This window comes from Tenacibaculum bernardetii (assembly GCF_029125915.1).
Taxonomy (GTDB): domain Bacteria; phylum Bacteroidota; class Bacteroidia; order Flavobacteriales; family Flavobacteriaceae; genus Polaribacter; species Polaribacter bernardetii.
Genome location: NZ_JAQJCU010000002.1, coordinates 1 through 57,671 on the forward strand (window position 1 = coordinate 1; position 57,671 = coordinate 57,671).

At 32.5% G+C, this 57,671-nt stretch carries 55 protein-coding genes and 1 tRNA gene (1 of these 56 running past the window's edge); 29 read left to right on the forward strand and 27 right to left on the reverse strand.

Translation table 11 applies throughout. The features are described 5' to 3' along the window. The first annotated feature begins 120 nt into the window (after positions 1 to 120). Positions 121 to 194 (forward strand) — tRNA-Asn (locus P2G10_RS01670). A gap of 265 nt (positions 195 to 459) precedes the next feature. Continuing rightward, on the forward strand, positions 460 to 1,674 hold the full coding sequence (locus tag P2G10_RS01675; RefSeq protein ID WP_275314953.1) for a site-specific integrase: 1,215 nt from the start codon (positions 460 to 462) through the stop codon (positions 1,672 to 1,674). Here the strand turns inward: P2G10_RS01675 and P2G10_RS01680 are convergent. After that, the gene (locus tag P2G10_RS01680; protein ID WP_275314954.1) at positions 1,660 to 1,869 is read right to left on the reverse strand and encodes a hypothetical protein; all 210 of its coding nucleotides are present in this window, start codon (positions 1,867 to 1,869) and stop codon (positions 1,660 to 1,662) included. The two genes, P2G10_RS01675 and P2G10_RS01680, sit on opposite strands and share 15 nt — an antisense overlap. Before the next feature lie 345 nt (positions 1,870 to 2,214). Beyond that, positions 2,215 to 3,603 (reverse strand): helix-turn-helix domain-containing protein, encoded by a 1,389-nt coding sequence (locus P2G10_RS01685; protein WP_275314955.1) that lies wholly within the window; start codon positions 3,601 to 3,603, stop codon positions 2,215 to 2,217. A gap of 361 nt (positions 3,604 to 3,964) precedes the next feature. Between P2G10_RS01685 and P2G10_RS01690 the strand changes: the two genes are divergently transcribed. From P2G10_RS01690 to P2G10_RS01720, 7 genes are all read left to right on the forward strand, one after another. Then, positions 3,965 to 4,165: a helix-turn-helix transcriptional regulator gene (locus tag P2G10_RS01690; protein ID WP_260584809.1), complete on the forward strand. Its 201-nt coding sequence runs from the start codon at positions 3,965 to 3,967 to the stop codon at positions 4,163 to 4,165. Positions 4,166 to 4,172: 7 nt separating this feature from the next. Continuing rightward, positions 4,173 to 5,735, forward strand: a complete 1,563-nt coding sequence (locus P2G10_RS01695) for a type I restriction-modification system subunit M (protein ID WP_275314956.1) — start codon at positions 4,173 to 4,175, stop codon at positions 5,733 to 5,735. Then, a complete protein-coding gene (locus P2G10_RS01700; RefSeq protein WP_275314957.1) occupies positions 5,732 to 6,979 on the forward strand; it encodes a restriction endonuclease subunit S in 1,248 nt (415 codons plus the stop codon). The genes P2G10_RS01695 and P2G10_RS01700 overlap by 4 nt, the downstream gene beginning before the upstream one ends. A 2-nt stretch (positions 6,980 to 6,981) precedes the next feature. Beyond that, a complete protein-coding gene (locus tag P2G10_RS01705; protein WP_275314958.1) occupies positions 6,982 to 7,650 on the forward strand; it encodes a DUF3800 domain-containing protein in 669 nt (222 codons plus the stop codon). Between the two features lie 7 nt (positions 7,651 to 7,657). Next, on the forward strand, positions 7,658 to 8,200 hold the full coding sequence (locus P2G10_RS01710; RefSeq protein ID WP_275314959.1) for a hypothetical protein: 543 nt from the start codon (positions 7,658 to 7,660) through the stop codon (positions 8,198 to 8,200). A gap of 400 nt (positions 8,201 to 8,600) precedes the next feature. Then, positions 8,601 to 11,777, forward strand: a complete 3,177-nt coding sequence (locus P2G10_RS01715; protein WP_275314961.1) for a type I restriction endonuclease subunit R — start codon at positions 8,601 to 8,603, stop codon at positions 11,775 to 11,777. Continuing rightward, positions 11,770 to 12,462: a M48 family metallopeptidase gene (locus tag P2G10_RS01720; RefSeq protein ID WP_275314963.1), complete on the forward strand. Its 693-nt coding sequence runs from the start codon at positions 11,770 to 11,772 to the stop codon at positions 12,460 to 12,462. Before P2G10_RS01715 ends, P2G10_RS01720 begins: the two co-directional genes overlap by 8 nt. Before the next feature lie 6 nt (positions 12,463 to 12,468). Here the strand turns inward: P2G10_RS01720 and P2G10_RS01725 are convergent, their stop codons facing one another. Beyond that, complete coding sequence (locus P2G10_RS01725) at positions 12,469 to 12,630, reverse strand: hypothetical protein (RefSeq protein WP_275314964.1); 162 nt, start codon at positions 12,628 to 12,630, stop codon at positions 12,469 to 12,471. Between the two features lie 263 nt (positions 12,631 to 12,893). On the opposite strand from P2G10_RS01725, the gene P2G10_RS01730 reads away from it, so the two are divergent. The 6 genes from P2G10_RS01730 to bioA all read left to right on the forward strand — a co-directional run bounded on the left by P2G10_RS01730 (position 12,894) and on the right by bioA (position 17,250). Continuing rightward, positions 12,894 to 14,036 (forward strand): aminotransferase class I/II-fold pyridoxal phosphate-dependent enzyme, encoded by a 1,143-nt coding sequence (locus tag P2G10_RS01730; RefSeq protein WP_275314965.1) that lies wholly within the window; start codon positions 12,894 to 12,896, stop codon positions 14,034 to 14,036. A gap of 6 nt (positions 14,037 to 14,042) precedes the next feature. Beyond that, the gene (locus tag P2G10_RS01735) at positions 14,043 to 14,420 is read left to right on the forward strand and encodes a putative signal transducing protein (protein ID WP_275314966.1); all 378 of its coding nucleotides are present in this window, start codon (positions 14,043 to 14,045) and stop codon (positions 14,418 to 14,420) included. Further along, entirely contained in the window at positions 14,421 to 15,038 is a 618-nt protein-coding gene (gene bioD, locus P2G10_RS01740; protein WP_275314967.1) for a dethiobiotin synthase, read from the forward strand. A 51-nt stretch (positions 15,039 to 15,089) separates the two neighbouring features. Then, entirely contained in the window at positions 15,090 to 15,422 is a 333-nt protein-coding gene (locus P2G10_RS01745; RefSeq protein WP_275314968.1) for a GIY-YIG nuclease family protein, read from the forward strand. Between the two features lie 111 nt (positions 15,423 to 15,533). Continuing rightward, a complete protein-coding gene (locus P2G10_RS01750) occupies positions 15,534 to 15,812 on the forward strand; it encodes a GIY-YIG nuclease family protein (protein ID WP_275314969.1) in 279 nt (92 codons plus the stop codon). Positions 15,813 to 15,984: 172 nt separating this feature from the next. Then, positions 15,985 to 17,250: an adenosylmethionine--8-amino-7-oxononanoate transaminase gene (gene bioA, locus P2G10_RS01755; RefSeq protein WP_275314970.1), complete on the forward strand. Its 1,266-nt coding sequence runs from the start codon at positions 15,985 to 15,987 to the stop codon at positions 17,248 to 17,250. On the opposite strand, the gene P2G10_RS01760 is transcribed toward bioA, so the two are convergent. Beyond that, positions 17,236 to 17,703 carry a cytochrome c oxidase assembly factor Coa1 family protein gene (locus tag P2G10_RS01760; protein WP_275314971.1) on the reverse strand — a complete coding sequence of 156 codons (468 nt, stop codon included), beginning with the start codon at positions 17,701 to 17,703 and terminating at the stop codon, positions 17,236 to 17,238. The two genes, bioA and P2G10_RS01760, sit on opposite strands and share 15 nt — an antisense overlap. Before the next feature lie 66 nt (positions 17,704 to 17,769). Between P2G10_RS01760 and P2G10_RS01765 the strand changes: the two genes are divergently transcribed. The 4 genes from P2G10_RS01765 (at position 17,770) to bioB (ending at position 22,580) form a co-directional block, all read left to right on the forward strand. Beyond that, complete coding sequence (locus tag P2G10_RS01765; RefSeq protein WP_275314972.1) at positions 17,770 to 18,912, forward strand: beta-ketoacyl synthase N-terminal-like domain-containing protein; 1,143 nt, start codon at positions 17,770 to 17,772, stop codon at positions 18,910 to 18,912. Positions 18,913 to 18,969: 57 nt separating this feature from the next. After that, a complete protein-coding gene (locus P2G10_RS01770) occupies positions 18,970 to 19,542 on the forward strand; it encodes a hypothetical protein (protein WP_275314973.1) in 573 nt (190 codons plus the stop codon). Between the two features lie 9 nt (positions 19,543 to 19,551). Beyond that, the gene (locus P2G10_RS01775; protein ID WP_218771618.1) at positions 19,552 to 20,970 is read left to right on the forward strand and encodes a flotillin family protein; all 1,419 of its coding nucleotides are present in this window, start codon (positions 19,552 to 19,554) and stop codon (positions 20,968 to 20,970) included. A gap of 509 nt (positions 20,971 to 21,479) precedes the next feature. After that, the gene (gene bioB, locus P2G10_RS01780) at positions 21,480 to 22,580 is read left to right on the forward strand and encodes a biotin synthase BioB (protein ID WP_218771619.1); all 1,101 of its coding nucleotides are present in this window, start codon (positions 21,480 to 21,482) and stop codon (positions 22,578 to 22,580) included. A gap of 83 nt (positions 22,581 to 22,663) precedes the next feature. Here the strand turns inward: bioB and P2G10_RS01785 are convergent, their stop codons facing one another. The 5 genes from P2G10_RS01785 to panB are packed head-to-tail and all read right to left on the reverse strand — an operon-like array spanning position 22,664 to position 25,683. Further along, complete coding sequence (locus P2G10_RS01785; RefSeq protein WP_218771620.1) at positions 22,664 to 22,933, reverse strand: TM2 domain-containing protein; 270 nt, start codon at positions 22,931 to 22,933, stop codon at positions 22,664 to 22,666. A gap of 34 nt (positions 22,934 to 22,967) precedes the next feature. Continuing rightward, a complete protein-coding gene (locus P2G10_RS01790; RefSeq protein ID WP_218771621.1) occupies positions 22,968 to 23,357 on the reverse strand; it encodes a VOC family protein in 390 nt (129 codons plus the stop codon). Beyond that, a complete protein-coding gene (locus tag P2G10_RS01795) occupies positions 23,357 to 23,815 on the reverse strand; it encodes a DUF1801 domain-containing protein (RefSeq protein WP_275314975.1) in 459 nt (152 codons plus the stop codon). Before P2G10_RS01795 ends, P2G10_RS01790 begins: the two co-directional genes overlap by 1 nt. A gap of 25 nt (positions 23,816 to 23,840) precedes the next feature. Further along, a complete protein-coding gene (locus tag P2G10_RS01800) occupies positions 23,841 to 24,818 on the reverse strand; it encodes a 2-hydroxyacid dehydrogenase (RefSeq protein WP_275314976.1) in 978 nt (325 codons plus the stop codon). Between the two features lie 46 nt (positions 24,819 to 24,864). Continuing rightward, positions 24,865 to 25,683 carry a 3-methyl-2-oxobutanoate hydroxymethyltransferase gene (panB, locus tag P2G10_RS01805; RefSeq protein WP_275314977.1) on the reverse strand — a complete coding sequence of 273 codons (819 nt, stop codon included), beginning with the start codon at positions 25,681 to 25,683 and terminating at the stop codon, positions 24,865 to 24,867. Positions 25,684 to 25,854: 171 nt separating this feature from the next. Between panB and P2G10_RS01810 the strand changes: the two genes are divergently transcribed. From P2G10_RS01810 to P2G10_RS01830, 5 genes are all read left to right on the forward strand, one after another. Beyond that, on the forward strand, positions 25,855 to 26,328 hold the full coding sequence (locus P2G10_RS01810) for a nuclear transport factor 2 family protein (protein WP_275314979.1): 474 nt from the start codon (positions 25,855 to 25,857) through the stop codon (positions 26,326 to 26,328). Position 26,329: 1 nt separating this feature from the next. After that, the gene (locus P2G10_RS01815) at positions 26,330 to 27,253 is read left to right on the forward strand and encodes a TolB family protein (protein ID WP_275314980.1); all 924 of its coding nucleotides are present in this window, start codon (positions 26,330 to 26,332) and stop codon (positions 27,251 to 27,253) included. A 15-nt stretch (positions 27,254 to 27,268) separates the two neighbouring features. After that, positions 27,269 to 27,841: a sigma-70 family RNA polymerase sigma factor gene (locus tag P2G10_RS01820; RefSeq protein WP_275314981.1), complete on the forward strand. Its 573-nt coding sequence runs from the start codon at positions 27,269 to 27,271 to the stop codon at positions 27,839 to 27,841. A gap of 6 nt (positions 27,842 to 27,847) precedes the next feature. Next, a complete protein-coding gene (locus P2G10_RS01825; protein ID WP_218771628.1) occupies positions 27,848 to 28,108 on the forward strand; it encodes a hypothetical protein in 261 nt (86 codons plus the stop codon). A gap of 82 nt (positions 28,109 to 28,190) precedes the next feature. After that, a complete protein-coding gene (locus P2G10_RS01830) occupies positions 28,191 to 28,832 on the forward strand; it encodes an O-methyltransferase (RefSeq protein WP_275314982.1) in 642 nt (213 codons plus the stop codon). A gap of 6 nt (positions 28,833 to 28,838) precedes the next feature. On the opposite strand, the gene P2G10_RS01835 is transcribed toward P2G10_RS01830, so the two are convergent. The 12 genes from P2G10_RS01835 to P2G10_RS01890 all read right to left on the reverse strand — a co-directional run bounded on the left by P2G10_RS01835 (position 28,839) and on the right by P2G10_RS01890 (position 42,193). Further along, complete coding sequence (locus P2G10_RS01835) at positions 28,839 to 29,117, reverse strand: Sec-independent protein translocase subunit TatA/TatB (RefSeq protein ID WP_218771630.1); 279 nt, start codon at positions 29,115 to 29,117, stop codon at positions 28,839 to 28,841. Positions 29,118 to 29,211: 94 nt separating this feature from the next. Then, entirely contained in the window at positions 29,212 to 29,505 is a 294-nt protein-coding gene (locus P2G10_RS01840) for a FoF1 ATP synthase subunit delta/epsilon (protein WP_218771631.1), read from the reverse strand. A gap of 39 nt (positions 29,506 to 29,544) precedes the next feature. Then, the gene (gene atpD / locus P2G10_RS01845) at positions 29,545 to 31,056 is read right to left on the reverse strand and encodes a F0F1 ATP synthase subunit beta (protein ID WP_218771632.1); all 1,512 of its coding nucleotides are present in this window, start codon (positions 31,054 to 31,056) and stop codon (positions 29,545 to 29,547) included. A gap of 181 nt (positions 31,057 to 31,237) precedes the next feature. Further along, complete coding sequence (locus tag P2G10_RS01850) at positions 31,238 to 32,596, reverse strand: OmpA family protein (protein WP_275314983.1); 1,359 nt, start codon at positions 32,594 to 32,596, stop codon at positions 31,238 to 31,240. A 119-nt stretch (positions 32,597 to 32,715) separates the two neighbouring features. Next, positions 32,716 to 33,909 (reverse strand): glycine C-acetyltransferase, encoded by a 1,194-nt coding sequence (kbl, locus tag P2G10_RS01855; RefSeq protein ID WP_218771634.1) that lies wholly within the window; start codon positions 33,907 to 33,909, stop codon positions 32,716 to 32,718. A gap of 65 nt (positions 33,910 to 33,974) precedes the next feature. After that, positions 33,975 to 37,100: a UvrD-helicase domain-containing protein gene (locus tag P2G10_RS01860; RefSeq protein ID WP_275314985.1), complete on the reverse strand. Its 3,126-nt coding sequence runs from the start codon at positions 37,098 to 37,100 to the stop codon at positions 33,975 to 33,977. A gap of 69 nt (positions 37,101 to 37,169) precedes the next feature. Next, positions 37,170 to 38,330 (reverse strand): metal ABC transporter permease, encoded by a 1,161-nt coding sequence (locus P2G10_RS01865; RefSeq protein WP_275314986.1) that lies wholly within the window; start codon positions 38,328 to 38,330, stop codon positions 37,170 to 37,172. Further along, positions 38,323 to 39,447 (reverse strand): metal ABC transporter permease, encoded by a 1,125-nt coding sequence (locus P2G10_RS01870; protein ID WP_275315145.1) that lies wholly within the window; start codon positions 39,445 to 39,447, stop codon positions 38,323 to 38,325. Before P2G10_RS01870 ends, P2G10_RS01865 begins: the two co-directional genes overlap by 8 nt. 12 nt (positions 39,448 to 39,459) lie before the next feature. Beyond that, positions 39,460 to 39,837 carry a four helix bundle protein gene (locus P2G10_RS01875; RefSeq protein WP_218771637.1) on the reverse strand — a complete coding sequence of 126 codons (378 nt, stop codon included), beginning with the start codon at positions 39,835 to 39,837 and terminating at the stop codon, positions 39,460 to 39,462. Positions 39,838 to 39,884: 47 nt separating this feature from the next. Further along, positions 39,885 to 40,622 (reverse strand): metal ABC transporter ATP-binding protein, encoded by a 738-nt coding sequence (locus P2G10_RS01880; protein WP_218771638.1) that lies wholly within the window; start codon positions 40,620 to 40,622, stop codon positions 39,885 to 39,887. A gap of 1 nt (position 40,623) precedes the next feature. Continuing rightward, complete coding sequence (locus tag P2G10_RS01885; RefSeq protein WP_275314989.1) at positions 40,624 to 41,535, reverse strand: metal ABC transporter solute-binding protein, Zn/Mn family; 912 nt, start codon at positions 41,533 to 41,535, stop codon at positions 40,624 to 40,626. A gap of 1 nt (position 41,536) precedes the next feature. Further along, positions 41,537 to 42,193, reverse strand: a complete 657-nt coding sequence (locus tag P2G10_RS01890; RefSeq protein WP_218771640.1) for a metal-dependent transcriptional regulator — start codon at positions 42,191 to 42,193, stop codon at positions 41,537 to 41,539. Positions 42,194 to 42,302: 109 nt separating this feature from the next. On the opposite strand from P2G10_RS01890, the gene P2G10_RS01895 reads away from it, so the two are divergent. From P2G10_RS01895 to P2G10_RS01905, 3 genes are all read left to right on the forward strand, one after another. After that, positions 42,303 to 44,630, forward strand: a complete 2,328-nt coding sequence (locus P2G10_RS01895; protein ID WP_275314991.1) for a TonB-dependent receptor — start codon at positions 42,303 to 42,305, stop codon at positions 44,628 to 44,630. 208 nt (positions 44,631 to 44,838) lie between these two features. Then, positions 44,839 to 47,655: a TonB-dependent receptor gene (locus P2G10_RS01900; RefSeq protein WP_218771642.1), complete on the forward strand. Its 2,817-nt coding sequence runs from the start codon at positions 44,839 to 44,841 to the stop codon at positions 47,653 to 47,655. A gap of 35 nt (positions 47,656 to 47,690) precedes the next feature. After that, positions 47,691 to 48,887: a multidrug transporter gene (locus tag P2G10_RS01905; protein WP_275314993.1), complete on the forward strand. Its 1,197-nt coding sequence runs from the start codon at positions 47,691 to 47,693 to the stop codon at positions 48,885 to 48,887. 52 nt (positions 48,888 to 48,939) lie between these two features. Here P2G10_RS01905 and P2G10_RS01910 read toward each other — a convergent pair whose 3' ends face one another. The 6 genes from P2G10_RS01910 to P2G10_RS01935 form a co-directional block, all read right to left on the reverse strand. Beyond that, positions 48,940 to 49,359, reverse strand: coding sequence for a hypothetical protein (locus tag P2G10_RS01910; RefSeq protein WP_275314994.1), 420 nt, complete (start codon positions 49,357 to 49,359; stop codon positions 48,940 to 48,942). 85 nt (positions 49,360 to 49,444) lie between these two features. Further along, complete coding sequence (gene infB / locus P2G10_RS01915; RefSeq protein ID WP_275314995.1) at positions 49,445 to 52,306, reverse strand: translation initiation factor IF-2; 2,862 nt, start codon at positions 52,304 to 52,306, stop codon at positions 49,445 to 49,447. 131 nt (positions 52,307 to 52,437) lie between these two features. Further along, complete coding sequence (gene nusA, locus P2G10_RS01920; RefSeq protein ID WP_275314996.1) at positions 52,438 to 53,694, reverse strand: transcription termination factor NusA; 1,257 nt, start codon at positions 53,692 to 53,694, stop codon at positions 52,438 to 52,440. A 12-nt stretch (positions 53,695 to 53,706) separates the two neighbouring features. Then, complete coding sequence (gene rimP / locus P2G10_RS01925; protein ID WP_275314997.1) at positions 53,707 to 54,168, reverse strand: ribosome assembly cofactor RimP; 462 nt, start codon at positions 54,166 to 54,168, stop codon at positions 53,707 to 53,709. 238 nt (positions 54,169 to 54,406) lie between these two features. Further along, positions 54,407 to 55,420, reverse strand: a complete 1,014-nt coding sequence (locus P2G10_RS01930) for a DUF3089 domain-containing protein (RefSeq protein WP_275314998.1) — start codon at positions 55,418 to 55,420, stop codon at positions 54,407 to 54,409. 85 nt (positions 55,421 to 55,505) lie between these two features. Then, the gene (locus tag P2G10_RS01935; RefSeq protein WP_275314999.1) at positions 55,506 to 56,411 is read right to left on the reverse strand and encodes a hypothetical protein; all 906 of its coding nucleotides are present in this window, start codon (positions 56,409 to 56,411) and stop codon (positions 55,506 to 55,508) included. 100 nt (positions 56,412 to 56,511) lie between these two features. On the opposite strand from P2G10_RS01935, the gene P2G10_RS01940 reads away from it, so the two are divergent. After that, complete coding sequence (locus P2G10_RS01940) at positions 56,512 to 57,123, forward strand: thymidine kinase (protein ID WP_275315000.1); 612 nt, start codon at positions 56,512 to 56,514, stop codon at positions 57,121 to 57,123. Beyond that, a protein-coding gene (gene alr / locus P2G10_RS01945; protein WP_218771651.1) for an alanine racemase crosses the window boundary here: on the forward strand, positions 57,116 to 57,671 show its 5' portion. 545 nt of this gene lie beyond the right edge of the window; 556 of the gene's 1,101 nt are visible here — the first part of the coding sequence; its start codon is at positions 57,116 to 57,118; its stop codon lies off the right edge, out of view. The genes P2G10_RS01940 and alr overlap by 8 nt, the downstream gene beginning before the upstream one ends.

A 57,671-nucleotide genomic window follows, 5' to 3' on the forward strand; every position in this document is an offset into this window, starting at 1 on the left:
GAGCATCTGACTGTTAATCAGAGGGTCTTAGGTTCGAGTCCTAAAGGAGGAGCAAAATAAACGAAGGCATCGTAGCAGCCGATAATTGCTACAACACATATATTTGTTCTACATGAACATTCCTCCTTAGCTCAGTTGGTTAGAGCATCTGACTGTTAATCAGAGGGTCTTAGGTTCGAGTCCTAAAGGAGGAGCAATAAAAAAAGAAGTTCAACAGCAATGTTGGACTTTTTTTTATGCAGTAATGCGGGTCAAACCCTCTACCCAACTGGGCTAAGGGAGGAATAAAAAAAAATCAACATTCTTTGAAAGCATCAAAATTACTGCAAAAAGCAGCTGAATTTTGTGCCCGAAAAGCGGAAGTCATAGGTCAAAAACTTGCACATAACTTGCACGAACCCCTTTTTAGGCCAAAAAGTGCACGTGCATAAAAATGTTTTTAGCGCAACACTAAAAAACATGAGTACTTTAAAACTTACATTAGACAAAAGAAGAAGTTATGCAGACGGACGAATCCCTTTAATATTAAGGCTTACAGCTAATAAAAAAACAACATCGATTCATCTTGGAATTAAGATTTCACCGAACGAATGGGATGAGAAAAAACTACGTGTAAATAAAAAGCATGCAAGTTACTTAGAGCTAAATCTTCATTTAAAGAAGACAATACTGCATTATGAGAAGAAACTTCTAGCTATTTTATCATACAAACCAGACGCAGGTTTAGCCGACATAAAATACGCCCTAACCGTATCGTATGATGTTAATGAAATGCTGTTTTATGATTTTGCCATTGAACAAATTAAAAAACTAAATATTCAAGGTCGCCACGGCAATGCACAATCCTACAAAACCGCTGCCAAAAGTATTATCAACTACAGAAATAAGAAATTAAAATTATCGGATATAAATTATGCATTTGTATTAGAATATGACGCCCATTTATCAGCCTCTGGTGTAAGTGTAAATGGCGCTGCGGTATATATGCGGGCGCTGCGAGCTTTATTAAATCGTGCTGGAAAGCTTGATGTATATAACATGGCACAATACCCGTTTCGAAGCTTTAAAATTAGGTCGCAAAAAACAATATCACGAGCAATACCTTTAGAATCTATTAGAAAAATTGCACAAATTGAACTAGATAAAGATTCTAAACACTTTCATGCTAAAAATATGTTCATGCTGATTTTTGGTCTGATTGGCATTTCTTTCATGGACCTTATACTTCTTAAAAAGAGCAACATTAAAAATGGGCGGGTTATTTATAAAAGACGCAAAACTGGAAAATTATATAGTATTAAATTATCACCAACGGTTCAAGATATTCTAAATCATTACAAAACCACTAACAGTTCCTATTTATTACCTCAATTTGGTTTAGATAATATACCCGAAGCCAAGATAAGACACCGTGTAAACTTGGGACTAAAATCTACAAATAGGTATCTTAAACAACTTGGGTATCAATTGCAATTAGACATACCGCTAACCACTTACGTGGCTCGCTATAGCTGGGCCAACATTGCCAAAGCAAATGGCTACAGTAAAGATTTAATTGCCGAAGCACTGGGCCACAACTACGGTAATGCCGTAACTGGCATTTACCTAGAAAGCTATGGTAACAAAACTATTGACCACGCTAACGAACGATTAATCAATTTAGCTAATAGCTAGCGTCTTGGTTTTATTATGCAACTGTACTGCTTCAAAGATGAGGTTCAACTGACCGTTATCTTTGAGGTACATGTATTCGCTAACCATAGCATCTTCGCTGTAATCTGCGGCTTCCTCGTAATTAACTGATAGGTATGCTGCCATTGCCTCACGTAGTGGCCCTTCGGTAAATAAATATTGATATTCTTCGTTCATAATTATATGATTTTTAAAGTTTTATTATAAATAGAATATACTATCAAAACAAAAAAAGTAAAGCGTTTCTAAAACTTATATCAAAAAAATTATAAAAAAATTTTAGCGAAGCACATCAATACCAATTTTAAAATTGATGCTATTACTTTATAAAAGAAAGGTTACAGATAATATTATTTAAAATCTTCATAGGTAGTGTGTGAAGCACTTTATAAGGAGAGCCCCCTACGCATCATTTAACCTCTTTTTATGAAAATATTCATAACGAATACGTGCTAACAAAAGCCCTTTTGGTACATATAAACTGGTTATTGGCGGCCCGAAAGCCACCATTACCAATATTTTTTATTTATAAATATCGCTGAGGTAAACCAGCATGCTTCTTGGAACCTCAACATTTTTATATCTTTTATTAACATACAAGTTTTCTTTATAAATACGTGTTACATCTTTTATAATATCTTCAACACTGCAATGGCTGTGGTTGATGTGATGCTGAATGCTAACGATGTTTGGTATATCTAAATCCATTCCTAATTCAAAATACAACTGCATTAAAAAATCGGTTACGCTTACCGTATCGTTCCGTTTGATGTACGTTAACACTTCTAGAATGGGCTGCCTTTGCTTGGTGAATGTTTTATTCATAATAACAGCTTCGGCCAACCACTCGGCCACACTTTTTTCTGTAGCTTCCGCAACCTTGGTGGTTGCCGTTTCCGTTGCTACCGTTTCAGTACTAATTTCTTTAACGCTTGCGCTAGTTGGTAGATTATTAGTTTCTAAAATTTCCTCGGTGCTTTTACCAGCAGCTGGTAATACATTTAACGCAAGCCACTCACCTAAAGTTAAACCAGCATCTAAATAAATTTCAAGTTGGTCAACGCTTACACTAGTTGGACTATCTAAACTTTCAATTGGTATATCATAAAAATTAAATGAATAATCTAAATCTAAAAAAGTTTCTAACTGCGAAGCAGTAACTATACTTTCACTATTAATATTATATATTCTATTATTACTATTTTCTTTTTTAATTTTATTATTTATTATCTTATTGTGGCTGCTTTCTGAGCTAACAACGCTTAATTTTGGGCTAGCGTTACCGTTAATTGGTTTAGTAACGCTGGTTTCTGGGCGCAAAGCAGCAGCTACTTTTTTAGCTTCAATAGCTGTAAGCTCTGCAATTGGGTTTCTATTCGTTGTAATTAAAAACTCTCGCCATTTGCTTCTTGGGTTTTTAATAGTTAACCAACCTTGTACTCTTAGCTCTCGTTTAGCGGTTGCAACAGCTTCCTTACCTAACCCAATGCGCTTTAAAATATTTGCATTCGTATCGTAAAATCTTCTATTACTATTGGTGTACGACAAAATATACGTCAGTAAAAATTTAGTACTATATTTTAATTTAGATATCAATAACACTTTATAAAATTTATAAAAATTAGCATTAGTCACATTAGTAGCACATATTTTTAAATGTTTAACCGAAGGTTCACTACGTAAATCTTCAATATAACCAACGTATTGCAATTTTTTAATTGCTGTATCTACTCCGCTCGATGATACTTTTAAAACGCTAGCCATGTACTTGTTGCTAGCAAAGCACTTTTGGTTAAAGCTATGCAATGTAAAAATATACATCGCTACAATTTTTTCTAAATCAGTTAGCCTATTATCCTCGGCTAGAGGGTGAAACAACTTGTAAAATTCAAGCCCTTTTTTCTTTTCCATAATTTTCTTTTTTTTATAATTAATCCATAGCTGCGGTATGGACCACAACTAAAGAACCTTCGGACTATCCGAAGGTGTATTGTTGTTACAACCGAAAAAATCGGCTGTATTTTATGTATAGTTTGTTTGCTGTTCGTGTTCTTTAGAAAATACAGAACACCGCATTGTTGGTAAGGTTACTTACTCAAATATAGCCCTTTTTTTCGGCATTGTCAAGCAAAAAAAACCATAATTACCCAAAAATCAACCAGTTACAATTTTTTATTTTAAAACTTCTAAAAAAGCATTTTTTTATCTGTAAACCAGCTATCGTTTAATGATAGTTTTTAGCTATATTCGGAAAGCAAAAAAAACGAAGTTGATGAATCGCATAAAAGAGGTATTGGTCCAGAAAGGATTAAAACAAATATGGCTCTCTAAAGAACTGGGCAAAAGCTACAATATGGTACTTTCTTATACTACCAACAGACGCCAACCAAGTGTAGAAACCTTGTATAAAATTGCTGATATTTTAAACATTAGCGTAAAAGATTTGCTGATTGACAATAAAAAAACTGCTTAAAAATAAAATGACTGAAAACAAACTAACTTTAGAAACACTCGAATCTTGGCTATGGGATTCAGCAAACATATTACGTGGAAGCATCGATTCCTCAGATTTTAAAAATTACATATTCGGACTCCTATTCTTAAAACGCTCAAACGATGTGTTTTTAGAAGAAGTGGAAGCTATTATACAACGTGAAGGTATTTCTCGTGAAGATGCCGAAGATGAAACCTACTTTCAACTTCCAGAAGAATCACGTTGGGAAACCATTAAAGGGCATACCGAAAATATTGGTATCGCTTTAGACAAAGCCTTTGCCGCCATAGAGCGAGAAAACACCAGTTTAGAAGGTGTAATGACCGCCACCAAGTTTGGTGATAAAGAAAAATTAAGTGATGAGCTATTACAGCGTTTATTACGCCACTTTAACCAACATTCGTTAGCCAATGCGCATTTAGAATCTAACGACCTTTTGGGGGATGCTTACGAATACCTCATCAAACAATTTGCAGATGATGCTGGTAAAAAAGGAGGTGAATTTTATACGCCTCGTGGTGTGGTGCAGCTTATTGTAAACCTTATAAAGCCGCAACCTAAACAAAGTATTTACGACCCTACTTGTGGCTCTGGTGGTATGCTTATAGAATCTGCTCGTTATATAGCACAACAACCTAACGGAAAAGTGGGTAACAATATAAATGTAAGCTTAAACGGACAAGAAAAAAACTTGGGTACGTGGGCCATTGGTAAGTTAAACATGTTGCTGCATAATTTTATGGATGCCGACATACGTAAAGGCGATACCCTAACCGACCCAAAACACCGTAATAAAAATAACGAACTAAAATTGTTTGACCGTGTTATTGCCAACCCACCGTTTTCTATGGATGCTTGGTGGAGCCCAGCAGAAGCTAATATTATTATAAAGCTTGATAAAAACGGAAAAGAGAAAAAAGTAACACCCAACTATAAAAAAGAAGTAAGCGACCCGTACGGACGTTTTCAATACGGAATTGCACCTCGTGGTTATGCCGATTTGGCTTTTATACAACACATGATTGCCGTATTAAAAGAAGACGGAAAAGCGGGCGTGGTTTTACCACACGGAACATTGTTTAGAGGTAGTACCGAAGGTAAAATACGTAAAGCTTTGTTAGAAGCCGATTTGGTTGAAGGTATTATAGGCCTACCATCTGCGCTGTTTTACAATACGGGCATACCAGCTTCTATTTGGTTGATAAACAAAAATAAAACTGAAACCCAAAAAGGAAAAGTAACTATTATTGATGCCAGTAGCGATTTTAAAGAAGGCAAAAACCAAAACGAATTATTACCCGAACATCTTACTAAAATAGTAAACGCCTACGATGCTAATACCGAGGTTGACAAATACATGCGTATTGTTACCCTAGCAGAAATTGCCGAAAACGATTACAACCTAAACATTTCACGTTATATAGATACCAGCGAACCAGAACCGATTATTGATGTACAAGCAGTACAAACTGTTTTAGCTGATTTAGATGTAGAAGAAGCCGAAATTGATGCCAAATTGAACGGATTTTTAAAAGAATTGGGGATATGAGGGAAGAGTGGAAAGAACGTAGGTTAGATGAAGTTTTTGATATAGCTAGAGGTGGTTCACCAAGACCTATAAAAGATTTTATAACTGAATCTGATGATAGTTATAATTGGGTGAAAATTGGAGATACAAAAAACACTGATAAATTCATTTATAGTACAAAACAAAAAATCAGAAAAGAAGGGTTAAAAAAATCATTATTAGTTAAAGAAAATGATTTTATACTTTCAAATTCTATGAGTTTCGGAAAGCCATATATAATGAAAACAGAAGGATGTATTCATGATGGATGGCTATTAATGAGAAGAAAGTCAGAAGAATTATCTATTGATTATATGTATTACCTTTTAAGTTCTGATGTAATAAAAAGTCAATTTAAAAGTAAAGCCGCTGGTTCTACAGTTCAAAACCTTAACATAAAGTTAGTTTCTACAGTAAAAGCATTAATACCTTCTTCAACAGAACAACAAAAAATAGCCGAAATATTAAGCACGGTAGATGCTAAAATAGACCTCATTACCCAACGCATAAGTCAAACCCAAGACTTAAAAAAAGGACTCATGCAACGCCTACTCACCAAAGGCATTGGCCATACCCAGTTTAAAGACTCACCGCTTGGCGAGATACCTAAAAGTTGGGAATATGTTAAATTAAATGAAATATGTAATGAAATATTTTTAGGTTTAACTTCAAAGGTCGATTATGTAGAAAAAGGAGGTTTTCCTTTTATCCGAGCAACTGACATAAATACTGGGAGTTTATCTTTCAAAAATGTTAGATATATTTCCGAAACACAGCATAAAAAATTAACCTCTAGGCGTATAACAAAAAAAGGAGATGTTCTTGTAAGTAAATCCGGAACTTTAGGTACTTGTGCTATTGTAGATGTAGATATTGAGTTTAGTACATATGAAAGTATTATTACAATTCAACCAAAAGCAGAATTACTTTCTAATAAATTTTTATTACAGATTTTACAAGACACTGACGTACAAAAAAGAATGATTGGAGCTAGAGTTGGAGGTATTGTAGGTCATTTAAACTTAATGACGTTTCGGAAACTTGTAATTCCGTTACCTAAGATTAATGAGCAAATTCGTATTTCAGAAATTTTAAGCACGGTAGATAGTAAACTAGATGTTTTACAAAACAAGAAAACCCACTACCAAGACCTTAAAAAAGGCCTTATGCAGCAGTTGTTAACGGGTAAGGTTCGGGTAACTGGTTTAATTAAAGAAGCTGTGTAGTTATGAGTAAAACATTTAATATATATTGTGACGAGAGCACACATTTACAAAATGACGGGATGCCATATATGCTTATTTCTTATGTAAGTTGTGCATATCCACAAATAAAAATACATAAGGATTATATTAAGCAACTAAAAGCGAAACATAAGTTTAAAGGAGAAATAAAATGGTCTGACGTATCAAAATCACAGTATGAGTTTTATGCAGATGTTATCGATTACTTTTTTGCAACCGATTTAATGTTTAGAGCTGTGATTGTCGATAAAAGTAAAATAGACGAAACCAGAGCAGATTATACGCATAACGATTTTTATTTTAGGATGTATTACCAGCTTATATTTCATAAGCTAAATCCAGAATATACCTATAACATGTATCTGGATATAAAAGACACCTGTAGTCAAGAGAAATTGGTAAGGTTACAAGATATCTTAAATTCGAATAACAATATACGGACCATTCAGTTTATTAAGTCGTACGAAAGTTTTTTAATGCAAATGGCTGATTTAATTATGGGTGCTATTAATTATCATATTAGAGGTCTTAATAAAGTAACGGCAAAAAATAAACTGATTGAGAAAATAGAAGCGCATACAAATATTTCATTAAAAAAATCAACGCCAAAGAAAAACAATAAGTTTAACCTGTTTTATATCGATTTAAAGTAAGTAAGATATGCCATTTAATTTAATAAAAAAGTATCCACACTTACTTGAAATCATGCATTTAGATGAATATGCAAGAACAAAATCATTGCGCTTAATTTTTGACAGAGATATTCAAGATAACGAGAAACTTGCATTTCAAACTAAAATTATTAGACCAGTAAAAAAAGATGGTCAAGCATCTTTTGATACGGTTTTTAATCATTTAATAAAAGAAGACGTTGAGGAAGTTGATGAAGCTACAGGGAAAAAGTTTAAAAGACGAATTTTTGAAAAGGACCGAGCCCAACGTTTACATTGGGTGAAATTTCATTTAGAACTAAAGAAAAAAACGAATGTAGAAGTGTTTAGTACCAAGGAAAGGGATACTAAAAAGCGTAAAGATGTATTTAGAACATACATCTATGACACAGAGCAAGAGTATATAGTGGTTTTAGAGCCTCAAAATTCGGGGTTAGATTATTATTTATTGTCGGCTTATCACTTAAATAAAGATTGGGCACCAAAAAATATGAGAAAAAAAATGAAGAGGAAATTATCAACAGTCTTGTAAAAAACCGCAAGGCTCGGTACATATCTTGATGTATCGAGCCTCGAAACACTATCCTCCTAATATGGTAGGGTGTGCGATGCAAATATATGAACAAAAAAAAGTAATAAACAAGTTTTTAACAAAAAAACAACAAAGCATTACTTTTTTATATTCGTTAACACACTGTTAGATAAAAGTTTTTAAGGGTGGTGCTACTGTTTGGATATATATCGGACAAAAAGCAATAAATAATAAGGTAATGTCCGATAAAATGTCCGATAAATATAATTCAAAACAACAATAATGCTTTATATCAGTCTGGTTTTAACCAAAGTGCAACGAAAAGAAAGCAACATATTTTATCCCCCAAAAAGCAATAAATAGTTAATAAGTGGTCAATAAACGGTCGAAAAAGAAAAAAATGAGTCAATCACCAGAATACCTACATAGCGAGTTGCCAGCCATACAACTATTACAACAATTAGGCTACCAGTATTACGATGCCAGCAAACAAGATGAGCGTGAAGATATTACCGAAGTAGTTTTAAAAAACAGGTTATTGGCAGCTATTAAGCGCATTAATCCGTGGATAAACGAGAACAACCTTAACAAAGCATTTTTAGAGCTTACCACCGTAAACGGTGCTTCGCTCATGGAAATAAACCAAAAAATTTGGGAGTTGTTACGTGGTGGCGATTATGTTGTAAAACAAGTGATTGATGGTGATGAGGTGTTTAAACCCGTACATTTTATAGATTACAACAATCCAACAAACAACGATTTTTTGGTGGTAAACCAGATGAAATACCACGGTAAATACCAGAACTCTATTCCAGATTTGGTGATTTACTTAAATGGGCTGCCAATTTCAGTGATAGAATGTAAATCGCCCACAGCTCAAAACGCATGGGATAAAGCTTTTAGTGATTTAGAGTATTACCAGAAAAATTCAGAAAAACTATTTCATTTCAATCAAATAAACGCTGGTCTTTGGGATGTTGGCGGTAAGTATGGCGCTATCAATGCACCTCAGCAATTTTATTCGGTATTTAAAACATCAAAAGACGATACCGAAATTATAGCGCAAGCCAAACGTGAACAAGATAAATTGTTACTAGCATTATTTAAAAAAGAACGACTGCTAGATATTATCAGACATTTTGTATTGTTTGAATTAGATGAAGGACGTACCATTAAAAAGCTACCAAGATACCAACAAGTAAGAGCTACCAATAAAACTATAGAACGCTTACAAGCGGGTGAAGGTGGTGTTGTTTGGCATACACAAGGAAGCGGTAAGAGTTTAACGATGGCCTATGTAACTCGTAAACTGCAAGCGCAAGAATTCGGATTTAACAATCCAACCGTTATGGTTATGACCGACCGTAAAGATTTGGACCGACAAATAACCACAACTTTTAGAAATGTTGGTTTAAAAAACGTAAACCAAGCCAGTTCTGTAGTGCATTTAGATAAATTACTACGCAACGATTACGGTGGTATCATAACTACCACTTTACAAAAATTTCAAGAAACCGATAAAGAAGCCACAGCAACCAGCGACCAAACCGAACTGGAAGAACGTGGTAATTTGCTTATTGAAAAACACTTGAAAGATAAGAAGCTCATTAAAATTATTAAAGAGTTTCAAAAAGGAAAGTGGGTTGAAATAGAACGCCAAGAAATTGAACTAGAAGAATTATCTAAAAAAGAAAATTTATACATTTTAGTAGATGAAGCCCACCGAAGTCATTACGGATTTTTAGCTTCGTTTATGCGTACCGTATTGCCAAACGCAAAGTTTGTAGCATTTACGGGTACACCAATATCTAAAGAAGATAAATCTACGCTTGGTGAGTTTTACGGTGGCGAGTATATAGATGTTTATACTATTACCGAAGCCGTTGCCGATGGTGCAACTGTAGAATTATTTTATGATGAGGGTATTGCCAAGTTAGATGTTAAAAAAGAAGCATTAGACAAAGAATTCGAAGAAAAGTTTGGTGATGTACATGAAGATAAAAAAGACAAGCTAAAAAAAGAAGCACTACGCAAATACCAATTATCTGCCGAGCGCATCAACGCCATTGGTAAACACATGGTAAACCATTACACCAATAAAATTTATCCAGATGGCCACAAGGCTATGATAGTTTGTAGTGGTCGTGAAGCAGCTATAAAATACCAGCAAGTATTACACAAATTAAAAGAGGAAGGTTTACATAATTTCGAATCTAAAGTAGTAGTAAGTATCGGCTCACCTAAAAGCGATGCTATTGCAAAAGAATACTACGAAACTTTAGAATGGAACAAAAACAATCCAGACAATAAAAAACCAGTTTGGGTTGTACCACCAGAAGGCATTAAAGATGCAACCGATAATTTTAAATTACCATTTGGTAATGAAAATGATACCGAAAAATCGGGAAAGAAACAATACGACAATACTGCTTTTATTATTGTTAGTGATATGTTACTTACGGGTTGGGATGCACCAATTACATCGTGTTTATATTTAGATAAACCACTAAAAGAACATAATTTATTACAAGCCATTGCACGTGTAAACCGTTCTAAAGAAGGGAAAAGTGCTGGTTTTATTGTAGATTATAATGGTATTACGGCCTACTTAGTGCAAGCGTTGGAAATATTTTCGGGCGATATTCGTCCAGACGATATTTTAAAGAACCTCAACGAAGAATTACCTCAGCTAGCCATGAATCACACCAAATTAGTAGATTTCTTCAAACCAATGAAAATTGATAGAAACTACAAGCGTGATGACTATATAGATGCTGCAATTCGTTTCATAGAGCCAATCAATAAACGTGACGATTTTAAAGCGCTTTTAAAAGACTTTAACAAGTCGATTAACATTGTGTTACCAAACACAAAAGCCATGAAATACCAAGGTGATTTTAAGCTATATAACGAAATAAAATTACGAGCTAAAAATGCGTTTCCAGATGATGATGAGCTAAAAATTAGCAAAGACGAAAGTAAAATGCTACAAGGCATGATTGACACCCATTTAAAAGCCGAAGGTGTTGAAAATTTACTAGAAGAACCAATTTCTATTATTGATAAAGAAAAGTTTAAGGAAGAAATTATGAACGCATCACCAGCTACCAAAGAGCTGAAAATGCGAAATAATTTAAAGCATACTATTAAAGTTGGGATGGATAAAAATCCCGATTTTTATAAGCCACTAGCACAGCGTTTAGATGAATTATTAAAGATGAAAAAAGACGAGCGTATTACGCAAACGGAATTTCTTATAGCAATGACATCAATGCAAGATGAAATTATTGAGGAACAAACCGAAGGCGAAGCCAAAGGATTTCATACAGAACAACAAAGAGCGGTTTATAATTCAATGAAAGTATTGTTTGATGAAGATGCCGAAGATGCGACAAAAACATTGTTCGATTTAATTAAAGGTGAATTGGATATTGTAGGCTGGCAAGCTAAAGGTAGAGTACAAAAAGATATTGAAAATAAAATTATGCGTTTTCTAAAAACAAAATTAGAGCGCAACGAAGCAAAGACAAAAGCCAAAGAAATGGTGGACGTATTAATAAAAAATAAAGATGCCTAGCGTTACCTACGGACATAAAACCATTGATTACACTGTACTGGAAAAAGAACAGCTAAAATCGCATTATATAACCGTAGAAAAAGCTGCTGGTGTTGTGTTGAAAGGTAAATTGATACCAGAAACTACTGCCGAGCAATTAATTCTAAAAAAAGCCAAGTGGATTCTTGATAAATTAGAACTGGTCAGCTCAATTGGTGATGAAGATATAGTAACTGGTTCCAGAATTCAATACCTAGGTCGTAAGTATTATGTTGAGTTAATAATTAAAGAAGACGTTGAGGTAATTACGATAGATTTTACGGAATCGAAGTTTAAAGTATATCTACCTCAACATTTAAACAACCAGCAAGCTATTAAAAAAGCATTCAATGATTTTTTAATTGTCAAAGCCAAAGAAAAAATAGCACCAAGAGTAAGAAAATGGTCTAAAAAAACGGGATTGGAGTTTAACGAGCTGAAATTTAGGCAGCTCGAAAAACGCTGGGGAAGCTGTACAGCTACCAATAATATTATTATAAATGTTGATGCTATTAAATTGCCGTATTCGTTAATTGATTATCTTATTGTACATGAATTGGTACATACCAAAGTAAAAAGTCACTCGAAGGAATTTTGGGCGGAACTATCAAAGTACATTCACAACTGGAAAGAATTGGACGAACGCATGTATGGAATGAAATTGTAAAGCAATTCAAGACAACAAACGTATTTTCTCTTTTATTACTTCAATTTCTTTTCGGTATTGCAATACTCTTATATCATTTTGAAGCTTCTGCCTTTTGGCAGAATCGTCAGTCATTCGTAATTCGGTATTTTTTAAATTTATTTTATCGTTGAGGTTTTGAGCAGTCATAATTTCTTTTATTATAAATATTACGTAGTAGCTAGAACTGCTATAAAATGATATCTTTGTTCTTATAATTAGAAAATTTGAAAATCAGCTAAAAACTTGCATATAACTTGCACGTGATTTCATCAAAACGCTGTAACGTCTTATTTTACTCACCTTTTGCATGGTGCGCCTTCTGACTGTTAATCAGAGGGTCTTAGGTTCGAGTCCTAAAGGAGGAGCAAAAAAGGCTTACATTCGTGTAAGTCTTTTTGTATTTTTACACTATGCTATTTCCTAAAAAACTTATCCAAAAAATATCATCACGTAAAGAAGATACTTCTCTCAGGTCACTTGGTACTGGAACTCATTTAATAGATTTCTCTTCAAATGATTACTTAGGCTACGCTAAATCTGGTTTAATTTTCGATAAAACGCACCAATTTTTAATTGATAAAAACATAAAGAAAAACGGGGCAACAGGTTCTCGTTTACTTTCCGGAAATCACAAACTATATATTAGCGTTGAAAAAAAAATCACTGAATTCCATAATACGGAGGCTGCTTTAATTTTCAATTCTGGCTACGATGCCAATATTGGTTTCTTTTCATCTGTACCTCAACGCGGCGATATTATTTTATATGATGAATTTATTCATGCTTCTATTCGCGATGGTGTTCAATTATCAAACGCAAAAAGCTATAAGTTTAAGCATAATGATATAGGTAATTTAGAGAACAAAATACTATCTGTTAGAACCGAATCTAAAAACCAAGAATCTGAAATTTATGTGATAACCGAATCTGTTTTCTCTATGGATGGCGACTCGCCTGATTTAATTGCCATAGTTGAAACTTGTAAAAAACACAACGTTTATTTAATTGTAGATGAAGCACACGCTGTTGGTGTATTTAAAAATGGACTTGTTGAAAAACTGAATTTAGAAAATGATGTTTTTGCTAGAATTATAACTTTCGGTAAAGCATTAGGTTGTCACGGGGCCGTAATTTTAGGGAGCGGTGAACTGAAACAATACTTAATTAATTTTGCTAGAAGTTTTATTTATACTACAGGCTTACCGCCACATTCATTGGCAACCGTACATTGTGTTTACGAGGAGCTTGAGAGTTCTAACGGAATAGAGAACTCAAAAGTATTACATCAAAATATTCAGCATTTTATATCAGAAACAAAACGACTTAATTTAAAGTTTATAAATAGTGACTCTGCAATTCATTGCTGCATAATACCTAGTAATGAAAAAGTAAAATATGTAGCTAAACAGCTTAAAGAAAAAGGATTCGAGGTAAAGCCAATTTTATCTCCCACAGTAACAAAAGGAGAAGAAAGATTACGTTTCTGTTTACATGCTTATAATTCTAGGCTAGAAATCACCAATGTTTTAGAACATCTTGCTATTTTTGTTTAAAAACTTATGAGAGACAACTATACTATTTTAACTGTTTTTGAATATTCTACTGAAGCTCATCTTGTTAAATCTAAATTAGACTCAGATAACATCAGAACTTTATTGATGGATGAAAAGACGATTGATTCTGATCCTTTAATAAGTCAAGCAATAGGCGGAGTAAAACTATTAGTACATAATGATGATTTAGAAAAAGCACTAATAATTTACAATGAAATTAGAGTATATAAAAAAGATAAAAACGGAAACACTATTCACTGTGCAAACTGCAATTCTTCTAAAATACTAGTTGCTCCACCACAACGAAAAAGCTTTTTTTATATGTTGTTTCCTTTTTTTGAAAGCAGAAAATTAATTTGTAATGATTGTAAAACAATCTTTTAAATGAAAAAATATTTTATCACAGGAATTTCTACTGAAGTAGGAAAAACTATAGCATCAGCTATTATAACTGAGGCACTAGAAGCTGATTATTGGAAACCAATACAAGCAGGTGAATTAGACAATTCTGATTCACATAAAATTGAACAACTAATTTCTAACTCTACAACTATAATTCATCCAAACTCTTATGCATTAAACACCCCTATGAGTCCGCATGCAGCTGCAGAAATAGACGGAATTACTGTTGAATTATCAAAAATAACAGCTCCTAAAACTGATAACAATTTAGTTATAGAAGGCGCTGGCGGATTATTAGTTCCGTTAAATAATTCGGATACCATTTTAGATATTATCAAACCCGATTATAAAGTAATTATTGTTTCTCGTCATTATTTAGGGAGCATTAACCATACTTTATTAACAGTGAATCTATTAAAAGAAAAAGGTTTTGATATTGCGATTATTTTCTCTGGAAATGAACATAAAACAACAGAAGAAATCATCAAAAATATGACGAACGTTTCTGTAATCGGGCGCATAGATGAGGAACCTTATTTTGATAAAAATGTAGTTAGAGAATACGCTGAGCTTTTTAAAGAAAAGCTATTGAATTTATAAATTTCAGAATAAACTTATTTCAATATCATGCGATGCTGAAATAAATTCAGCATGACGAAACATATAATAAACGAGACAAAAACACCAACGCAACGTCACCCTGAACTTGTTTCAGGGTCGCATAATACAATGAAACAAAGTTATATTTACATATTAGCGAATAAATATCGAACTACATTTTATATTGGAGTTACAGTAAATTTATCTAAAAGAATCATTGAACATAAAGAAAGCGTAGCATCAAAATTCACTAAAAAATATAACGTTATTGATTTAATTTATTTCGAAGAATTTACGGACATAAATAAAGCAATAGTAAGAGAGAAGCAGTTAAAAAACTGGCATAAAGAATTGAATCCTACTTTAAAAACATTAGATTATTAACTACTTTTGATGTGATGCTGAAATAAATTCAGCATGACGAAACATATAATAAATTAGACACAAATACCAACGTAACGTCACCCTGAACTTGTTTCAGGGTCACATAATACAATGAAACAAAGTTATATTTACATATTAGCGAATAAATATCGAACTACATTTTATATTGGAGTTACAGTAAATTTATCTAAAAGAATCATTGAACATAAAGAAAGCGTAGCATCAAAATTCACTAAAAAATATAACGTTATTGATTTAATTTATTTCGAAGAATTTACGGACATAAATAAAGCAATAGTAAGAGAGAAGCAGTTAAAAAACTGGTATAAAGAATGGAAACTTAATTTAATTAAAGAATTGAATCCTACTTTAAAAAAATTAGATTATTAACTACTTTTGATGCGATGCTGAAACAAGTTCAGCATGACAAAACATATAATAAATTAGACATAAATACCAACATAACGTCACCCTGAACTTGTTTCAGGGTCGTATAATAAAAAGAAATATACTTGCTAATTTAGTATTAAACTTATTATCAGTATAACGAAAAAATAAAAGTATGACACTTCAAGAAAGAGATAAAAAACATTTGTGGCATCCATTAAAACAACACCAAACACATCCAGATAGTTTAGGAATTGTAAAAGCCAAAGGATGTATTTTAACTGATGAAAATGGCAATGAATATATCGATGCTATTTCATCTTGGTATACTTGTATGTTTGGGCATTGTAACGATTTTATTACGAGTCGTGTTTACCAACAAATGCAAACATTAGATCAAATAATGTTTAGTGATTTTACACACGAACCTGCTGTTAAATTATCCGAAGAACTGATTAAAATTCTTCCTGATAATCAAAATAGAATTTTCTTTAACGATAACGGATCAACAGCTGTAGAAGCGGCTATTAAAATGGCATTGCAATACTATTTTAATAAAGGCGAAAAACGAACTACTTTCATTGCTTTTGAAGATGGTTTTCATGGTGATACTTTCGGTGCTATGTCGGTTTCTGGCTTATCAGCTTACAACGGGCCGTTTGAAGATTTTTTAATGGATATTGAGCGTATTCCTGTTCCGAACGGGAAAAATAATCAAGAAATTTTAAATCAGTTAGAAAAAATCGTTGCTAAAAATAATATTGCTGGCTTTATTTACGAACCTTTAGTGCAAGGTGCTGCCGGAATGAAAATTCATGAAGCAGAAGATTTAAACGAGATTTTAAATTTTTGCAAAGAAAATAATATTTTAATGATTGCTGATGAAGTGATGACTGGCTTCGGAAAGACAGGAAATCATTTTGCTTCGGATGAAGTTGCTACAAAACCAGATATTATTTGTTTAAGTAAAGCTTTAACTGCTGGTTTAGTGCCAATGGCAATTACCTCTTGTACTCAAGAAATTTATAGTACTTTTTTAAGCAATGATATTGCAAAAGGTTTTTTTCATTGCCACACCTATTCAGCAAATCCTATTGCTTGTAGCGCTGCTTTGGCTAGTATCGAATTACTACAAACTGTAGAGATTCAAGAAAGCATTCAAACTATTATAACTTCTCACAAAACGTTTGAAGAACGCATTAAAAAGCATCCAAAAGTAACCACTACACGTACTAAAGGTGTAATTTTAGCAATCGATTTAAAAACCAATGCGAATCGTTACGGTACTTTACGAGACCAATTATTAAAACACTTTATGAATGACGGCGTGTTTTTACGTCCGTTAGGAAATACCATTTATATTCAACCGCCTTATGTAATTACAAAAGAGCAGTTACAAAAAGTATACACCACTATCGAAAAGGTTTTAGATATCTTCTAAAACCTTTTCTTTAACTAATAAATTTATTTCTTTTTGTGTTTCTTTAATACGCACATATAAATCTTCATAAATCCATTCGCCATTAGTTCTTATTCCTCGAATAATTAATGTTCCTTTTCCGCTTGGTCCCGAAATCGGAATTGAGAAATCAACATCTCCTTCATCATTATTTATTGATATATTTCCTGATGGAATTCCGTATTTTTCAATTGGTTCTCCTAAATAACGAAGTACTTCTTTATTCTTAGAAGCTTGTTCTATAGCATACTCTACAGGCGTAGCATTTGTAATCATTTCTGATATACCAAAAAACGCAGCGCCAATACCAAAAACAAATAATAAAATAAGTCCGATACATCCGCAGCCACAACCACCAACAGGCACTACCCAACCCCAATTTCTACCAAACCAACTTTTTTGTTCTTGCACTTCCATTTGTTCTCTTTTTTTCACAATATAAATATTTATTTATTTCGTAATGCTTGATTTTACCATTATTTTTGTGAAAACTTTAATACGTTGAAAGAACCAATTTCTATTACCTCTTTTGCTTCCGTTTCTGCTTTAGGAAGTACTCCTGAGCAAATTTGGGAAAACTATTTAAATACAAAACATTTCTTAACGCTAAGAGAAAATGTTTGGACAGGTAGCTTGAATCAACAAGATAAACTTGCTATTACAGCAATAAGAAATTCAGATAATAAATATAAAAACTTAGACGATTCGGTTATATACACTTTATATGTAGCAAGAAAGGCTATTGAAAAAACAAATTGGAATTCTGAAGATAACTTCGGAATTAATATTGGTTCGTCGAGAGGAGCAACTTCTTTATTTGAGAAATATCACAAAGAATTTTTAGAAACCGGTAAATCTTCAACCTTAAGTTCGCCAACCACTACATTAGGAAATATTTCTTCTTGGATTGCCCATGATTTACAAAGTAACGGACCTGAAATTTCGCATTCAATAACCTGCTCTACAGGATTGCACTCTTTGTTAAACGGCGTTGCTTGGTTACAATCAGGCATGTCAGAAAAATTTATGATTGGTGCTAGTGAAGCTTCTTTAACTAATTTTACGATTGCCCAAATGCAAGCGTTAAAAGTGTACTCGAAAGAAACCGATGAATATCCCTGTAAAGCTTTTGATTTAGAAAAGAAACGAAACACGATGGTTTTAGGAGAAGCTGCAGCCGTTTTTTGTTTAGAAAAAGGAGTTCAAGAAAATGCAGTTGCACTTATTAAAGGTGTAGGTTATGCTACAGAAGTTTTAAAACACAATACTTCGGTTACCGCAAATGCAGATTGTTTTCAGAAATCTATGAAAATGGCTTTAGGTACAATTTCTCCTGATGAAATTGATGTTATTGTAATGCACGCACCAGGAACTATAAAAGGAGATTCATCAGAAATTAACGCCATCCAAAAAGTTTTTAGTAACAAAACACCTTTCTTAACTACTAATAAGTGGAAAGTCGGGCATACTTTCGGTACTTCTGGCTTACTTAGTTTAGAATTAGCCGTCTTTATATTGCAATATCAAAAAGCAATTGAAGTTCCGTTTGCAAAAAAACAAAATCAACCAAAAAAAATAACTAAAGTATTAGTAAATGCAGTTGGTTTTGGCGGGAATGCCGTTTCTGTTTTATTGACGAAATAATAGTGCTTCTTTCAGTCAATTTATTTACTTTTAGTAACTTATTAAAATAATTGCTTTATGATGGAATGGTTTAATGAATTAACTTCTTTTCAGAAAATGTATTGGGTTGTTACAATTGCTTCAACCATAATATTTTTATTTGTTCTTATAAGTACTTTTGTGGGAGCTGATACTGATGATATAGGTGATGTTGATGCTGAAATAGATGCCGATACTGGTGCCGGATTTCAATTTTTCACCTTTAAAAACATGGTTGCTTTTTTCACCATTTTTGGATGGAGCGGAATTGCAAGTATCGATGCAGGAAACTCAAAAGGTATTACCTTATTTATTTCTATTTTCTGTGGATTATTAATGATGACAGCAATGGCTGCGTTATTTTACTACATCAGTAAATTAACTTCTAGCGGAACTTTAAAAATGGAAAACGCGCTAAACGCAATTGGCGAAGTGTATTTAACCGTAGGAGCTAAAAAATCTAAAATAGGAAAAGTACATGTTAAAGTACAAAACTCGTTAAGAGAATTAGAGGCACTTACAAATTGCGATACAGATTTAACACAGGGAACTGTGATAAAAGTAATTGAAGTAACACCAAACGGATTATTAATCATTGAACCTCAAAAATAAAAATTGACTATGCTAAAAGGAACATTATTACAAATTGATGGGTTTGCAGGACCTATCGGAATCATTATTGCGATTCTATTTATTTTTATCTTATTTATCACTCTAATTAAACGCTATAAAAGATGTCCTTCGGATAGAATTTTAGTAGTTTATGGTAAAGTTGGTGGTGGCCAATCGGCAAAATGTATTCATGGTGGAGCCGCATTTATTTTTCCGGTAATTCAAGATTATCAATTTTTAGATTTAACACCTATTTCGATAGAAGTAAATTTAGTAAACGCACTTTCTAAACAAAATATTCGTGTAAATGTACCAAGTAGATTTACAATTGGAGTTTCTACAGAGCCAGGAATTATGCAGAATGCTGCAGAAAGATTGTTAGGTTTAGATCAAGATAGTATTCAAGATTTGGCGCAAGAAATTATTTTTGGTCAGTTACGTTTAGTTGTTGCTTCTATGGATATAGAAGAAATTAACAATGATAGAGATAAGTTTTTAACCAATATTTCTCAGTCTGTAGAAACAGAATTAAAGAAAGTAGGATTAAAATTAATCAACGTAAATATTACAGATATTGTTGATGAATCTGGCTATATTGAAGCTTTAGGTAAAGAAGCCGCTGCACATGCAATTAACGCCGCTCGTAAATCTGTTGCCGAAAAAACAAGAGATGGTTCTATTGGTGAAGCAAATGCTGTACAAGACGAAAGAAGTCAGGTAGCTGCTGCAAATGCAAAAGCTGTAGAAGGAGAAAACACAGCAAAGATTGCCGTAGCTAATTCAGATTCTTTACGTAGACAGCGTGAAGCAGAAGCAGAACGTACCGCAATTGCATCAGAAAAAGTACAAACAGCAAACGCATTAAAAGAATCGTATGCTGCAGAGCAAGATGCAGAAGTTGCTAGGGCAGAAAGAGAACGCTCTTCTCAATTAGCAGATATTATTGTGCCTGCCGAAATTGATAAAAGAAAAGTTGAAATTGATGCGGAAGCAAAAGCTGAAAATATTAGAAGAATTGCAAAAGGTGAAGCCGATGCCATTTTATTTAAAGCACAAGCGGAAGCACAAGGTTTGTATGAAGTTTTAACAAAGCAAGCAGCTGGTTTAGATCAGGTTGTAAAAGCAGCTGGTAATAGCTCTAAAGACGCCGTTTTACTTTTAATTGCTGATAAATTACCAGAACTGGTTAAAACACAAGCCGAAGCTATTAAAAATATTAAGATTGATAAAATTACTGTTTGGGAAAACGGTGGCGGAAAAGACGGTAAATCATCAACGTCTAACTTTATTTCTGGAATGTACAAAGCAGTACCACCTTTACAAGAAATGTTTAATATGGCTGGTATGGAATTGCCTGAGTATTTAAAAGGTAAAGAATTACCGACTACAAATATTGAAGAAGCTAAAGAAGATAATTCGCCTTCTTAAACTTTAAAATAACAAGTATAAAATTCCGCTTTCATAGCGGAATTTTTGTTTTTAGCAATTCTTTACTTTCTACGGATAAAAATAGTTAATAAATAACTGTTTTGATTCAGAACTCGATACAAGCGCGTCATTCTGAATTTATTTCAGAATCGCATCTTTACAACAAACAGTGTTGACTCATTATGAGAACCTAAAACAAGTTCAGGTTGACTTAGATATTATTATCAAAACACGATCTATTAATTGTCTGTTCGAGCGGAGTCGAGAACTCGTTAAGCTTAAAACAATCTCGACTCCGCTAAATTTGACAATAAAGAATGGAGGTTAACTATTAAGACATAGAAATTACTCTCTCTTTACAAACAAGTTTAGCCCTGATAGAGCGGTTTGTTTGAGCTCTTTTTTATTTTTTAAAAAAAAGCGAGTAGCGAAAGCAGGAAATAGCTTCTAAAAAGAAATAAAAAGCCAATTAGTTTTTTTATTTTTGACAACACAAACAACTTGAATTTATGAGTGAAGTAAGACATAATTGGACGAAAGAAGAAGTTCTTGAGATATATAACAAACCGATGATGGAGCTTTTATATGAAGCTGCAACGGTGCATAGAAAAAGTCATGATCCTAATGTGGTGCAGGTTTCTACACTGTTATCTATAAAAACTGGTGGCTGTTCTGAAGATTGTGGATACTGTCCGCAAGCGGCACGTTACCACACCAATGTTGACGGAAACGATTTAATGTCGGTTCAGCAAGTAAAAGCACAGGCTTTAAGAGCAAAATCGGGCGGAAGTTCTCGTGTTTGTATGGGAGCTGCTTGGAGAAACGTAAAAGACGGACCAGAATTTGACCAAGTTTTAGACATGGTAAGAACCATTAACAAGCTAGATATGGAGGTTTGTTGTACTTTAGGTATGGTTACCGAAAATCAGGCACAACGTTTGGCAGAAGCTGGTTTATATGCCTATAATCACAATTTAGATTCATCAGAAGAGTATTATAAGGAAGTAATTTCTACACGTGGTTACCAAGATCGTTTAGATACAATTAGTAATGTTCGTAAAACAAACGTAACGGTTTGTTCGGGTGGAATTATTGGAATGGGAGAAAACGCAGCAGATAGAGCAGGAATGTTAGTTGCTTTATCTACTTTAGATCCGCAACCAGAATCTACACCAATTAACGCATTAGTTGCTGTTGAAGGAACTCCGTTAGAAGATGAAAAGCCTGTAGAAATTTGGGATATGGTGCGTATGGTAGCTACTACACGTATTGTTTTACCAGAAACGCAAGTACGTTTATCAGCAGGAAGAACTCAAATGAGTAGAGAAGGACAAGCAATGTGTTTCTTTGCAGGAGCAAATTCTATTTTTGCAGGTGACAAGTTACTTACAACTCCGAATCCTGATGTAAATGAAGACATGAAAATGTTTGAAATGCTAGGAATGAATCCTCAAAAACCATTTACTAAAAAAGTACAACCACAATCGGTTGAAGCAAAAGATTCTAAATTTGAAAACTTAGGTGAAAAACCTAAATGGACAAGACCTGACCATAAAATTGAGCGTAATGAAGAAAAAAAGCAAGAAGCATTAGCTTTTAGAAAAAAATAATTACAATTTTCATTAAACATAAAAAGCGCCAATATTGGCGCTTTTTATTTTTTATAATCTAAATAAAGTGTTTCTTTTTTAGATTAAAACCAACCTTTTTGGTTTACTTGGTATGTTTGAATAAACTCTTCATCAGATTTTGTTAAATAGATAATTCCTTCTATAAAAGGCACTAAAGAAGCAAAACCACAAGTTACAAACGTTAATACAACTTGAATAATACCTTCTTTTGTATACCCTAAGATAAATTTATGAATACCTAATGATCCAATTACTATTGCTAGAATACCTGCTAAAATTCGTTTACTTTCTTGAGTTGGAACTGGTTTTCCATTTTCATCAATTACATTCATTTTTTTTGTTTTTAATAATTAGTTGATGCCGAATTTATAAAAAAGCTTCGTCTTTTGGCTCCCAAAGTTCAATTTTATTTCCGTCTAAATCTATAATCCAACCAAACTTACCATAATCATACTCTTCTATCTTGCCTAAAACCTGCACTCCTTTTGTTTTTAGCTCTTCTAATAATTCTACTAAATTTTCTACGCGATAGTTAAACATAAAATCTTTATCTGATGGCTGAAAATGTTTAGTGTCTTTTGTAAACGGACTCCATTGTGTAGATGCTTTTTTTCCTTCGTTATCTTTCCACCAAAAAGTACAACCCCAATCATCTGTATTAAAACCTAAGTTGTTTTTATACCAATCTTTGGTTTCTGATACGTTTTCGGTTTTAAAAAACACACCGCCTATTCCTAAAACTTTACCTTTTTTCATTATTTCTTTTTTATCGCTGATTCATAAATAGCAATCCATTCTTTAACGGTCATTTTTGTACAGAGTTCTTTGATTAAATCAAACGGTATTTCTTCTATTTTCTTGAATCGAATACAACTTTTACCCATATCTAATTTACGTTTACAATGCTTCGGATATTCAGCAACAAACCAATCGTATAATTCCTGTTTAGCATACAAACCCATATGATATAAATTGATTGAATTTTTCTGTGAAGCAATACTTATAAACGGCAGTGGTAATTTAGGGTCACAATGATAACCATCTGGATATAGAGCATGCGGTACATAATAGCCAATCATATTATAACTCATACCTTCTTCAAAACCTTGCGGAAGATTGTTTTTAATAGTATTTCGTAATTTTTCTAGAACTGCTTGTCGCTCTTCCGGAACTTGTGCAATATATTTTTCAGGTGAATTGGCTTCGTATTTCATGCTATCTGATTTTAAAAGCTACAAGTTAACAAAATTTTGATTTTATTTTATCTACAATTGTTTGTGCTAGTTTTTCTTTACTTTCAACTGTCCAACCTGCAACATGTGGAGAAAGCAATACATTTTCTGATTTTATTAAATATTTAAATGCTTCTGGCATTTCGTCTCTCGACTCCGCTCGAGATGACATATTAGCTATTACATTTTTTTGAAATAAATTTTCGAATGACTTTTTCTCGTATTCTAGAACATCTAAACCTGCACCTAAAATTTTACCAGATTTTAAAGCATCCACTAAATCGGCAGTAACTACCGATTTTCCTCTTGCCGTGTTTAAGAACCAAAAAGGATTCGAAAAAGTATTGATAAAATCAGCATTAACCATGTTCATCGTTAAAGCTGTTTGTGGAGTATGCAAACTCAAAACAGTTGTTTTTTCTTGCAATTCTTTTAATGAAACTTGGGTACAGTTTTCATCACAAACATTTGGCTTAATATCATAGCAAATTACATCTACATCAAAACCACGAAGTTTTTTTGCAAAAGACTTCCCCATATTACCATAACCAATTAAACCAACTGTTTCTCCGTCGAGTTCAATTCCGCGATTTTCTTCTCGCAACCATTTACCATTTCTAACTTCTTTATCTGCTTTATTCAACTTATTAAAAAGTGATAATAACATTCCCAAAGTATGCTCACCAACGGCATTTCTGTTTCCTTCGGGAGCCGAAATTAAATACACGCCTTTTTTCTCGGCATAGTCACAATCTATATTTTCTAAACCAGCACCTACTCTACCAATAAACTTAAGATTGGTTGCTTTATCTAAAAAAGTGGCATCAATAGAAAATCTACTTCGGATGATGATTCCGTCATAGCGATGAATTTTGGCTTCAATTTCTGATTTTGTAGACTTATAATCTTCTTCATTCGTAAAACCTGCATTATTTAATTGCTCTAATAACAAAGGGTGATTTGAATCTAAGTGAAGTATTTTCATTTTTTATCTGATAAAAAAAAGCCTTCTTTTCAGAAGACTTTTCAGCTTAATATTGTTCTTTTTCACTAGGAAAATCTTGCGATTTCACATCGGCTATATAATTTTGAAAAGCGCCTGTCATTTCTGAGTATAAATCTAAATATCTACGTAAAAAACGCGGATTAAATTCATGTGTCATTCCAATCATATCATGAGTAACTAATACTTGTCCGTCTACGCCTGCTCCGGCTCCAATACCAATAACAGGTATTGTAAGCGCATCCGCTACTTTTTTAGCCAAACCAGCTGGCACTTTCTCTAAAACAAGCGCAAAGCACCCTATTCTTTCTAACATTAAAGCATCTTTTATTAATTGTTCTGCTTCTTCCTCTTCTTTTGCTCTTACTGTATAGGTTCCGAATTTATAGATAGATTGAGGTGTCAATCCTAAATGTCCCATTACCGGAATACCCGCATTTAAAATACGTTTGATAGAATCTTTTACCTCTTTACCACCTTCTAATTTTATTGAATGCCCTCCCGACTCTTTCATGATTCTAATGGCAGAACGCAATGCTTCTTTAGGATCTGATTGGTAACTACCAAAAGGTAAATCTACCACCACTAAACAACGCTCAATAGCTCTTACCACAGAACTTGCATGATAAATCATTTGATCTAAAGTGATAGGCAAGGTTGTTTCATGTCCCGCCATTACGTTTGATGCCGAATCACCTACCAAAATAACGTCAATTCCCGCTCCGTCTACAATTTTTGCCATCGTATAATCATAAGCAGTTAGCATAGAGATTTTTTCTCCGTTTGCTTTCATATCCACTAAAGACTTCGTTGTTACTCTTTTATATTGTTTTTTAGCTACTGACATTGTTTTAAATTTTCTTGATTGTAAAAATACGCAATTATTCGCTTGAATTATCTCTTAAATTTAAGTTCCTAAGAGATTAGATAATATTTACAGAAGTCGTTAATCTTCTGTTAATTATATTATAACTGAGTTCGTTTTTAATAATTTCACTTTTTTAAAAGCCAAACTATCATGCCTAAGATAATTACACTATTTATTATTTTTATTCTTACTACCGTTGTTAACGCCCAAAACACCACAGAAAACATCGCTATAAAAAAGACTATTGAAACTTTTTTTGACGGACTTCATAAGGGTGATAGTACTTTAGTTAGTTCAACCTTACATTCAACAATTAAAATACAGACTACTTTTACGGATAAAGAGGAAAATAAAAAATTAGTAACCGATAGTAGAGAAAAATTACTGACAGGAATTGCGAATAAAAAAAGTGAACATACTTATTTAGAAAAAATTCTTTCTTGGCAAATTCATATTGATGGTAATTTAGCTTCTGTTTGGATTCCTTATGAATTTTATTTAAATGATAAATTTAGCCATTGTGGCGCAAACTCTTTTCAATTATTCAATGATAACGGAAAATGGAAGATAATTTACTTGGTAGATATGAGACGAAAAACCGACTGCAAATCTTTAAAAAAATAAAATGAAAAAAATATTAATTATCTTTCTATTACTTTTTCAAAACATCAATGCTCAAGAAGCTAAAATGTTCTTACCTAAATTATTTAACGGATTACCTAATGTTAGGGATTTTTCTCTAAATAATACTGGTGATGAATTTTATTTTACTGTAGAAAGCTATACGAAAGAATACTCATTTATAGCATTTTCAAAAAAAATAAATCATTTGTGGACTGAACCTGAAACGGTAGCTTTTTCAGGGAAATATAAAGATTTAGAACCTTTTTTATCACCAGATGGATTAAGATTATTTTTTGCTTCCAACAGAAAAAATAATACTTCAAATGAAATTAAAAAAGATATTGATATTTGGTATGTTGTAAGGAAATCAATAACTGATGACTGGTCTAAACCTATAAACGTTGGCGAAGTAATTAATACTGTAGCGGATGAATTTTATCCGTCGGTTACAAATAATGGTGATTTGTTTTTTACTGCTTCTTACGCTAGCTCAAAAGGAAAAGAAGACATTTATGTAAGTAGGTTTATTGATAATAAATATACAACACCTGTTTCATTAAGTACTAATGTAAATTCAGAAAAATATGAATTCAATGCTTTTGTAGCTCCAGATGAAAGCTATATTATATTTACATCGTACGGAAGAAAAGACGATTTAGGTCAAGGCGATTTATACATCAGTAGAAAAGATAATAATAACAATTGGTTGCCTGCAAAACATTTAGGAAAAGAAATTAATAGTAAAAAATTAGATTACTGTCCGTTTGTTGACTCAAACACTAATATGCTATACTACACTACAAATAAAAGTACTATCCCAAAAAGCTTTAAATCAAGTAAAACGATGAAAGAAACCATTAATTTTATAAATAGTAACGCTAATGGATTAAGCAGAATATATGAAGTTTCATTAAATAAAAAATAACTTATATTTGGGGCAATGAACCAAACAAACAAATCCAACACTTTATCTCCAAATAACTGGGTAGATGCTTATGCTGATTATTTATTTAATTATGCTGTTGCACGTGTAAATGACTCTAATATCGCTAAAGATTTAGTTCAAGAAACTTTTTTTGCTGGACTTAAATCTGCTAAAAATTTTAAAGGTAAAGCTAGTGAAAGAACTTGGTTGGTTTCTATATTAAAAAGAAAAGTGATAGATCATTATCGAAAAATAAATTCTAAAAAAGGACAAGCTGAAGTTAGGATGAATTTTTATGAAAATGGTGAAAATGAAGGAGATTGGATTGAAGAACGTGTACCACAATCTTGGGATAATGAGATTGATAAAAGTATTGAAAACGTTGAATTGAAATCTCAATTAGATAGCTGTATAGATAAATTACCGGAAAAATATGCTATGGTTTTCAGAATGAAAACCATACAAGAATTTGAGACTGAGGAAATTTGTAAGGAACTAAATATCACTCCGTCAAATTTATGGGTAATCATCCACAGAGCAAGAACGCAGTTAAGGAGCTGTATGGAAACAAATTGGTTTAACAAGTAAGAGGTAATGTTTAAAAAATTTAAATTAACATGTAATGAAGCAACTACAATTTGTGATAAAGCACAATATGGAGAAGCATCATTTTATGAAAAAATACAGCTTAATTGGCACCTAATAGTTTGTAAAATATGCAAAACATATACTACGCAAAATAGTAAAATGTCAGATCTTTTTAAAATGAAAGCTGCTAATTGTAAAAGTGAAACAAAGTGTTTATCAAACCAAGATAAAGACATACTTAAAGAAAAATTACGTCAGTTAAATTGATACAATTGTTTTTAAGATTGAAACGGAATTTATTTTATAATGAGTTCCGTTTTTTTATACCTTTGAACCAAAAAATAAAAGCATGCATTTTCTTCCTGAAAAAATTGATACTTATGTTGTTAATCACTCACAGCAAGAGCCAAAAATATTACAAGAATTAACTAAAGAAACTTGGCAAAAAGTATTAAACCCTAGAATGTTAAGCGGTGCTTTTCAAGGAAGAGTATTATCGATGATTTCAAAATTAATTAACCCGAAGTCTATTTTAGAAATTGGTACTTACACGGGCTATTCTGCACTGTCTTTAGCTGAAGGTTTAGCAAAAAATGGAAATCTTTATACTATTGATAAGAATGAAGAATTAGAAGAGCTACAAACTACTTATTTTCAAAAATCAGATTACAAAAATCAGATCCATCAATATATTGGAAATGCAATTGATATTATCCCGACTTTAGACACTAAATTCGATTTGGTTTTTATTGACGCTGATAAATCAAATTATTTAAATTATTTCGATTTAATTATTGAGAAAATGAATAGCGGTGGTGTTATTTTATCTGACAATGTACTTTGGAGTGGAAAGGTAGTTGAAGAAGTAAATCCGAAAGATATTGACACTAAAATTCTTTTAGAATATAATAAGAAGCTTAATGAAGATAGCCGCTTAGAAACTGTTTTATTGCCGATAAGAGATGGCTTAACAATAAGTAGAGTTAAATAATTTTTACTACCTACGCTTTATAGGTCCCGTAAAATCATCAATATTGTCTTTAACTTTATTAACTTCTTTATTAATATCTTTTACGAAGTCGGTATCTATACCTTGATTTTTGGCACTGTTGTTTATTTCCTTTTTTATATCATTTGTAGCGTCTTTAACTTGACGTATACCTTTTCCTAATCCTCTAGCTATTTCTGGAATTTTATCTGCTCCGAATAACATAACGACTAATAACAAGATTACAAAAATCTCTGGACCTCCTATAAATAAAAATACTGTATTCATTAGTACAAAGGTAATTAAAATAGATAGTAAAATTCTTTATAAAACAAAAAAAGCCAAACTTTACGTTTGGCTTTTTTTTATGATGTTTAAGTAATTAATCTGCTAGGATAATTACTTTATTATCTTTCATCTCTAAAGTTCCAGATTTGATAGCTAAAGTTAACACTTTATCATCTTCTGGTAAACTTACTATACTGCCATGTAAATCATCAAAAACTAAGTGATTTTGCGTATGTACGTGTACTTTTACGGTTCCTTTATTTAAAATAGACACAACTGGTGCGTGATTATTTAACATCTGAAATTCACCGTCAATACCCGGTACAGTAACAGAATCTACTTCTGATGAAAACAAGATAGCTTCTGGAGTTACAATTTCTAAAAACATAATTTCAATAGAATTAATTATTGTTAATTGTTACTTGAATTATGCTTCAGCTAACATTTTCTCTCCCGCATCAATTGCTTCTTGAATTGATCCTTTTAAGTTAAACGCTGCTTCAGGATATTTATCTAATTCTCCATCCATAATCATGTTAAACCCTTTAATAGTATCTTTAATGTCTACTAAACATCCTGGAATACCTGTAAACTGTTCAGCTACGTGGAAAGGCTGAGATAAGAAACGTTGTACACGACGTGCTCTGTGAACTACTAATTTATCTTCTTCAGACAATTCTTCCATACCTAAAATCGCAATAATATCTTGCAATTCTTTATATCGTTGTAAAATTTCTTTTACGTTTGTTGCTGTATCATAATGCTCAGCTCCTAAAACTTCAGCAGATAAAATTCTTGAAGTAGAATCTAATGGATCTACTGCAGGATAAATACCTAATTCTGCAATTTTACGAGATAATACTGTCGTTGCATCTAAGTGAGCAAACGTTGTTGCTGGTGCTGGATCTGTTAAATCATCTGCAGGCACATAAACTGCTTGTACAGATGTAATAGAACCTTTCTTAGTAGAAGTAATACGTTCTTGCATTGCTCCCATTTCTGTAGCTAATGTTGGTTGGTATCCTACTGCTGATGGCATACGACCTAATAATGCCGATACCTCAGAACCTGCTTGTGTAAAACGGAAGATATTATCTACGAAGAAAAGAACGTCCTTTCCTTGTGCTTCTCCTGCTCCATCACGGAAATATTCTGCAATTGTTAAACCAGATAAAGCAACACGTGCACGTGCTCCAGGCGGCTCATTCATTTGTCCGAATACGAAAGTAGCTTTAGAGTCTCTCATTCCTGGCTTATCTACTTTAGATAAATCCCATCCTCCTTCTTCCATAGAGTGCATAAAGTCATCACCATACTTGATAATTCCTGACTCTAACATCTCTCTTAGTAAATCGTTTCCTTCACGAGTTCTTTCGCCTACACCAGCGAATACAGATAAACCTCCGTGCCCTTTTGCGATGTTGTTAATTAACTCCTGAATTAATACGGTTTTACCTACTCCTGCTCCACCAAATAATCCAATTTTACCTCCTTTTGCATACGGTTCAATTAAATCAATTACCTTAATACCTGTAAACAACACTTCTGTTGACACTGATAAGTCTTCAAATTTTGGTGCTTGACGGTGAATTGATAATCCTGCATCACCAGTTTTAGGTAAATTACCTAATCCGTCAATAGCTTCACCTGTTACGTTAAACAAACGACCATAAATATCGCTTCCTATAGGCATTTGAATTGGGCTTCCTGTAGCGATCACCTCTGTACCTCTACTTAAACCATCTGTCGCATCCATCGAAATGGTACGAACTGTATCTTCACCTATATGTTGTTGAACCTCTAATACTAAAATTGAACCATCAGCTTTTTTAATTTCTAATGAATCGTAAATTTTTGGTAATTCAGCATTTTCTGTATTAAACTCAACATCGATAACTGGACCAATAATTTGAGAAACTTTACCTGTTATTGTAGACATTACTATATGTAATTAAAGTTATTTAATTTGCTATGTAAGCTTTAGCTCATTTTTCAAAGTGCAAAGGTAATTTTTTTAGTGGAATTTAAAAAACGTTTCACGCTATTTTTACTAAAAATATTGAACAAAAAAAATGCCTCACATTTGTGAGGCATTTTATAAAACTTACGTTTTAACTAAATTATTTTGTTAATTTAATTTCAACACGTCTGTTTTGAGCTCTTCCAGCTCTTGTTTTGTTATCAGCGATTGGATAGTCCTCACCAAATCCAGCAGACACTAATCTATCAGCAGAAATACCAGCTTTCACAACTAAATAATCTAAAACAGCCTTAGCTCTTCTTTCTGATAATTTTTTGTTACTAGCAGCTCTACCTTGACTATCTGTGTGACCTTGAATACTAAATTTAGCTTTAGAATATTCTTTCATGATCGCAGCAATTAAATCTAATTTACCAGAAACTCCAGCTCTAAAAGATGTTTTTCCTGAGTTAAAGTAAATAGCTCTTGCGAAATCATTTAATTTCTTTTCAGCTTCCTTAGTAATTAATACTTCTGGACATCCGTTGTTAGAAGCAACACCTGCTACATTAGGACATTTATCGTCTTTATCTAAAACGCTATCACCATCAGTATCTGGCCAAGGACAACCTGCGTTTGCTGCAGGACCTGCTACTGCAGGACACTTATCTTTACCATCAACTACACCGTCACCATCAGTATCAGGACATCCGTTGTTAGCTTTAGTTCCTTTTTCTGTAGGACAAGCATCGTCTTTATCAGCAATACCATCACCATCAGTATCAGGACATCCGTTTAAAGCTGCTAAACCAGCAACTTCTGGACATGCATCATCTGCATCCTTAATTCCGTCATTATCAGTATCAGGACATCCGTTAAATTCTTTTAATCCTGCAACCTCTGGACAAGCATCATCTTTATCGAAAACACCATCACCATCAGTATCAGTACCACCAAATTTAAACACTAAACCAACTGAATGCTGGAAGTGATCTTGTACTTTATCACTAAATTCTTTTTTACCACCAGTTTGAAAGTTTAAACCTAAGTTATCGTTGAACCAAGTATTGAAACCAAAACCTGCATTTAACATACCTTCACCTTGATCAGCTAAAGAAGTGTAACCACCCCCTAAATATACATAAGGATCAAACCAAGAAGTTTCACCTACTAAGTTATTTAAGTCATACTTTACGTTAGCATCAATAGCCCAATAAAGTTCGTCTGAATCATTTTCTCTTAAAACCGTTTCAATCTTATTTATAGATCCTGCTAATTCTAAAGTAAAACCATCGTTTAAATACTTTCCTACAGAAATTCTAGAGATAGAAGGAAGAACATTCCAGTCACCAGTACCTACGTAATCTTTTGCATAATCTGAAAATTCAGTTGGAATTCTAACGTCTACAGCGTTAACTCCAAATCCTACAGCCCATGGGTTGTCAGAATCTTGTGCGTTTACCGTCCCTAAAGTAGCGAACGTAAACAAAGCTATCACAGCTAATTTGATTTGTTTCATTATAAAAAATTTAAATTAAAAGTTCGTTTATATATTTAGCAAATGTAAGTTGTTAAAACTTATTTACAAAAGCAAATCTACAAAAACTTACAATAAGTGCAAGATTTCGTTTAAGATATTTAAATCACTCCCAGCTCTTTCCCTACTTTTATAAAAGCTTTTATAGCTTTATCTAGGTGTTCTTTTTCATGTGCTGCGGACAATTGCACGCGTATTCTTGCTTTTTCCTTCGGCACAACCGGAAAGAAAAAACCTATCACATAAATACCCTCTTCTAATAATTTATTTGCCATATTCTGAGAAAGTTTTGCATCGTATAACATCACTGGAACAATTGCCGCGTCTGCTCCAACCAAATCAAAACCTGCTTTCTCCATTTCTGTTCTAAAGTAATTGGTATTCCACTCTAACTTATCTCTTAAAGAAGTATCGTTTGATATTAGATCAAAAACTTTTAATGCACCTCCTACTAAAGATGGCGCTAATGAGTTTGAGAATAAATACGGACGTGAACGCTGACGTAATATTTCTATAATTTCTTTTTTTCCTGTTGTGTAACCTCCCATTGCACCACCAAGTGCTTTTCCTAAAGTACCGGTTACAATATCAACACGATCCATTACATTTTTAAGTTCAACAGTACCACGACCTGTTTTACCGATAAAACCTGTAGCATGACATTCATCGACCATTACCATTGCATCGTATTTATCAGCTAAATCACAAATTTCATCAAGCTTTGCTACAATTCCATCCATAGAGAAAACTCCGTCAGTAACAATAATCTTAAAACGGTGTTCTTGTTTATTTGCTTCAATCAACTGCGCTTCTAAAGAACTCATATCATTATTATCATAACGATAACGAGCTGCTTTACACAAACGAACTCCGTCTATAATAGAGGCGTGGTTTAAACTATCTGAAATAATAGCATCTTCTTTTGTTAACAACGGTTCGAAAACTCCACCATTTGCATCAAAAGCAGCAGCATACAATATAGTGTCTTCTGTTGTATAAAATTCTGCAATTTTTGCTTCAAGCTCCTTATGAATATCTTGTGTTCCACAAATAAAACGAACAGATGACATTCCGAAACCATGCGTATCCATAGTGTCTTTTGCTGCTTGAATTACTTCTGGGTTATTTGACAATCCTAAATAATTATTTGCACAAAAATTAATTACCTCCTCGCCTGTTGCTATTTTTATAGCAGCATCTTGAGAAGATGTAATAATACGTTCTGATTTATACAATCCGGCGTCTTTAATCTCTTGAATTTCTTGTTGTAGTTGTTCTTTTATTTTTCCGTACATAATTTATATTTTATTTACATCTACAATCGATGTGGTATTTATATTTAAAAGGTCAAAGTTAATTGTTAAACTTCTTCAACCAAAATTTCTTCATTAATATATATAAGTAGTTTTTTATCAACCTTAAAATTCATCGATTTTAACACACGTTCGTATCGTAATAATTGCTGATGATAACTCTTGGATGGTTTTCCTGTTTTATAATCGATAATAGTTACTGCATTATTCGTATCAAGCACCAATCGATCGGGAATTAAAATCTGATTATCAACATCAACAATTTCACGCTCATTATATATAGTTACTTCTTTTGAATAATAATGCTGCAAATCTGAATGATTTACTATTTTATTAATATCTGTTTTAATCGTTTTTGCTTGTTCTTTATCTATTACACCTTGTTGCTCGTATTGATTCACTATTTTTTCTACATCGCGCTGGGTTGTAATTTTCGCCATCATTTCGTGAATCAAGTTTCCAAACTCAATTGCTTTTCCTTGCTCGGTATTCCACAGTTTTGAAGCACTTGCCAACATATGAATATTGTGCTCTTGCCAAGGCGTAGATATAAATTCTTCCTGAATCGCTGCTAAAGAAGTGATTTCTTTACGCTCACTTATTCTTGTTAAATTTCCAAAAGAGTATTCTAACTGATCATTATTCCATAGATTTTTTTCTTTTAGATAATTAATAAATATTCCTGAATAAAAATTAACATTCTCTTCTCCTTTAGCCGTAAGTTTATATTCGGTAATTATATGTAACTGCTCTACCGAACGCGTTAAAGCTACATACAGAAGATTAAAATTATCTAATTCTAATTCTTCTCTTTGTTGATCGTATATTTCTAAACTTCGATCATTTATAGCTTTTAAATCTTTATTAAACGGCACTAATAATTCCTTAAAATTTTCAAAGTCGGCTGGTAAATCATCTAACCAAATTTTCGGATTTATTTGTCGATAAATTTCTAAATCGTACGGAAAAATAACCACCGGAAATTCTAGTCCTTTCGATTTATGAATCGTCATAACCTGAACAGCGTTTCCACTTTCGGGAGCCACAATGCTTAAATTTACTTTTTTATCTTCCCAAAAATCTAAAAACTCCTGAATACTCGTTCCTTTTCTCTGCTGTTCTAAAACCACATCTAAAAAGAATTGCACATAGGCATCTGAAGAGTTTATCAATTTAAAACTTCGGATGATTTCCTCTACTTTTTCATAAAACGGTAATTGATGAAAATCGGCTAACTCAAAAGACACTTGATAACTTAATAACTCTTTAAAAATTGCATCATTCGGCTGATGAATCATTGCTGATATAAAAGCATGTTTTTCCGTTTTCAGCTCTAAATGATCGTGTAAGAAATACAAAACCTCTAACAATGCTTCTTTATCATTCGGATGTTGAATTACTTGTAAAACAGCAACAATAAAATTTACTTTCGAGCTATTTTGCAACAACAATGTTTCTGATGAAATAATGTTAATTCCGTTTTCAGATAAATAATTTGCCACTGCAATTCCGTCTTTTTTCTTACGGACTAATACACAAATTTCATTTAAAGAAAAATCGGCTTCTAAACTTTTAATGGTTTCTAATATTTTCTTCGGATATTTTAAAACCTCATCCTCTTTTTCTTCTTCCTTATCTAAAAAAGACAACGAAACGTATCCGCCTTTTTTTGCCGTTGTTAACTGCTTATTTCCTTCAATAAATAATTGTTTGTAATTTTCATTTTGAAGAAAATTTGACGTGTGCTGAAAAAATTGATTATTAAAATCAATTACCTCTGTATAACTTCTATAATTAGTCTCTAGTGTTTTTATTTCTTTCGGAACATGAAACGGATTCTCAACATCCGATCCTAAAGAAATAAACTGCTCTGCTTTACCGCCACGCCAGCGATAAATAGCTTGTTTACCATCACCTACCAACAATAAATTACTTTTTTCTTGTGCTAATGCATTGTCGATTAACGGAATTATATTTTGCCATTGTAACACTGATGTATCTTGCATTTCATCAATAAAATAATGCATAAACCGTTGCCCAATTCTTTCATAGATAAACGGCGCTGGTTGATCTTTAATATTGTCAGAAATTAATTGATTAAACTCAGCATTTAATCGAATATTATTTTCTTCTTTTATATGTGTTAACTCTAAATTAATATGATTTAAAACAGCTAACGGAATGATACTTTTTAATGCCAATTTGTTCATTAAAAATTGCTGATACAATTCCTCTGATTGACTGTATAAATTCAACAATTCAGGCAAAATGCTTTCAATGGCATTTTTTATATCGTCTGATTTTGACTTTGCATAAAAATTATTTTCTTCGATACGTTCGCGAAGCTTTGAATCTTCGAAAAACTTTGCTTTCTCTGGATTTTGAGACAACGCCAAAAAATGATTCGGCAACATAGAGCGATAAAAATCTTTATGATTTATTTGTGCCGTTTCTATAACCGCTATTCCCTGACTCCCAATTTCTATAAATCGCTTTTTTATCTCTTTTTGATATTTAGAAAGTTTAGTTTTGAAATTCGTAAAATCAGCTAGCTTTTTATCCGCCAGTTTTCTAAAATGCTTCGTATCGTCTTCATTTAATAAAATTCTAGAAAACTCATTAAGCTCCAACGAAATATCCCACGATTTATCATCATCTGCTTTATCTAGGGAGAAATCAATTAATAATTTCGTTAAATCTTTATCTGTTCCAATTTTAGAAATCAATATATCAACAGCTTCATTTAATAAAGAAACAGCATCCATTTCAACCTCAAAATTTAGCGACAATCCTAAATCGTACGCAAAACTTTTAATTATTTTATGGGTAAAACTATCAATCGTAGTAATTGAAAAAGCGGAGTAGTTTTGTAAAACAGCATCTAATATTTTTTTACTTCTACTTATAACAGTTTGTTTATCAATTTTAATTTCATTGATAATAATTTCAAACAAATCGTTTTCTTTTCCTTCAGAGAATTCTTGCAAATTTTCTAACACACGCTCTTTCATTTCACCAGCTGCTTTGTTGGTAAATGTAATCGCTAATATTTTCTGAAAAGTAAAAATATCATCAGAACTCAATAAAACTTTTAGATATTCTTTTACAAGTGTAAACGTTTTTCCGCTACCAGCAGAAGCATTGTACACTTCAAAATTAGAAGAATTTTGCACAGGTTATTTTTTTATGCAAAGTAACCTATTTAAAGAAAATAAGAAAGCAGAGAACAGAAATATTGTTACTTACCCTCTAAACAAAAAGAAATCTTTTTTCATTGATTCGATCTTAGAATCGTCGTTTGTTATAATATAATCTATTGCCTTTTCGGTAAAGGTTTTCCCTTTTTTGGTAAGTGATATAATTTGATTTTCTATAACAATCATATTATTTTTTCTAGCTAAATCTACTACGGATTTTGCTTTTATTTTATGCCAATTTATATGCTCATTTAAATGATTAATATGTCTTTCTCTTTTTTCAGTATGATTATTTAAGTGCAACAAAAAAGTAAGCAATTGCACTTCTTTTTGTTGCTGCCTGTTTCTGTAAATTACTGAAATCAACCCTCTTTTGGGAGCCAATAAATACACGAAGAAGAAAACTAAACCAAGCATGCTAATCATAGATCCAGATATTGAAGCATCTAGCCAATGCGCTACCCAATAACCCGAAATAGCCGAAAACACGCCAAATAACCCTGAAAAAACTAACATTTTCTTTAAATCATTCGTTAATAAATAAGCAGTAGCCGCTGGCGCAATCATTAAAGCTACAACTAATATTGCTCCGACTGCATCAAAAGCTCCGACGGTTGTTATAGATGCCACACTCATTAATCCGTAATGAATTACAATTGGTGAAAAACCTAAAGCTGTTGCCAAACCAGCATCGAACGTACTTATTTTTAACTCTTTAAAAAAAGCGATTAAAAGGCCTAAGGTAATTACCAATATTGTTCCTATGATCCATAATGATTTAGGTCCGATATCTGTTCCGTTAATTATTAATCTATCAAACGGTGCGAAAGCCAATTCACCCAATAAAACAGCATCTACATCTAAATGAACATCGTTTGCGTTTTTGGCTATTAAAAGTACACCAATACTAAACAATGCCGGAAAAACTAAACCAATTGCCGTATCTTCTTTTACCAATTTTGTTTTCTGAATATACTCAACCAATACCACGGTTAAAATTCCTGATAAGGCTCCCATTAAAATCAATAAAGGAGAATTTAAATCGTGTGTAATAAAAAAACCGATTACCAAACCAGGTAAAATCGAATGGCTAATAGCATCGCTAATTAAGGCCATTTTCCGCAATACCAAAAACACACCAGGTATTGCACAAGCTACTGCTACTAAACTTGCTATTAATTGTATTTCTATCTGAGCACTACTCATTTTCTACATGTTGATTATACAAATTACCTGCAAACTGGTATCCTTCCTCCGTCATCGACCACATTTTACCTTGCACTTTTATATATTTTTTTTCTTCTAATTCTTTTAAAGTACCTCTGGTATACCCTTGAAAGTTGTTTAATATTTTCACCGCATGCGGATGCGATTTATCTTCGTGTGTTTTTACCAAATCAAACATAAAAGACAGGGTTTTATGTAATTGTAAATCTCTTCTATTTTTTAAAAAACGAATTTGACGAAAAAGCAATCCTCTTGAAGGTGAAAATATAAATGAAAACACTACAAATACTGCGGCAACTAACACAATTACAGGTCCTGTAGATAAATTAGATTCACTTGCACTAATTCCTGTACCAATAACTCCAGCAAGCAAACCAAAAACAGCTGCTAAAACCACCATCGTGCTTAAACTATTTGTCCATTGACGCGCTGCTGCTGCTGGCGCCAACAACATAGCACTCATTAAAACAACACCTACTGTTTGCAATCCTAAAACAATTGCTAATACGATGAAACAGGTTATTAAAGCATCTATAAATTTTATATTAAAACCTAAGGTTTTTGCATAATCTGCATCAAATAATAAGAGTTTAAATTCTTTCCAAAAAAGTAATAATACCGCTAAACAAATAGCCGTTACTATAGCCATAAACCAAACATCTTTAATTAACAATGTTGCTGCCTGACCAAATAGAAATTTATCTAAACCTGATTGATTTGCGTTTGGTAATTTCTGAATAAAAGTTAAAAGTAACATTCCGAATCCGAAGAAAACAGAAAGAATAAGACCTAAAGCAGTATCTGTTTTTAAGTGTGTGTTTTTTACAATTCCGCGTATCCAAAAAGCTCCTATTAATCCACTTATCAAAGCTCCTAGTAACAAAATATTAGTATCTTTTGTGCCTGTAATTAAAAATGCAATGGCAATACCAGGTAATGATGCGTGTGAAATTGCATCGCCCAATAAACTTTGTTTTCTTAACACTGCAAAACTACCTAGCATACCACAAATAGCGCCTAAAATTGCAGTACCAATAGTAATTGTTCGAAGCGTATAATCTGTAAAAACGAGTTTAAAATATTCAGAAAAGTCGATAGTAGTTAGTTTTTAGAGGTTAGTATTTTTGTTACGCAAATATTTTTGTAGACCTATAATCATCTTTGAAAGTTCTACTAATTTTTCACGAATTTCATTTTCAGATTCTTCAGAAATAAAATTTTGTCGTTTTGCAATAGAAACACAAACAACACATTCATTTGTAGAACCTAATGCTATTTGCAAAAATCTATTAAACTGTTTGTCTGTATCTGCTGAACCTTCAGCAATATTTAATACAATAGAAACAGCTGCTCTATTAAATTGAGATTTCAACCCATAACGTTCTGTATCTGGAAAATTATTTGATGTTTCATAAGAAAAATCGACAAATTCAAGTGCTTTTTGATACACTTTCAAATCTTCAAACTTGAATTTTATTTCTCTCATTTTTATTGATTTTTTTTCTAACCTCTATTCACTAAAATCCAAAAAACTTATTGCTGTACACTTACTTTATAGTTAATTCCGTAAGTTTTCGTTAGATTATCATCGTTAAAAATTTCTTTTACAGGACCTGTTGCAATCTTCTTTACATTTAAAAAAGTTACCCAATCGAAATATTCAGGAACGGTTTGCAAATCGTGATGCACTACAACCACTGTTTTTCCTGCTTTTCGTAATTCTTTTAAAATATTGATAATGGTGATTTCTGTAGTTGCATCTACTCCCTGAAAAGGTTCATCCATAAAATAGATGGATGCGTCTTGTGCCAATGCTCTGGCTAAAAAAACACGTTGTTGTTGACCGCCTGAAAGCTGAGAGATTTGCCTACTTTTAAAAGCTAACATCCCCACTTTTTCTAGTGCTTCTAATGCTGTTTTTTTCTGTGATTTCCCTGGGCGTTTTATCCAACCTAAACTTCCATAGGTTCCCATCATAACAACATCTAAAGCTGTGGTAGGGAAATCCCAATCTACACTTCCTTTTTGCGGAACATAAGCAACTAATTTTCGTTGTTTATCATATGGTTTCCCATAAATAGAAACACTTCCTGCAATGGGATTTATAATTCCTAAAATAGATTTTATTAAGGTAGATTTTCCTGCGCCATTTGGCCCAACAATCGCCATTAAAACTCCTTCAGGAATGGCTAAATCAATATCCCAAAGTACTGGCTTGTAATTATAAGCAACTGTTAAATCATCTACCGTCACTGCGTATTTTGTTTCCATATTATTTTAATGCGTTAACAATGGTATTCACGTTTGCTTTATACATACCTATATAAGTTCCTTCTTCTGTTCCTGCATTTCCTAATGCATCAGAATATAATGTTCCGCCAATTACAACCTCTTGTCCTTTAGATTTTACAGCTTCCTGTAAAGCCTCAATAGTTCGTTTTGGAACAGAACTTTCTACAAAAATTGCTTTTACATTATTTGCTATGATAAATTTTGCTAACTTCTGAACATCCTGAACACCAGCTTCTGTTGCTGTTGATAATCCTTGTAAGCCTACAACATTAAACTGATGCTGATTTCCGAAATAATTAAAAGCGTCGTGTGCAGTTACCAAAATTCTTTTCTCTATTGGCAATTCATTTATTTTACTTTCAACCTCTTTGTTTAAAGCTACTAGTTTATTTAAATATTCTTTCGCGTTTTGCTGATAAAAAGCAGCATTTTTGGCATCAATTGCTGCTAATTTTTCTGTTACATACGATGTTATCTTCCTCCAGTTATTAAGATCAAACCAAATATGAGGATCGTAATTTGAAGCGAATAACGCTGAGCTTATCAAGTTCTTCTTATTAATTACATCAGAAACAACAACCGTTTTTTTATTTTGATGTTGCATTTTCTCAAAAACCTCTTCTAATTTCCCTTCTAAATGTAATCCGTTATAAATAACAACATCAGCATTAAATAATTTTGAAACATCACCTTCACTAGCTTTATACAAATGCGGATCTACTCCTGCACCCATTAAACCTTTAACCTCTAATTTATCGCCTCCAATATTTTTTACTAAATCGGTAATCATCGTAGTGGTTGTAACTACTTTTAATTTACCGTTTTCGTTTTTTGCTTTTTTACCACAACTTACTGCTAATAAGATTACAAATAATAATGCTATTCTTTTCATCTTAATTTTTTTGTATATAAATATTGTTTGCTACTTTATTTGAAATCGTCATTTCTTTCTCGTTGATTTTCACTAAAAAAGAATCATCAAAAGGTTCTTTGTCTAACACTTGTATATTGAGTCCTAATCCGATTTCTTGCTTGTCTAAAAAACGTAAAAACTCAGAAGAAGTATCGTTAACACCTACACAAACTCCTTTTTCGTTTTTTTGCAGTGTAGCTAACAAGCTTTTTTTTATTTGCGGTAAATTTCCGTCTTTATCAGGAATTGGATCTCCATGTGGATCTCTTTTAGGATGCCCTAAAAAAGCATCTAACTCGTCTATTAGTTTTGGCGATTTTATATGCTCTAATTGCTCAGCTACTTCATGCACTTCATCCCAAGAAAAATTAAGTTTTTCTACCAAAAAAACCTCCCACAATCGATGTTTACGAATAATGCTAGCCGCAGTTTTTTTTCCGAGCTCGGTTAACGTAACACCTTGATACTTTTTATAAACAACCACTTCTTTATCAGATAGCTTTTTAATCATATCTGTTACCGAAGAAGCTTTTGTTTTTAACCGCTTAGCAATAGCATTTGTGCTAATTCCTTTATCAGATATTGCTGCTAGGTGATAAATGGTTTTTATATAATTTTCTTCTGACTGACTAAACATTGTATTTTTTTGACTTTACAAATATATAAATTTTCATTTATATAAAATAATTTTTAGTCTTATCTAAAAATTATTTTACCTTTGTAGAAAAATAATAAATAAAGTACCCATGAAAAATGCTGTTTTTTTAATTATTCTATTTGCAACCACCTTTATAAAAGCACAAATAATTACAGGAAAAACAACCAACCTAAAGGGAGAGACAATCCCTTTTGTAAACATTCTCGTAAAAGGAACAAACATTGGAACAACAACTGATGAAAACGGAAATTACACGATAGAAACATCAAAAAGTAAATTTGTTTTAATTGCTTCTTCTATTGGGTTTTTATCAGAAAGAAAAAACATCAACTTAAAATCATCAGAAGAAAAAAAAGTAGATTTTATTTTAACTGAAACTGCTGAGATTTTAGATCAAGTTACTGTAACAGGAACAAGAACGGATAGGCGAAGTACTAAAAATTCTGTAATTGTAAACGTAATTAACAGTGAAACTTTAGCAGACGTACAAGCATGCAACTTATCTGAAGGTTTAAAATTTCAGACCGGCTTACGTGTAGAAACTGACTGCCAAACTTGTAATTACACGCAATTACGTATGAACGGTTTGGCAGGTGGTTATTCTCAAATATTAATAAATGGACGACCAATTTTTAGTCCACTAACCGGTTTATATGGTTTAGAGCAAATACCTACCAATATGATAGATCGTATTGAAGTTGTTCGCGGTGGCGGCTCTGCATTATACGGATCGAGCGCTATTGGAGGTACTGTTAATGTGATTACTAATGTTCCTAAAAAAGACGATTATAGTATTCAATACACTTATCAAAATTTTAAAGGCGCTTCAGATCATATCATTGCTGGTAATGCAACCGTTGTTAATGATGCTAAAAATGCTGGAATTTCTTTTTTCATAAATAATAGAGCTCGAGAAATTTACGATCATAATGGCGATAACTTCTCTGAATTACCTCAATTAAAAAACAACTCATTTGGTACTAATTTGTTTTTCTTACCAACAGAAAATCAGAAGTTAGAAATTAACTTCAGTAAAATGAATGAATATCGTTATGGTGGCGAAATGATTAAAAACGCACCACATTTTGCATTACAATCCGAAGAAAGAACACATGATGTATATGTTGGTAATATTGATTATCAAATTAATTTTAATGAAGATAAAAGCTCATTAATTACCTATTTTGCTTCTCAATATACAGGCAGAGATCATTACACAGGTATTCGCCCAGAAATAGGAACTCAAGAAGATACAGTTCATTTGGCAAATCCGCCTTATGGAAATTCAGAAACTACTACGTTTCAAGGTGGAATTCAGTTTAATCATAAACTAGAAGATTTCTTACAAGGAAATAATGTATTAACTATTGGTGGTGAATTTGTACAAGATGATGTGTATGACGAAATTGTTGCTTATAAATATGTTGTTGATCAGATTACTAAAAACTACGGATTCTTTTTTCAGAGTGATTGGGAAATAAACGAAAAGTGGAATTTACTTGCAGGTGTTCGTTACGATCATCATAAATTAGATGCTTTAAAAAGAGACGGAACCAAAAAATTAATCACCAACAACGTGGCAAGTCCACGAGTTTCTTTACTTTTTAAACCTTTTGAGAAAACACAAATAAGAGCCACTTGGGGAACAGGATTTAGAGCACCACAAGCTTTTGATACCGATTTACACATTGCTTTTGCAGGTGGTGGAATATCGAGAGTACAACTTGCTAATGATTTAAAAAGAGAACGCTCTAATAGTTATACCGTTTCTTTTAATTACGATCAACCAACCGAACATTATATATACGGCTTTACGGTTGAAAGCTTTTATACCAACTTAAAAGATGCTTTCTTTTTAGAAACTATAGGTGAAGATGAATTTGGTGAAGTTTTTGAAAAAAAAAATGGTGATGGCGCTATTGTAAAAGGAATAACTTTAGAAACAAGATTAAACTATGACGGAATTTTTCAGTTTGACGCTGGTTTCACATATCAATCAAGTAAATACAATACTGCTATTAATAATTCTGATGCTTTAAATCCGAAAAAAGAATTTTTACGCACTCCAACTACTTACGGATATGCAACAGCAACATACACTCCTAATCAGAAATTTAAAACCGCTTTAAATTTAGTCTATACAGGTAAAATGGATATATTGCACTTAGCTTCTGATTTAAACTTAGGGAATGACGAATATTTTAAATCACCAAACTTCTTTAATCTAGGAATTAAAACAAGCTATAATTTTGAATTAGAAAAGTTAGATAGTAATATCGAATTTTTTGTAGGTGTTAAAAACCTTTTTGATGCTTATCAAACAAATTTCGACGTAGGCAAGGAACGTGATAGTAACTTTATTTATGGTCCTGCAAACCCAAGAACTTACACATTAGGCTTTAAAATATTTAAATAACCTATTAACACATACAATATACTGAAACCGGGAAGCTTATGTAAGCTTTTCGGTTTTTTCATAATCTACAGTTAATATTCTCGTAACAAAACAAGCCTTTATTAACATTTAAGAAACATTCTAATAAAACAAGGATAATTTACCTGTAACATTCGCTTTACAATATAACGTCAGATTTGCATTGTATTTAAAACGTAAGTTAATTAGAATGAAAAATTTAATATTAATAGCTCTTTTAGGCCTTTGCAGTTTTGTTTATTCACAAGATAAAGGAACCGTTAGTGGTCTTGTTACAGATAAAGAGATGAACAATGAAGCATTGCCATTTGCCAATGTTTTTATTAAAGGAACAACTGTTGGAGGAACTACAGATTTTGATGGTAAGTATACACTTAATGCTCCTGTCGGAAATCAAATAATAGTTTTTAGTTTTGTTGGTTATCAAACCATAGAAAAACAAATTATTGTTAAAGCCAATCAAACAATAACCGTTAACCAACAATTAGGAGCAAACGAAGGTGTTGCTTTAGATGAAATTGAAATTAAAGGTAGCACAAGTAAAGATAAAGCAAGTGCTTTATTACTTGAACAAAAAAAGGCCGTTGTTATTAAAGAAAGTATTGGCGCTGAAGAGCTATCATCAAAAGGAATATCTGATGCGGCAGGAGCGGTTTCTAAAATTTCTGGAGTTTCTAAGCAAGAAGGTTCAAGCAATGTATATGTTCGGGGTTTAGGAGATCGTTATTTAAATACCACAATGAATGGTTTATCATTACCATCAAACAACATTGCTAAGAAAAACATCGATTTAAATTTATTTCCTTCTGATATTATCCAAAACGTATCTATCAGTAAAGCTTATTCTTCTACTTTTTATGGAGATTTTGCTGCAGGTAATATCGATGTTTCTTCAAAAGAATATAAAGGTAACGGATTTGTAGAGGTAAATCTTAGTTCTGGTGTAAACTCTAGAGCAATGGGGCAAGATTTTAAAAAGAGCGAAGGAACTGGTGATTTTGGTTATTATAATAGGTTTAAACACAATCCGTATGCAGTTGTGCTTTCTCATGGTGTAGATCCTATAAATGCTAGCAGCCCTATTAACAATTCTATTGGTATTAATGCTGGTAAATCTTTTGATTTTAATGACGAATCTAGATTAAGCCTTTTTGGAACCGCATCATTTAGTAGAAATTTTGAATATAGAGAAGGACCTGTTGTAGATTTTTCTAATGTATTTAAAAAGAAATATCCTAACGCACAAGAATACTCTTACTCAACTTCTACAACAGCAATGTTAAGTGCTTTTTATAAAATTAATAGCGACCATAAATTAAAATTCACCTCTCTTTTCTTAAACAATTCTGGTGATGAAGTTGGTTACTATGGTTATAAAGGTTTAGGTGAAAACAGAGATGCTTTAAGAAATACTGATGAAGGTTTTTATCAAATGAATGTGCAATATAACCAAGATCTTGTTTTTGTAAATCAAGTAACCGGTGATCATAAATTTGAGGATGACAAACTAAAATTAACCTGGGGTATTGGTTACAATAATGTTTTTGCTCACGAACCAGATAGAAAAAGAATAAGCTTAGAGAACTTTCAATATTCTCTAGACAATGACCCTAATACAAACCCCGTTTTCTTTACTAATAACTCTTTTGATAACCAACGTTATTTTCAAAAAATTATTGATGAGGAATTAAATAGTAGAATAAACTTAACCTATAAAACTTCAGAAAACCTAGCTTTAAACTTTGGGTATAACGGAAGAATTAAAGAAAGAAGTTTTGAAAATATTAGATATGGTTACGACATTTTAAACAAACAATTTGAAGTAACAGATGTTAATAATCTTAATGCTATTTTTAACATAAACAATGCCCAAATATTTAAAGACCAAACAGGTAAAATATTTAAACTAGATGCTTTTAGAAACATCCCTGGATATGAAAATGGTAACATTGCTAGTTTACCTGGTTTAAACGAAAACACCTATGATGGTCAATTAAAAATACATGCAGGTTATGTTTCTGCTGAAATAAGCGCAGGAGAAAAATGGGTGATTGTCCCTGGTATAAGGCTTGAGTCTTTTAATCAGAATATTAATTATAATGTTATTAATATTAACCCGAATGACCCTGGTTACAGAAGCGCTTCTGAAACGTTTTTCTTACCAAGTTTAAACCTTAAATACGCATTAAACGAAGATCAAAACTTACGTTTTAACTTTAGTCAAACTGTATCTGTTCCAGAGTTTAAAGAAGTAGCTCCTTTTATTTACGAAGGTATTGGACAAAGAGTTGGTGGTAATCCTGATTTATTAGACGACCCATCATTTTCCAAAGTATTTAATATCGATTTAAAATATGAATGGTTTATTTCTAGAGATGAAATAGTATCAATCGCTGCATTCGGAAAACAAATTAACAACCCTGTAAACCTTGTAATAGCGAATAGTGCAGCAGGTAACCAACGTTATTTTAGAACAGGGGATAAAGCTACTGTTTTAGGTGTAGAGCTAGAGGTACGTAAAAACTTAATAAAAAATGAAGATGATGAAACAGTAATTTCTACTGGTTTTAACTTTACTTACATGCACACAAAACAAGATTTAAAACAAAACATCTCAGGTCTTTCTCGCTACAGCACAACCTTTAATAGAGATAGTGATGAGCTTCAGGGTGCATCTCCATTCTTAATAAACGCAAATATTAATTATAGTCCGATAAGTTTTAAAAACTACAAGCCAATTACCTCAATCGTTTTCTCTTATTTCTCAGATAGAATAGACGCTTTAGGAGCTGGTGCATTAGGAAACATTATCGAAAAAGGAGTACCAACTTTAGATTTTGTTTGGAAGAATAAAATTGGTGAAAAATGGGAAGTAAACTTAAAAGCTAAAAACTTATTAGACCCATCAATAAAAAGAGTTAGAGAAAACACTTCTATAGGAGATGTTATTTTATCTGAATATAAAAGAGGAACGAATATAGGCTTAGGTCTTAAATACAAATTTTAACAACTAAATAAAAACACTTATTAAACTTTAAAAAAATGAAAAACAATTTTTTATTAGGATTAGCAATTGCAACTACATTATTAACATCATGTGGTGAGGATGGTACTGCTGACATCGTTATAAACGACAACAGCATAACAAACAACAACAACGGTGGTACTAACCCGTCAACAGATGAAAGTGTAGAATTAAGAGGAAACTATACAAACGATTTAACTTTAGATGCTTCTAAAAGCTATACGATAACAGGACCAACAATTTTTGAAGATGGTACAACATTAACAATACCTGCTGGTACAATTATAAAAGCAGCTGCTACAGGTGCTGATGTATATTTAGCAATTGCACAAGGAGCTAAAATAATGGCTGAAGGTACTTCTAGTCAACCAATTATTTTTACATCAAGTGCAAATACACCAAATGCCGGTGATTGGGGTGGTTTAATTTTATTAGGAAAGGCTCCTATAAACTCTGTAGTTGGTGGTACTGCTACTTCTACTTCAGAAATTGCAAGTTTACCTTACGGTGGAAATATTGCTGATGATAACTCTGGAAAATTAAGTTTTGTAAGAGTAGAGTATTCTGGTGGTAAAGCTGATGGGTCTTCAGAAAACAACGGATTCTCTTTTTACGGAGTCGGTAATGCAACTACTGTAGAATATATTCAAATGTTTGAAGGAAAAGATGATGGAGTTGAATTCTTTGGTGGTACTGTAAACGTAAGTAATGTTTCTGTAGTAAATGCAGAAGATGATTCTATCGACTGGACAGAAGGATATTCAGGAACTATTACAAACGCTTATGTAAAGCACGGAACTGATCATGATAAAGGATTTGAATGTGATGGTTATAATACAGATATAGGAAACTTATCTAGCACTAACTTCTTTTCTAAACCTACTGTTACAAACGTAACTATTGAAGGTTTAGGCTCTGGTACTGAAAATGAAGCTATCCGTTTAAGAGCTGGTACACAAGGTATATTTAACAATGTTTTATTAGTAGGTTTTGCTGAAGGGTTTGATCTTGATGGTGATAACACAGATAACCCAACTGGTAAAGGAGTTACAGAAGGTAATTTAAAAGCTACTGATGTAAAATTTGAGGATGTTACTGTTAAAGTAAAAAATGATACAGGTGTTGCTTTTACGACAGCAGACTTTATGACTGAAAACGCAGCTGCTACAGGTACAGATTATGCTACATGGGGAGCAGGTTGGACTAGAAAATAATTATTATTTTTAATAAAAAAAACCGAGCAATTGCTCGGTTTTTTTTATGTGCTTATTTTTTTATCAAACTGTATAATAAATCTTCTAGTTTTTTTAATTCTTTAGGCGGGTTACCAGCATCAAAACTTGATGATACATATTTCTTACCTTTTAGTACAATCACTATTTTACCTATTAAAGCCATATCAGTAGCTCTGTTATTGGTTGGTGCTTTTAAATCAGCTATTTCAGTTAGCTTTATTAAACTTACCAACTCATTTAAACTCCTTAATTGTTCCTTAGAAAGCTCATATACACCTTCTTTTTTTGGTAATTTATAAGAAACCTCTTTAGCATCAACATTAATTAATGTCATACTTCCTCTTGTTCGAGCTTCATACTTAATACTATCAAAACTCTTATCTATATTTTGTGAGGCACAACTCATGGTTAATAGCATGAAAAAAGGTGTAATTATTTTTAAATATTTCATTTGATTAAATTTTAAGGTCATATGTAAATATAAAAAAAGACACCTTAAATAAGGTGTCTTTTAAAATTATATAGTAGGTTTAAATTTACTTCAACTTCTTCTTAACTGCTATTTCAGTATAAGCTTCAATTACATCTCCTTCAGCAATATCATTGTATCCTTTTATTTGAACACCACAATCATACCCTTTTGTTACTTCTTTAACATCATCTTTGAAACGTTTTAATGCAGTTAATACACCATCGTGAACAACAATTCCGTCTCTAATAATACGTATTTTAGAATCTCTTGTTATTTTACCACTCATTACCATACAACCTGCAATGTTACCAACTTTAGAAATTTTATAAACTTCTCTAATTTCAATATTTCCAAGAATTTCTTCTTTCATATCAGGAGATAACATTCCTTCCATGGCATCTTTAAGATCGTTAATAGCATCATAAATAATAGAATATGTTCTAATATCTACTTCTTCTCTATCTGCTACTACACGTGCATTTCCTTGCGGACGTACATTAAATCCTACAATAATGGCATCAGATGCTGTTGCTAATAATACATCAGATTCTGTAATTGCTCCAACTCCTTTATGTAAAATATTTACTTGAATTTCTTCAGTAGATAATTTCTGGAATGAATCTGTTAAGGCTTCTACCGAACCATCTACATCTCCTTTTAAGATAATGTTTAATTCTTTGAAATCTCCTAACGCAATACGACGACCAATTTCTGCTAATGTTAATGTTTTTTGAGTTCTTACAGATTGCTCTCTTTGTAATTGAGAACGTTTTGCTGCAATTTGTTTTGCTTCACGCTCATCTTCAAACACATTAAACTTATCACCTGCTTGTGGTGCACCGTCTAATCCTAATATTGATACAGGTGTAGATGGTCCGGCAACTGAAACTTTGTTTCCTTTATCATCAAACATAGCTCTTACTTTACCACTATGCTTACCTGCTAAAATATAATCTCCAATTTTTAATGAACCTGTTTGTACTAAAATTGTAGATACATATCCTCTACCTTTATCTAGTAATGCTTCAACAACTGCTCCTGTTGCAGTTCTATTTGGATTTGCTTTTAATTCTAAAATTTCTGCTTCAAGTAATACCTTTTCTAATAACTCAGGAATTCCTTCCCCTGTTTTAGCTGAAATATCTTGAGACTGAATATTACCTCCCCATTCTTCAATCAATAAATTCATCTGCGATAATTGTGTTTTCACATTATCTGGATTTGCATTTGGTTTATCAATCTTGTTAATAGCAAAAATAATTGGCACACCTGCTGCCTGAGCATGAGAAATAGCTTCTTTTGTTTGTGGCATTACATCATCATCTGCTGCAGCTACAATAATTACTAAATCTGTTACTTGAGCTCCACGCGCACGCATTGCTGTAAAAGCCTCGTGACCTGGTGTATCTAAAAATGCTATTTGTTGATCTCCAACGTTTACTGAATATGCACCAATATGCTGAGTAATACCTCCTGATTCACCTTCAATTACATTCGCCTTACGGATGTAATCTAACAATGATGTTTTACCGTGATCTACGTGACCCATTACCGTAATAATTGGTGCACGTGTTATTAAATCTTCTGGCTTGTCTATAACTTCTTCAATAGATTCTTCTACCTCAGCGCCAACAAATTCTACTTTATGATTAAATTCTTCAGCAACAATAACTAATGTTTCAGCATCTAAACGCTGATTCATTGTTACCATCATTCCTAACATCATACATGAAGAAATAATGTTTGTTACAGGAACATCCATCATTGTAGCAACTTCACTTACAGTAACAAATTCAGTTACTTTTAAGATCTTATTGTCTAATGCTTGAGCTTCTAATTCCGCTTCAGTATGCTCTCTGTGTGCATCCCTTTTATTTCTACGGTATTTAGCTCCTTTACCTTTTTTAGATTTACCTTGAAGTCTTTCTAAAGTTTCACGTACTTGTTTTTGTACTTCTGCTTCTGTAGGTTCTTCTTTTTTAACAACTGCCGATCTTTGTCCTGGTCTTCCTCTTCCTCCTGGACGACCAACACCACCTCTTCCTGTTGGGCGACCAACACCACCACCTCTTGTAGAAGGTCTTGCTGATGTTCCTGGTTTTGCAGTTCCCGGCTTACTAATTCTTTTACGCTTCTTTTTATCAGCGTCAGATTTAGCATCTGGTTTTTTCTTCTTAGGTCTTTCAAATTGCTTTAAGTCAATTTTTTGACCTGTAATTCTAGGACCGTCAAGTTTTTTATACTGAGTTTTAAGTTTCTCAGCGTTTTCTGGAGTAACCTCTACTGGTTTCTCTTCTTTCACTTCTTCCACTTTTTTCTCTGCTACTTTTTCAGTTGGTTTTTCTTCAACCTTTTTCGGAGCCTCCTTTACTATTTTAAACTTTGCTTTTACTGGCTCTTTTCTTTCAATCTTAGCTGTAGGTGCTTCAGTTTTCTTTTCAACCACTTTTTCAGTTGATTTCTCAACCTTTTTAGCTTCTTGAACAGGAGTTTCTTCTTTAGGTGTTTCTTCAACCTTTTTCGGAGCTTCTTTTGTAGGTGCTGGCTTTTCTTCAACTGCTTTACCAGTTTTCACATCAATCTTACCTACAGTTTTAAGCTCTAATTTTTTAGCTTTAGCTTTTAAAACTTCTTGCTTTTTAGCTTCGTCTTCTACCCTCTTCTTCTCTTGCTCTTCTTCTACTTGTAGACGAATAGCTTCCTTTTCTTTACGCTTTTCTTCGCTTACTTCCTTAGAGGCTACTTTCTTAGATTTATCTGTTTGAAAACCATCAAATAATATTTGATATTCTTTATCAGAAATTTTAGTAGTAGGACGAGCTTCTATTTCATGACCACTTTTAGCTAAGTGTTCTACAGCTCTATCTAAAGAAATGTTTAATTCTCTTAATACTTTATTGAGTCTTAATTTGTTGCCTTCAGCCATAAATTATTTTATACTTTATATTCAAAAAACACACTTTATACTTTCGTATAGTTACGTTCTTTTTCTTTTAATGTCAGATTTTGTATTGATTATCATCAATTTTGCAGGAGACTGACTTCCTTTACTTTCTTTTATTCTTCGAATTCTTCTCTTAAAACTCTCTGAACATCTAATATTGTTTCTTCTTCTAAATCGGTTCTTTGTACTAACATCGAAACGTCTTTCTCAAGAACACTCTTTGCTGTATCTAAACCTATTTTTTTGAATTCTGCAATTACCCAAGCTTCAATTTCATCAGAAAACTCTGTTAACTCAACATCTTCTTCTTCTAAACCTTCACGCTGCACATCTATTTCGTAGCCTGTTAATTCACTAGCTAAACGAATATTTACTCCTGATCGCCCAATTGCTTTAGATACTTCTTCTGGCTTTAATAGAACACTTACACGTCCTTTCTTACCATTTTTCTCTTCCTCGTAAGGCTTAATATCTACCGATGTTACTTTTGCAGGGCTTAATGCTCTTGCTATAAATAACGGCTCGTTTTTAGTGTAATTGATTACATCGATGTTTTCGTTTCCTAATTCACGAACAATACCGTGAATACGAGATCCTTTTACACCAACACAAGCTCCTACAGGATCAATTCTATCATCATAAGAATCTACCGCTACTTTTGCTTTATCACCAGGTATTCTTGCAACACCTTCAATAGTAATTAATCCGTCAAAAACTTCTGGTATTTCTTGTTCAAATAATTTTACTAAGAAAGCTGGTGAAGTTCTTGATAATATAATAGCAGGTTTATTACCTCTTAATTCTACCGTCTTTATAACTCCACGAACAGAATCTCCTTTTCTGAAAAAATCTGAACGAATTTGCTCACTTTTTGGTAAAACGATTTCGTTTCCTTCATCGTCTAACAAAATTACTGCATTATGTCGGATATGGTGCACTTCAGCACTATAAATTTCACCTTCTAACTCTTTAAATTGCTTAAAGATGTTTGTACTATCGTGCTCGTGTATTTTAGAAATTAAATTTTGGCGTAATGCTAAAATAGCACGTCTTCCTAAATCGATTAACTTTACTTCTTCTGATACATCTTCGCCGATTTCAAAATCTGGCTCAATTCTTCTTGCTTCTGCAAGCTCTATTTCTTCATTATCATCTTCTGAAAAACCATCAGCAACTACTACACGGTTTCTCCAAATTTCTAAATCCCCTTTATCTGGATTAATAATTATATCAAAGTTATCATCAGATCCAAACCTACGTTTTAATGCTGCACGAAATACTTCTTCTAAGATAGACATTAGTGTTACCCTGTCTATACTTTTATTATCTTTAAACTCTGAAAATGATTCAATTAACGCAATATTTTCCATTTCATTCTCTTATTAAAATATGATCTTCACTTTTGCTTCTTTAATCTCTTCATACGATAAAACCATTGTTTTCTCTACCGTATGTTTTCCTTTACCAATTAGCTTAGGTTCTCTCGCTTTCCAAAACAATGTAATAGTATCTTCAGTTGCTTCGGTTAACGTTCCTTCAAATTCTTCAGTTGCTGTTTTAACTTTTAGAATTCTACTAATATTCTTTTTATACTGACGCTTCACTGTAAGCGCATGTGCAATATCTGGTGTTGTAACCTCTAAAGAAAAATCTTCTTCTTCTCTATCTAAATTATGCTCTATTTTTCTACTAATACGCATACATTCATTTAAAGGTACTCCTGAATCACCATCAACAATCACTTTTATTTTACTGTTCGCTAAAAATTGCAAATCGATTAAATATAACGATTCGTTCTCTTGCAAAGCTTCCTGTAATAATTCTTTTACTTTTTCTTGATTCATCCTGAGGTATAAAAAGAGGGGACTCTCGTCCCCTTCCATCCATCTAATTAATAAATTTGCTGCAAAGATAGTAAGTTATTCATTAACACGCAAATATCTTCTTCTTCAAAATACTTCACGTAAACAGAAAGAATTATCTACTTAAATATACCGCTATCAGGAGAAAAAGACTCAGTTTTATAAATTACGATGCGTTTTATTGTTCCATAAAAAACAAAAGCTAAAACACTTAATATATTTATTCGTTAGTATCTAGCCAATTTTGCACTCTTAATTCGCTATTCTTTTTTACATCTAACCAAAACAAATTAATATCTCCTGCGTGATAATTCTTAAGAAATGACATAAAAAAACGCAATGGAAATTTAGGATTTGTAGACCAAACTAAACCGTCTGTAATTTCAATTTTTAATGCTTGACAATACAAATTACCATTGCTATACAAGAAACCTTTATGTTGATTTAACGTTGTAGTTTTAGATGCATCCCAAGTTATTGGATTAGTTGTTACGCTTCCTTTATACCAATCTTTATTTTTAGGGAAGTTCCCTTTCTTAAAAGTATTCCAAGAAACAAAACCTCCTATTTCTTCTGGAGAATTCATCGGCTTAATTGTCTTAAACTCATTAGGTGCTACGCGCATCCCAGGAATATAAGCTGCTACTAACCTGTTTCGGAGTGGCTTTTCATCAAAAAAATCTTTTAATAATCGAATTGCGTGCCTAGAACCCTGACTATGACCTGCAATTATAATAGGTCGATCATTGTTATACTTTTTTAAATATACTTGAAAAGCATTTTTCACATCTTCATACGCTAAACCTAAAGCCTTATTGCCTCCTTTTTTATGCTTTTTATTAAAAGACCGGTAATGTGCTTGTCTATAAAAAGGCACATACATTTGCCCAGATGTTGCAAAGGCTGAAACCTGATATAAAACAACTTTGTTTAACACTTTATCATTCTGTTCTTTATCGGTTATAGGAACATTCCATCGGTCATCTTTTTTACTCGTATTTAAAGTTGGATATATATAAAAAACATCTGCTTTTAAAGTGGTGTTTTGAGAAGGTAAGTATTTAGCAAAACCTTTTGGGTATATAGATGGTAAAACTGCCCATGAGCTTTCTAATTCATAATTTGGCTTTGAAGGACTATTTTTATCGCTAAACATTTGTGTATTGTAAGTTGATTTACAACTACCAAAAATGACTAACAAAAACACACCTATTACAATCTTAACACTTTTCATTTTTTACATTTTTCTTAGTAAATCATTTTTTTTTGAACACTTCATTCCAAAATGCGTATATATAACTATTAGGTCTGAATTCATTTTAAACAAATCTTCTTTCAATTATTGAAAATAGGCGCGCTTCGTATTCTTCTTTATTAGACCAATCATAATCTGGTTTAATCATTTTATTAATGAATTTTTTAGCCTCTTTCTCTGTTTTAAATGTATTTAACTGAGAAACTACTCTATTAAAATCACTTTGATTTCCATCAAACAAATGCTTTACAAAAACAATTCTATCGTTTAAATCTATTTGAATAGTATTTTGCAGTTGATCATTTAATGACTTTCTTAAATCAACTTTTTCAAATAAATCAGCCATAACGTCAACTGAAATTGTTCCTTCTAACTCATCTTCAAGAGTGCCTTTTTTCACATCTTTAATCTCTTCTTCATCATCTTCAACTATCTCTTCTTCTGTAAATAATAAATTCTCAATCTCATCAAAAGGTTGTTCTACAATCTCTTTTACCTCTTCTAAACTTATTATTTCCTCTTCAATTTCTACAGTAACTTCCTCAACAGCTTCAACCTTGGTAATTTCAACGACCTCTTTAACAGATTCAATTTCAGTAACTTCAACAACCTCTACTATTTCTGCAACAGGTTCGCTTGTAACTTCAGCGACGACTTCTACTTCTGTAATTTTTTCTTCAGCCTCTTCTTCTAGTTGGTGTATAACTTTATTTGTTGTTTTAAAAGAATCTTCAGCGTTACTTTCTTTGCTTTTCTTTTCTTCTGCCAACAAAATATCACTTAATAATTCTTCTTTTGTCTTTAAAGGATTATGGGTATTATTTATATATTCTTCTACATATGCTAAAACCGAAAGTTTTTCATAAACCTCATGAGCCTTCTGTTTTAACTCAAACACATCATCTTTATTTTTCATTCGTAAAATGCTGTGTGCTAAACTGGTTAAATCTGATGCTAGTTTTTTGTGCATAAGTTGTTCTTTGATTTTAATTTTTGCTGTTAAATTTTAATAAATTTGTTGCTTAGTCGAAAGTAACACAAAAATCAATAATAGCGCTTAAAATTACAAAATGTTTCTTGAAAATACAGTAAATCATACAGAACAATTTGGTTGGATTGAGGTAATTTGCGGCTCAATGTTTTCGGGTAAAACCGAAGAATTAATTCGCAGACTTAAACGTGCGCAATTTGCAAAGCAACGCGTAGAGATTTTTAAACCCTCAGTAGATACTCGTTACGATGATGAAGAAGTGGTATCTCATAATGCCACCAAAATTAGATCAACACCAGTTCCGTCCTCATCAAATATTAGAATATTAGCTAATAATGTTGATGTTGTTGGTATTGATGAAGCACAGTTTTTCGACGATGAAATCGTTGCTGTTTGTAACGATTTAGCCAACAGAGGCGTGCGAGTTATTGTTGCTGGCTTAGATATGGATTTTAAAGGAAACCCTTTCGGACCGATGCCTGCACTAATGGCAACTGCCGAATATGTAACAAAAGTACATGCCGTTTGTACTCATACAGGTAACTTAGCTCACTATAGCTATAGAAAAGCGTTAAATGACGATTTGGTTTTACTTGGCGAAACCCAAGAATACGAACCATTAAGTAGAGCCGCCTATTACAAAGCAATGCAAGTGCAAAACAAAAAGAAAGAAAACCTATCGGATGAATAATCATGTTACTGTTTTAGAAATTGATGCAGCGTCTGTGCATCATAATCTTGCTTATTTTAAGCAAAAATTAAATCCAAAAACCAAAATTTTAGCTGTTGTAAAAGCTTTTGGTTACGGTAGTGAAGCTACAGAGATAGCAAAAACACTTCAAGATAAAATAGATTATTTTGCGGTTGCTTATTCTAACGAAGGAATTATTTTACGTGATGCTGGTATTAAAACACCTATTTTAGTTTTACATCCACAGATTCAGAATTTAGAGGATATTGCAAAATACCGACTAGAACCAAACCTGTATAACTTTAAAATATTAGAAGCTTTTTTACAATTAGCGGATAAAAAGCCACTAATGAATTACCCTATTCACATTAAATTTAACACAGGTTTAAACAGATTAGGTTTTTGGCACACCGATACTCCGATGCTTATTACTCAATTAAAAAAATCTAACAATATAAAAGTTGCATCAATTTTTTCTCATTTAGCCGCGAGTGAAGATGCCAATGAGCAAGATTTTACAATTGGGCAAATAAACAACTTTGCTTATA

Coding starts and splice junctions, on each gene's coding strand:
- P2G10_RS01675 (WP_275314953.1), top strand. CDS start 460: ATGAGTACTTTAAAACTTACATTAGACAAAAGAAGAAGTTATGCAGAC.
- P2G10_RS01680 (WP_275314954.1), bottom strand. CDS start 1,869: ATGAACGAAGAATATCAATATTTATTTACCGAAGGGCCACTACGTGAG.
- P2G10_RS01685 (WP_275314955.1), bottom strand. CDS start 3,603: ATGGAAAAGAAAAAAGGGCTTGAATTTTACAAGTTGTTTCACCCTCTA.
- P2G10_RS01690 (WP_260584809.1), top strand. CDS start 3,965: ATGAATCGCATAAAAGAGGTATTGGTCCAGAAAGGATTAAAACAAATA.
- P2G10_RS01695 (WP_275314956.1), top strand. CDS start 4,173: ATGACTGAAAACAAACTAACTTTAGAAACACTCGAATCTTGGCTATGG.
- P2G10_RS01700 (WP_275314957.1), top strand. CDS start 5,732: ATGAGGGAAGAGTGGAAAGAACGTAGGTTAGATGAAGTTTTTGATATA.
- P2G10_RS01705 (WP_275314958.1), top strand. CDS start 6,982: ATGAGTAAAACATTTAATATATATTGTGACGAGAGCACACATTTACAA.
- P2G10_RS01710 (WP_275314959.1), top strand. CDS start 7,658: ATGCCATTTAATTTAATAAAAAAGTATCCACACTTACTTGAAATCATG.
- P2G10_RS01715 (WP_275314961.1), top strand. CDS start 8,601: ATGAGTCAATCACCAGAATACCTACATAGCGAGTTGCCAGCCATACAA.
- P2G10_RS01720 (WP_275314963.1), top strand. CDS start 11,770: ATGCCTAGCGTTACCTACGGACATAAAACCATTGATTACACTGTACTG.
- P2G10_RS01725 (WP_275314964.1), bottom strand. CDS start 12,630: ATGACTGCTCAAAACCTCAACGATAAAATAAATTTAAAAAATACCGAA.
- P2G10_RS01730 (WP_275314965.1), top strand. CDS start 12,894: ATGCTATTTCCTAAAAAACTTATCCAAAAAATATCATCACGTAAAGAA.
- P2G10_RS01735 (WP_275314966.1), top strand. CDS start 14,043: ATGAGAGACAACTATACTATTTTAACTGTTTTTGAATATTCTACTGAA.
- bioD (WP_275314967.1), top strand. CDS start 14,421: ATGAAAAAATATTTTATCACAGGAATTTCTACTGAAGTAGGAAAAACT.
- P2G10_RS01745 (WP_275314968.1), top strand. CDS start 15,090: ATGACGAAACATATAATAAACGAGACAAAAACACCAACGCAACGTCAC.
- P2G10_RS01750 (WP_275314969.1), top strand. CDS start 15,534: ATGAAACAAAGTTATATTTACATATTAGCGAATAAATATCGAACTACA.
- bioA (WP_275314970.1), top strand. CDS start 15,985: ATGACACTTCAAGAAAGAGATAAAAAACATTTGTGGCATCCATTAAAA.
- P2G10_RS01770 (WP_275314973.1), top strand. CDS start 18,970: ATGATGGAATGGTTTAATGAATTAACTTCTTTTCAGAAAATGTATTGG.
- P2G10_RS01775 (WP_218771618.1), top strand. CDS start 19,552: ATGCTAAAAGGAACATTATTACAAATTGATGGGTTTGCAGGACCTATC.
- bioB (WP_218771619.1), top strand. CDS start 21,480: ATGAGTGAAGTAAGACATAATTGGACGAAAGAAGAAGTTCTTGAGATA.
- P2G10_RS01785 (WP_218771620.1), bottom strand. CDS start 22,933: ATGAATGTAATTGATGAAAATGGAAAACCAGTTCCAACTCAAGAAAGT.
- P2G10_RS01790 (WP_218771621.1), bottom strand. CDS start 23,357: ATGAAAAAAGGTAAAGTTTTAGGAATAGGCGGTGTGTTTTTTAAAACC.
- P2G10_RS01795 (WP_275314975.1), bottom strand. CDS start 23,815: ATGAAATACGAAGCCAATTCACCTGAAAAATATATTGCACAAGTTCCG.
- P2G10_RS01800 (WP_275314976.1), bottom strand. CDS start 24,818: ATGAAAATACTTCACTTAGATTCAAATCACCCTTTGTTATTAGAGCAA.
- panB (WP_275314977.1), bottom strand. CDS start 25,683: ATGTCAGTAGCTAAAAAACAATATAAAAGAGTAACAACGAAGTCTTTA.
- P2G10_RS01810 (WP_275314979.1), top strand. CDS start 25,855: ATGCCTAAGATAATTACACTATTTATTATTTTTATTCTTACTACCGTT.
- P2G10_RS01815 (WP_275314980.1), top strand. CDS start 26,330: ATGAAAAAAATATTAATTATCTTTCTATTACTTTTTCAAAACATCAAT.
- P2G10_RS01820 (WP_275314981.1), top strand. CDS start 27,269: ATGAACCAAACAAACAAATCCAACACTTTATCTCCAAATAACTGGGTA.
- P2G10_RS01825 (WP_218771628.1), top strand. CDS start 27,848: ATGTTTAAAAAATTTAAATTAACATGTAATGAAGCAACTACAATTTGT.
- P2G10_RS01830 (WP_275314982.1), top strand. CDS start 28,191: ATGCATTTTCTTCCTGAAAAAATTGATACTTATGTTGTTAATCACTCA.
- P2G10_RS01835 (WP_218771630.1), bottom strand. CDS start 29,117: ATGAATACAGTATTTTTATTTATAGGAGGTCCAGAGATTTTTGTAATC.
- P2G10_RS01840 (WP_218771631.1), bottom strand. CDS start 29,505: ATGTTTTTAGAAATTGTAACTCCAGAAGCTATCTTGTTTTCATCAGAA.
- atpD (WP_218771632.1), bottom strand. CDS start 31,056: ATGTCTACAATAACAGGTAAAGTTTCTCAAATTATTGGTCCAGTTATC.
- P2G10_RS01850 (WP_275314983.1), bottom strand. CDS start 32,596: ATGAAACAAATCAAATTAGCTGTGATAGCTTTGTTTACGTTCGCTACT.
- kbl (WP_218771634.1), bottom strand. CDS start 33,909: ATGTACGGAAAAATAAAAGAACAACTACAACAAGAAATTCAAGAGATT.
- P2G10_RS01865 (WP_275314986.1), bottom strand. CDS start 38,330: ATGAGTAGTGCTCAGATAGAAATACAATTAATAGCAAGTTTAGTAGCA.
- P2G10_RS01875 (WP_218771637.1), bottom strand. CDS start 39,837: ATGAGAGAAATAAAATTCAAGTTTGAAGATTTGAAAGTGTATCAAAAA.
- P2G10_RS01880 (WP_218771638.1), bottom strand. CDS start 40,622: ATGGAAACAAAATACGCAGTGACGGTAGATGATTTAACAGTTGCTTAT.
- P2G10_RS01885 (WP_275314989.1), bottom strand. CDS start 41,535: ATGAAAAGAATAGCATTATTATTTGTAATCTTATTAGCAGTAAGTTGT.
- P2G10_RS01890 (WP_218771640.1), bottom strand. CDS start 42,193: ATGTTTAGTCAGTCAGAAGAAAATTATATAAAAACCATTTATCACCTA.
- P2G10_RS01895 (WP_275314991.1), top strand. CDS start 42,303: ATGAAAAATGCTGTTTTTTTAATTATTCTATTTGCAACCACCTTTATA.
- P2G10_RS01900 (WP_218771642.1), top strand. CDS start 44,839: ATGAAAAATTTAATATTAATAGCTCTTTTAGGCCTTTGCAGTTTTGTT.
- P2G10_RS01905 (WP_275314993.1), top strand. CDS start 47,691: ATGAAAAACAATTTTTTATTAGGATTAGCAATTGCAACTACATTATTA.
- P2G10_RS01910 (WP_275314994.1), bottom strand. CDS start 49,359: ATGAAATATTTAAAAATAATTACACCTTTTTTCATGCTATTAACCATG.
- infB (WP_275314995.1), bottom strand. CDS start 52,306: ATGGCTGAAGGCAACAAATTAAGACTCAATAAAGTATTAAGAGAATTA.
- nusA (WP_275314996.1), bottom strand. CDS start 53,694: ATGGAAAATATTGCGTTAATTGAATCATTTTCAGAGTTTAAAGATAAT.
- rimP (WP_275314997.1), bottom strand. CDS start 54,168: ATGAATCAAGAAAAAGTAAAAGAATTATTACAGGAAGCTTTGCAAGAG.
- P2G10_RS01930 (WP_275314998.1), bottom strand. CDS start 55,420: ATGAAAAGTGTTAAGATTGTAATAGGTGTGTTTTTGTTAGTCATTTTT.
- P2G10_RS01935 (WP_275314999.1), bottom strand. CDS start 56,411: ATGCACAAAAAACTAGCATCAGATTTAACCAGTTTAGCACACAGCATT.
- P2G10_RS01940 (WP_275315000.1), top strand. CDS start 56,512: ATGTTTCTTGAAAATACAGTAAATCATACAGAACAATTTGGTTGGATT.